We start from the raw sequence: 55844 nt of genomic DNA, 5'->3' as shown, positions 1-55844 counted from the left end.
ATTTTGGTGACTGAGCTGGCGGAACGCCATGACATCACGTTCTTAAGCGGCAGTCGTCTGGTGACCTGGTTCAGCCTGATTCTTTATAAGCTTTAGGAGGTAAATCCGGTCTACCTCTTTTTTAAACTGCATATAGTGAAGGTAAGAACGGCAGAGGTCCGGAACCTGTGGGTGATATATGGGACTGAAGGAACAGATGTCGGATGCCTTGCAGCTGCCAAAGGATCTGACTCTCGGGGCAGTGATTACGACGATTACCGGAAAGCATGAGGCTTATGTGGAGAACTACATGAGCCTCATTGAGTATACGGAAACCCTGATCCGGATTCAGGCCAGGACCTGTAAGCTGGAAATCCATGGCGCACAGCTGGAAATCGCCTATTACACCAATGATGAAATGAAGATTACCGGTCTGATTGAGGAGGTAAAATATTGTTGATTTCCTTCTTCCGATATCTGAAGGGCTATGTACGGATCCGGCTTTCCGGCTATTCCCCGGAACGTTTCCTGAATCTGTGCAAAGCCCGCCACATCATTATCTGGGATCTGGAGAGCTGTGAAACGTCCTATGAAATGAATCTGAGTATCCGGGACTTCCGGAAGCTTCGACCTCTGTGCAGGAAGGCACGGGCCCGTGTTCTGATTACGGAACGGCACGGCCTTCCTTTTTTTCTGTACCGCCATCGGGATCGAAAGATGTTTCCCGTGGGAATTTTACTCTGCGTTCTTTTTTTGTATACCATGTCCCTTTTTATCTGGAACATCCATATCGAGGGAAATCAGGCCGAAAGTACTGATGTAATTCTGGACTATCTGGCTTCGGAGCAGATCCTCCACGGCATGCCGAAATCCCATGCGGACTGCAAGGAGATCCAGTCCATGCTCCGGATCCATTTTCCGGATATTACCTGGGTTTCTGCAGAAATCCGCGGCACCAGACTGTTGATCCGGATCCGGGAAAACCGGGATGTGGAGGCCGCGAAACCAGAAAAAACGGAAGATACACCCCGGGATCTGGTGGCTTCCCGGCCGGGTATCATCACCAGCGTGCTGGTCCGAAAGGGAGTGGCCCAGGTAAAGCCGGGCGACTCAGTGGATACCGGAACTCTCCTGGTCAGCGGAGCCGTGGAGATCCGGAATGACAGCGGGGAAGTGACCGATATCCGGTATACTCGGGCGGACGCGGACGTCTGGGCCCGGACCGAGTATGTCTATCAGGACAGTTTCCCACTGTCCCATGAGGAGAAGCATTTTACCGGAGTCTGCCGCTACGGTCTGTCCATCCAGCTTGGAAATAAACGGTTTTCCCGGGAGCCAAAGGCTCCCGGGCCGGATTTTACCCGTCTGGAGACAGAATACCAGCTGCGGATCACCGAGAACTTTTATCTACCCCTGTCTCTCCGTAAAATCCGTCTGGAGGCCTATGAACTTTACACGGATCACTACTGTCCCTCCCAGGCCCGGACCCTGGCCCAGGCCAATCTTAATGAATTTTTAGGAAATTTGATACAAAAAGGGGTTCAAATTGTAGAAAATGATGTTACAATAGATATCGGCAGGAATTCGTGCGCCTCTTCAGGAACCATCGTGGTTCTGGAGAAACTGGGAATTCCCAAAAACCTGACAGAAGGAGCAACCATACTTGAGTAATATTGTAGAAAAGATTCTGGATGTCCCCGCCGAACATGAGAGCAATGTGTTCGGCCAGTTTGACAGCCACATCAAGAAAATAGAACAGACCCTGAAGGTCTCCGTGGTGGCGCGGGATGGGGAAGTAAAGATCCTGGGCCCCGCAGAGTACACCAGACAGGCCGCCCGTGTCTTTGAACAGCTTCTGGAGCTGTCCAGACGGGGCAATGTAATCCAGGAGCAGAATGTGGACTATGCCCTGGCTCTCTCCATGGAGGGACAGGAGCAGGCCGTGGTGGAGATTGACAAGGAACTCATCTGCCGCACCATCAACGGCACTCCCATCAAACCCAAGACCCTTGGGCAGAAAAAATATGTGGATCTCATCCGCAATAACATGATCGTCTTCGGCACCGGTCCCGCAGGAACCGGAAAGACCTATCTGGCCATGGCTATGGCTATCACTGCATTTAAGAATAACGAGGTCAGCCGGATTATCCTGACCCGTCCGGCTATCGAAGCCGGAGAGAAGCTGGGCTTTCTGCCCGGAGACCTCCAGAGTAAGGTGGATCCCTACCTGCGTCCCCTTTACGACGCTCTCTATCAGATCATGGGGACTGAAAGCTTTCTGAAAAATATGGAAAAAGGACTCATTGAGGTGGCCCCGCTGGCCTACATGCGCGGCCGTACCCTGGACAACGCCTATATCATCCTGGACGAGGCTCAGAATACCACGCCGGCCCAGATGAAAATGTTCCTGACCCGTATCGGCTTCGGATCCAAGGTCATCGTCACCGGCGATGCCAGCCAGAAGGATCTGCCTTCCGGCACCCGTTCAGGCCTGGAGGTGGCTCTGCGGGTTCTGTCCAGGGTGGAAGATATCGGTTTCTGCGAGCTTACCAGCAAAGACGTGGTGCGTCATCCACTGGTGCAGAAGATCGTACAGGCTTATGAGAATTATGAAAAGGCACAGGAGAGAAGAAGCGCCAGAAAGGACAGTCATGACAATCAACATCGAAGATGAAAGCACAACGCCCCTTCCGGATGTAGATACAGAGGGGATCGCGAACAAGGTCATTGAGGCGGCCATGGATTATGAAAGCTGCCCCTACGAAGCAGAGGTGAACCTGCTTCTCACCGACAATGCGGGCATCCACGAGATCAACCGGAACCACCGGGGGATCGATCGTCCCACGGATGTCCTTTCCTTTCCCATGCTGGAGTATGAGCGTCCCGCGGATTTCTCTCCCATGGAGGAGGACGCCGTAGACTGCTTCAATCCGGAGACGGGGGAGCTGCTGCTGGGCGATATCATCATTTCCACAGACAAAGTCATCGAACAGGCAGAGAAGTACGGCCACAGCCGGGAACGGGAGTACGCGTTCCTCATCGCCCACAGTATGCTGCATCTGTTCGGCTATGACCATGAAGTGCCCCAGGAGGCGGCCGTCATGGAGCAGAAACAGGCAGCGATTCTGGAAAGCCTGAACATTTTACGATAGGGGAGGACCTTCCGAATGAAAAAGAACCTTAAGATAACGGGACTGCTCTGCGCCCTGCTCTGCAGCTGCGTTTTGGCTGGCTGCGGCAATAAAGAAGCGGAAACCGAAGCAAACAACGGCTTTAATACCGAAGCCGAAGTGCTGGCGAACACGGCCGCGCCTGAGGAAACCCCGGAAGAGACGTCGGAAGAGGAGACCGCTCCGGCTGAGCGCCAGGTGGTAGATGGAAAGATCCGCAGCTATTTTACAGGCGAATGGATCGACGAGACCCTGGGAAAGCAGCGGCCCCTGGCCATCATGCTGAATAATACCTCCGCAGCTCTTCCCATGTCTGGCGTTTCAAATGCCTCTGTCATCTATGAGTGCCCTGTGGAGGGACGTATCACCCGCTGGATGGGTGTTTTTGAGGACTGGGAGAATCTGGAACGCATCGGCTCTGTGCGGAGCTGCCGTCTCTATTATCTGCACCTGTCCCAGGAGTTTGATCCCATCTACGCCCATTTCGGACAGGCCCAGTATGCCCTTGAAGCTCTGAACAGCGGCAAATACGACGTTCTCTCCGGCGGCACCAAGGGCATCCAACACCCGGCCACGGCCATGTATGACCGCATCAGTCGTCCCGGAAAAGCTACGGAACATACTCTTTATGCTTTCCCCAAGGGAATCAAAAAGGATATCGAGAAAAAGGGCTATGATATGACCATGCCCGAGGATTATCCCGGAAAATTCAAGTTTGCGGATACCGGTGAGATTGCCGAATACGAGGGCTATCCGGATGCTACTGTTTTAAAGCCCGGCGGAGACGGCGGTAAAAACGGCTTCGGCGGCGTCAGGGCTACTTTCAAATATAACGCCTCCGACCGGAAGTACTACCGCTGGACCTATGGCAACCCTCACACGGACGAGCTAAACGGTAAGCAGGTGGCAGTCACCAATGTGATTTTCCAGTACTGCGACGGCAATGTACTGGACGCCAAGGATTATCTCCATTTCGCCACCCAGTCCAACGGCAATGAGTGCAAGATCTTCACCAATGGTAAGGAGATCGACGGTTACTGGAAAAATCCGGGCGAACTGGGTACGCCGGCCCGTTATTACGATGAGAACGATCAGGAGATTACCCTGAATAACGGAACCACCTTTATCTGCATCATCTGGAACGACTATAAAGACGATGTGGTAATCGAGTAAGGACAGGAACGACATGGGAAATAAAAAAAGTTCAAAATCCAACTATATCATGCAGGGCGGTATCCTGGCCGCGGCCTCCATTATCAGCCGTATCATCGGCCTTCTGTACCGTCTGCCTGTCACCAATATTATCACAGACCACGGAAATGATTACTATTCCGCGGCCTACGAGATCTACAATGTAGTCCTTTTAATTTCCTCCTACAGTCTCCCTCTGGCCGTATCCAAGGTGGTATCGGCCCGGGTAGCTCTTGGAGAACACCGGAATGCCTGGCGGGCCTTCAAGGGAGCCCTTTACATGTCCCTGATCGTGGGTGCAGCCGGTTCGGCCCTGACCTTTTTCGGCGCCGGCTTTTTCACCGGAACTCTTTTGAATACACCGGAAAGCGAGCTTTGTCTGAAGGTACTGGCTCTGGCTGTCTTTGTCATGGCCGTTATGGGTGTTCTCCGGGGCTATTTCCAGGGCATGGGAACCATGATGCCCACTGCCATTTCCCAGATCATCGAACAGATGGTCAATGCGGTGGTCAGTATCGCGGCGGCCAGTTATCTCTATTCCTACGGAGCCAGGCTTGACGCAGCGGCGGGCGTCACCAACGGAAAGAGCGGCGCCATCTATGGAGCGGCAGGCAGCACACTGGGCACCAGCCTGGGCGCGGCAGCGGGACTCCTGTTCCTGATTCTCGTTATGCTCATGTACAACCGGATACTTCAGAAGAATATCCGGCGGGATCGAATCAGCCAGCGGGAGAGCTACTGCAGTATTCTCCGGGTTCTGGTTCTGACCATCGTTCCGGTTATCTTAAGTACCGCCGTCTATAACATCAGCGGTATCATCGATCAGGGCGTTTTCAAGTACCTGATGCTGGATCTGCAGAAGGCGGAGAAGAGTACTGTGGAAATTTACTGGGGCATCTATGTGGGCAAATATAAGCTGCTCACCAATGTACCTATCGCGGTGGCTTCGGCCCTGTCCGCCTCTACGATTCCGGCCCTGACCCGGGCCCGGATTTCGGGGGAGTGGGATGAGATGCGTCGAAAGACTGATGGAGCCATCCGCATGGTCATGCTCATCTGTATCCCCAGCGCCTTCGGCCTGACCGCTCTGGGCGAGCCCATCCTGGATCTGTTATCCTGGAACAGCAATTCCATCGCGCCGAAGCTTTTCCTCATGGGTTCCGCTTCCGTGATCTTCTACGGGCTGTCCACACTGACCAACGGCATCCTTCAAGGTATCGATCGCATGCGGATTCCCGTAAGGAACGCCGTTATTGCCCTTGTGACCCATCTGGCGCTTCTGATTGTGCTGGTACAGTTCTGCCACCTTCATATCTACGGCGTGGTGCTTTCCTATATGTTCTTCGCGGTTCTCATGTGTATCCTGAACGGAATCGCCATCCGGAAGCATCTGGACTACCATCAGGAAATAATCCGTACCTTTCTGATTCCCGGCGTATCTTCCCTGATCATGGCTCTGGCTGTATGGCTTCTGTACAGTCCGCTCCACAAGGTTCTGGGCGTCCGGATCTCCACGGTCATCTGTCTGGTTCTGGCTGTGCTGATTTATGGCTTCTTCATCCTGCTCCTTCACGGGATCACGGAAGAGGAGCTTCGGGCCTTCCCCAAGGGACGCGCTCTGGTACGCATTTTAAAGAAGATTCGTCTTTTATAAAGATAAAGCCTTTCTTTTTTGGACATACTGTTCAGAAAGGAGGGCTTTTTATGACAAAAAAACTACTGGCCGGCTGTTTCGCCGTATGCTTCTTTTCTGCTCTGGCCTGGTATTCGGGAAGTCTCTACAGCGGAAAAGCACTGCGGGAGGAAAATGCGCGCCTTCTGGAGCAGCTCCAGAGCCTGAATCATTTTACCGAGAAAGAGGAGGCGCCCCTCCCGGAAAAGCAGACAGCCTCCACTTCTTCAAAGGATACGGACACCGATACCACCGGAACTTCCGAAGAAAACCTCTTTCTTCTCCGGGAAGAGAACGGCAAAATTGTCGTCTATCGGGGCGATTCCGGGCTCCTTTATGAGCAGACGGACATCTCCCCGGACGGGCTGCCCCCGGAGCTTCAGCAGGAAATCCGTTCCGGAAAGACCCTTGCGGGAGAGGAAGAGCTTTATGATTTTCTGGAGAATTACACCAGTTAAACTTGCTATTCTTGTGAGAATAGTGTAAAGTTAGAAATGATACCTTTTCATCAGAATGACAGAAGAGAAAAGACAGAAAGAAGAAATCTGAGGATAAAAAATCATGAGAGAGCACTATAGAGAAGAGATAAAAGATAAAAAGCGAATCGTCGTGAAAGTGGGAACCTCCTCCCTGATCCACCCGGAGACGGGCGGTCTCGACCTCATCAAAGTGGAGCGTCTGGTTCGGGAGCTTTCCGATCTGCACAATCAGGGGCGCGACGTGATTCTGGTGACCTCCGGAGCCATCGGTGTGGGGCGCAAGGCCGCTGGGCTTAAGGAAAAGCCCGACCGGGTATCCTTAAAGCAGGCCTGCGCGGCCATCGGCCAGGCCCGGCTTATGATGATCTACCAGAAGTTTTTCGCGGAATACAACCAGGTGGCGGCCCAAATTCTCATGACCCGAAATACCATGCTGAATCAGAAGAACCGCCGTCACGCCCAGGACACCTTTGAGGAGCTTCTGGAGTTGGGTGCCATCCCCGTAGTCAATGCCAACGACAGTATCTCCACCTTTGAGATTCTCCACGGCGACAATGATACCCTGTCCGCCATTGTGGCCTCCCTGGTGGAGGCGGATCTTCTGATCCTGCTTTCTGACATCGACGGCCTTTATACGGACAATCCGAGTCTGAATCCGGAGGCGGAGTTTATTCCCTATGTGAAGGAGCTGGATGGGAACCTGAAAAGCATGGGAAAGGACGCGGTCAGCGGTCTGGGCACCGGCGGCATGACTACCAAACTCATCGCTGCGGAGCTTGCCACCTCCGTGGGGGCTGATATGCTCATCGCCAACGGAGCGGATATGTCGGTACTTCACCGGATCATGGACGGCCAGCCCTACGGCACCTTTTTTCAGGCGAATAAAGACGAACAGTTTGATTTAAAAACATTTCTGGAGGCGCATTTTTCATGAAAAAATCAGGCATGATTTTGGAAGGCGGAGGCACAAGAGGCGTTTTTACAGCCGGCGTACTGGATTATTTTATGGAACAGGGCATGTATCTTCCCTACGTCATCGGTGTTTCGGCGGGGGCCTGCAATGCAGTAAACTATGTCTCCCGGCAGCCGGGGCGGATGAAGACCTGCACCATCGACTTTCTGGAGGCCGGAAGCTACGTGGGGATGAAGTCTCTGATCAAAACCCACAGTCTTTTTAATATGGATTTGATTTTTGATCTGTTTCCCAATAAAATCATTCCCTTTGACTATGATACCTATTTTTCTTCGGATATGACCTGTATTCTGACCGCCACCAACTGTCTCACGGGAAAGGCGGAGTATTTAAACGAGACCTCCGACCGTCAGCGGCTCATGGCCATCTGCCGTGCTTCCTCCAGCCTTCCGGTGGTGTCACCGGTGGTGGATGTGGACGGCGTTCCTATGGTAGACGGCGGCGTAGCTGATTCCGTCCCCATCCGGAAGGCCCTGCACGACGGAGTGAAAAAGCCGGTCATCATTCTGACGAGACAGGAAGGATACCGGAAGGCTCCCGCAAAGAAGACCCTGAAGATGGCACAGATCATGTATCAGAAGTACCCGAATCTGATTCACGCCATCAAGTACCGGGCTTATTATTATAACCGCACCATGGAACTCATCGAGGATCTGGAAAGCCGGGGACACGTCTTCGTCATCCGTCCCCAGGTTCCGGTGGTGAAAAATACGGAAAATCATGTGGACGTACTCACGCGTTTTTATGAGCACGGCTATGAATACGCAAAGGACATCTTTGAGAAAACCGCGGATTTTGCAGGGTGGGAAGGACCTGATCCCAGGTGAAACCGCTGTACATAAGGAGGAACAACTACACATGGACGCAGATAAGATTGCGCGTATCAATGAGCTCTACCGCCGTTCCAAGGCGGAGGGCCTGACAGAAGAAGAAAAAAAGGAGCAGAAGCTTCTGAGACTGGAATATATTGAAGCCGTCCGGATGAATCTCCGTGGTCAGCTGAACCACATTGATATTCAGGAACAGGACGGAAGTATCGTGAATCTGGGTGAAAAGTATGATGCAGACAGAAAAGGTAACTGAAAAAAAAGCGCTCCGCAAGGAGATCAAGGCGCTCCGCGCCGCTCACACCGATGAAGAGATTCATCAGATGAGCCTGGCTCTGCGGGATCTGGTACTGACCCTGCCGGAGTATCAGAAGGCAGATGTGATTTACGCTTACGTGGACTGCAAGCATGAGGTAGAGACCTCGGATATTATCCGGGCTGCCTGGGCCGACGGCAAGCGTGTGGCTGTCCCAAAAGTGTTGGGACAGGACATGAAGTTTTTCTATATCACCTCCCTGGAAACGGATCTGGAGGAGGGCTATTTCGGTATCCGGGAGCCCTACGAGATACACCCCGCCGACGATAAGGCGGACGAGAGCCATGCCCTGATGCTGATGCCCGGCGTGGCCTTTGACGAGGAACGGCATCGGATCGGTTATGGCGGCGGCTTTTACGACCGTTTTCTGGAAGCACATCCGGCCCTTCCCCACATTGCTCTGGCCTTTGAGTTCCAGGTGAAGGAGTCCGTGCCTTTCGAGTCCTTCGATATCTGCCCGGAAAAGATCGTTACCGAAAAGCGGATCATCGGAGATACTGTGGCAGCCTCCCTGGAGGCTATCGGGCAAAAGGCAAAGGAAGCGGAGCCGGCGCTCCGGGTTCTGGACCGGGAAAAGAAGGATCTGGTACTGCTTCACGCTGCAGCCCGGCTCATTGACGAGACGGAGCATATCCTGGATGCCAATGCGCTTGATATGGACGCAGGCCTGGCAAAGGGCATGAAGACCGGTCTTCTGGATCGCCTTCAGCTGAGCCGGGAGCGTATCGCTGCCATGGCGGAGGGACTTCGTCAAATCGCAGCCCTGCCTGACCCCATCGGGGAAGTGATGGAAGAGTGGACCCCGGAAAATGGCCTCCATATCCGCCGGGTACGGGTGCCCTTAGGCGTCATCGGCATCATCTACGAGGCACGACCCAATGTGACTGCCGACGCCTTCGGTCTCTGTTTCAAGACCGGAAACCCTGTGGTACTCCGGGGCGGAAGCGATGCCATCCATTCTAATCAGGCCATCGTGGAAGTCCTTCAGAGAGCCCTGGAGGACTGTGGCTGTCCGGCTTCTGCCATTCAGCTTCTTTCCGATACCAGCCGTGAGACAGCTTCTGCCTTTATGAAGCTGAACCGTTACATAGATGTGCTGATTCCCCGGGGAAGCGCGGGGCTCATCGCTACCGTGGTGAACAATAGCACCATTCCGGTCATCGAGACCGGCTCCGGAAACTGTCATATCTATGTGGACGACGCTGCGGATCTTTCCATGGCGGCAGATATTATATACAATGCCAAGACCCAGCGTATCGGCGTTTGCAATGCCTGTGAATCCCTGGTGGTACACCGCAGCGTCAGCCAGGAGTTTCTCCCCATGCTGGCCAAAAAGCTGGCTCCAAAGGATGTGGAACTCCGGGGCGACGAGGCCGCTTCCTCCTGCATTCCCATGAAGGCGGCCACGGAGGCGGACTGGGGAACGGAATACCTGGACTACATTCTGTCCGTGAAAACCGTGGACTCCATCGAAGAAGCCATTGCCCATATTAACCGCTACAATACCGGCCATTCCGAGGCCATTATCACAGAGAATCCGGCCCATGCGGAGCAGTTTCTCCGAGAAATTGATGCCGCGGCCGTCTATGTGAACGCCTCTACCCGGTTTACGGACGGCTTTGAGTTCGGCTTCGGCGCGGAGATCGGCATCAGCACCCAGAAGCTGCATGCCAGAGGTCCCATGGGACTTATCGCCCTGACCTCCTATAAATACGAAATCACCGGAAACGGTCAGGTAAGGGGGTAACGCCATGAGAGTCATCGCAGGAACGGCCAGAAGCATGCCGCTCAAATGCATCGAAGGGCTGGATACCCGGCCCACCACCGACCGGATCAAGGAAACCCTGTTTAATATGCTGCAGCCGGAGATTCCGGGCTGCCGGTTTCTGGATCTCTTCGGAGGAAGCGGCGCCATCGGCATCGAAGCCTTAAGCCGCGGTGCGGACTTTGCCGCCTTCGCGGAGAACAACCGAAAGGCCTGCCAGTGCATCGAAGAGAACCTGGCCTTCACCCGGTTTCAGGATCGGGCCCGGGTATTTTTCATGGACGCCCTGGGCGCTCTCCGGGTGCTGGAGGGAGAAGAACCCTTTGATCTGATTTTTCTGGATCCACCCTACGGCAAGGGGCTTGAACGGGAGATTCTGGAATATCTTCGCAGCTCATCCCTTCTCACAGAGGAGGGTACGGTGATTCTGGAAGCCGCCCTTTCCGAGGATACAGACTGGATCCAGGATCTGGGATATACCATCCGCAAAGTTAAAAAATACAAAACAAATAAACATCTCTTTATAGAGCTGTAAGAGGGAGACAGATGATTAGAGCAATATACGCAGGAAGTTTTGACCCGGTAACCAAGGGCCATCTGGACGTGATCGTCCGGTCCTCAAGAATCGTGGACGAGCTGGTAGTGGGCGTCCTGAATAACCGGGCCAAATCTCCGTTGTTTTCTGTGGAAGAACGTGTTAAGATGTTAGAAGAAGTGACAAAGGAATATCCCAATATCAAGATTCGTTCCTTTACAGGACTTCTGGTGGATTTCGCAAAGGAGTGTGAAGCCCATATTATCGTCCGGGGCCTGCGTGCCATCACGGATTTCGACTATGAGCTTCAGATGGCACAGACCAACCGGATTATGAGTCCGGATCTGGATACGCTGTTTCTGACCACCAGTCTGGAGTACGCTTACCTTAGCTCCACGACCGTCAAAGAAGTGGCCGCTTTCGGCGGTGACATTTCCGCCTTTGTTCCGCCTTACGTGGAAGAGAAGATCCGAAGCAGGATGCACGAGCTTTATGAATTATAAAAAAGACCGGCAGCTCCGGTCCATGATGAGAGGAGAATGGATATGAGCAGCAAGATCGAACAGATCATCGAGGAGATAGAGGAGTATATTGACGGCTGCAAGCCTCAGACCCTGTCAAAGACAAATATTATCGTCAATAAAGAAGAGATCGAAGAGCTTCTGCGGGAGCTTCGCATGAAGACCCCCGAGGAGATTAAACGTTATCAGAAGGTTCTGGCAAACCGGGACGCCATTCTGGCAGACGCCCAGGCAAAGGCAGATGCCATCATCAAGGAGGCCAATATACATACGACCGAATTGATCAACGAGCACGAAATCATGCAGCAGGCCTATGTGCAGGCAAATGAGATCATGGCAGCCGCTGAGGCAGAGGCCCAGAAGCGTCTGGACGCCGCCACCATGGAGGCCAATGAATACCGGATGCAGGCCATGCGTTACACCGACGATATGCTGGGAAATCTCCAGAACCTGATCCGTCAGACCATGGAGAATCATGCGGCCCGCTACGAGTCCATGATGAATTCTCTGAACAATTTCAGCGAGATTCTCGCCAACAATCGGGCGGAGTTGGCTCCGGCCATGTCCGATACGGCTGTTCAGAATCCCGAAGAGGCGGAATAAAGACAAAGCAGGCCGCACAGCAAAAAGACTATCAGGGAAGTACCTGCCTTTGCTTTCAGGTAAGCTCCTGTGGACAGACCGCTTCCCTGAATCATGCTTTCCGTCTGCGCCGTACCGGAGAGACCTCCAAAAGCTGCAAAGGCCATGGCCAGGCTCCAGGCAGTATTCCCGGATAGTCCCGGACAGACGGCAGTATCCGCGATTCCGTTGGTGATTTCCAGAAGCCCTGTTCCGATACAGGTAAGAACCGGACTGGGAAGCGGAAGCTCCTTCAGGAGCTGCGCCAGCATGGAAAAGAGGATGACATAGCCACCCAGCTTCAGGATACTTTCCAGGCCGTCCATGATACAGGCATCTACGATTTTAAAGCTGATTTGAGATCCGGATGTCTTTTTTTCTGCGGACAGGATGGGAAACATCCTTCCCTTTCGCACGATCATTCCATAGAGCAGGGGAACGCCGTAGATCAGCCCCAGGGACAAAGGAACCAGCTTCGGCAGTTTCAGGCAGTCGGTGAGGCAGTAGCCGGTCAGAAAAGCCGGACTGGCGTTGTTACAGAAAGAAAGCAGATACTGTCCCTCCTCCCGGGAGATTTTCCGGTTCCGCACCAGATCGCCCGCCGTCCTGGCCCCCACCGGATAGCCGCAGAGGAAGCCCGCCACCAGACAGAAACAGCCTTCCGGGGAACAGCCGAAGCACCGGCGCAGCACCGGATAAATCAGCCGGGTCAGGGAAGCCGTTCCGTCCAGGGCCGTCAGGAGCCCAGACAGGATAAAGAAGGGCAGAAGAACCGGCAGCAGAGAGCGGAACCACAGCAGAATACCGGCTGCCGCCGCCCCGGAGGCCTGCCCCGGTCTGCATAGAAGATAAAGAAACAAAACAGCTGTCAGAAATAAATAAACATATTTTTTCTTCATAAACTACTGTATGAATACAAGGAGGACTATTATGCGCGTATTAGAAGGATTAAAACCGGAAAAAGTATTTGAGTATTTTGAGGCTCTGACCCGGATTCCCCGGGGATCCGGCAATGAGGCCGGAGCTGCCCGTTACTGTATGGACTTTGCCAGAGAACGGGGACTGGCCGTTTCCTGCGATGAATCCAACAATGTGGTCATTGTAAAGGAAGCTTCCAAAGGCTATGAGGACGCTCCCACTGTCATTCTCCAGGGTCATCTGGACATGGTATGTGAGAAGGAAGCCGACTGTACCATCGACTTCCAGAAGGATCCCCTGGAGCTTGCAGTAGACGGCGATTTCGTTTATGCAAAGGGTACGACCCTGGGCGGAGACGACGGCATCGCCGTGGCCATCGCTCTGGCTGTCCTGGATGACGACAGCCTCGCTCACCCCCGTCTGGAGTGCCTCTTTACCACAGGAGAGGAAGTGGGACTTTTAGGAGCCAAGGATCTGGATACCTCCCATCTAAAGGGCCGGAAGCTCATCAACATTGACTCCGAGGAGGAGGGCATCTTTACTGTCAGCTGCGCGGGAGGCATGGATAGTATTCTTCATATCCCGGCTGAATACCAGGATACGAAAGGCATCCGCTACACCGTCACCGTAGACGGCCTGCTGGGCGGACATTCCGGCGCTGAGATTCACAAAGAACATGGAAATTCCAACATTCTCATGGGCCGTGCCCTCTGTGCCCTGGATGACGTGGTGAACTTCCGCATCGCAGCCCTGGAGGGCGGCTTGATGGATAATGCCATTCCCAGAAGCACCAAAGCCGTGCTTTACGTGCCGGAAGAGGAGACTTCCCGTCTGGAAGAAGCGCTGCAGCAGCTGAACAACACCTATAAAGAGGAGTATGCTTCCAGCGATGCCGGAGTCACCGTCAGCTTTGTGAACGAGGGAGGGCAGAGCGGAAAGGCTCTGACCCCCAAGAGCGCAGCCATCCTCATGTATGTACTCCACATGGTTCCCAATGGCGTCATCCGCAACAGCATGGACATCCCCGGACTGGTACAGACATCCCTGAATCTGGGTATTCTGCGCCTGGAGGAGACTGAGGCAAAGGCTATCTTCAGCGTGCGAAGCTCCGTGGAATCCGAAAAGCTGGAGCTCGGAAACCGTCTCCGCCACTGCATTGAATTCGTGGGCGGAACCTACGAAGAGAAGGGCAATTACCCGGGCTGGGAGTACCGTCATGAGTCCGAGCTTCGGGATACCATGGTATCCGTATACCAGAATCTCTACGGTCAGGAACCGAAGGTTCTGGCCATCCACGCAGGTCTGGAATGCGGCCTCTTCAGCGGCAAAATGGAGGGCCTGGACTGCGTATCCATTGGACCGAACCTGTACGACATTCATACGCCCAAGGAGCGTTTAAGCATTTCCTCCACGGAACGAATCTATCATTTTGTTGTTGAAGTTCTGAAAGCTCTGAAATAAGCATATACTATAATGTTAGTATGATTTCAGAACGGAGCTATCTATGCGTCAACTGCGGCCAGTCCTTTTGACGGAAGCGTCCTGCTGCCTGCTGGTACTCTGCCTGTGCCTCCTTCTCTCCTGGGAAACTGCCTGGATCCGGGCACATATTCCGGAAATGAAAGACGACAGTCAGGCGGAAGTCCTGATGCGGGAATTCGCTGAACAGTATGAGAACATCTGGAAGGATCTGAAATACTTTCCGATTCCTGAGGATAAAGCAGAAAAAGAGACAGCGGTCTCCTATGAGAACAGCTGGATGTTTGAGCGGACCTACGGAGGCAGCTACGGACATGAGGGAACGGATCTCATGCCGCCTGAGAACCGGAGCGATTATTATCCGGTGGTGAGCGTAAGCGACGGAACCGTCGAAAAGATCGGCTGGCTGGAGAAAGGCGGTTGGCGTATCGGCGTCCGCTCCCTCCATGACGTATATTTTTACTATGCCCATCTTTCCTCCTATGCGGAGGAATTTCAGCCCGGTGATCCGGTGAAGGCCGGACAGCTGCTGGGGTATATGGGCGATACCGGATATGGAACCCGGGAGGGCACCAGCGGACAGTTTCCGGTTCATCTGCACTTCGGTATCTATGTGCGGACCGGAGAACTCCCGGATCTGGCGGTGAATCCTTACTGGTTTCTGAAATATCTGGAGCACACGAAGCTCCCTTATGGAAGAGAATAAAGGAGAGGTTTTATGGAGATACAACTGTGGCGGGAGATCCTGAATCCCTATGAACTGGCCGTCAAGGAAGTGATGACCAAGTTTAACCACCTGATTAAGGAGCATCGGGACCGGGGACTTTATTCCCCCATCGAACAGGTGGAGGGCCGGGTCAAGAGCATATCCAGTATCCTGGACAAATGCCAGAAGAAAAAGATCGATCTGGAAGATATCGAGGATAAGATTTCCGATCTGGCCGGTATCCGCATCATCTGTCAGTTTGTGGAGGATATCGATAAGGTGGTGGAGATTATCCGCGCCCGAAAGGACATGGAAATCAAACAGGAGCGGGATTACATACGGGAAATGAAAAGCAGCGGCTACCGCAGCTATCATATGATTATTTACTATACGGTAGACACCCTGGACGGCCCAAAGAAGCTGCAGATGGAAGTGCAGATCCGGACTATGGCCATGAATTTCTGGGCCACGGTGGAGCATTCTCTCCAGTATAAGTACAAACGGGAGATTCCGGATCACATCAAGGAAAGGCTTCTGAACGCTGCGGACGCCATCATCGTTCTGGACAACGAGATGTCCACCGTCCGCAGCGAGATCATGGATGCCCAGATTTCCTTCCGGATCCAGGCCAATATCGTAGCGGATATTCTGAACAATATTCAGAACCTGTACAAGGTGGCCAATAAGCGGGAGATCCTGAAGATTCAGGATGAATTTTACCGGATTTATGCCATGAACGACATCGACCAGCTGGAGCGTTTCGACCGGCAGCTGGATCTGATAGCAGAGGGATACCGGGCGCAGGCCCTGATTCTGGAGGACGAATGAGATTAGCATGAGATTACCGGAGATATTTTTACGGGAAATGAAAGAACTACTGGGCGAAGAGTATGATGCCTGGCTGAATACTTATGACGCCCCGGGCTATCGCGGCCTGCGGGTCAATACGACGAAAATCAGTCCGAAAGCTTTTCGGGAGCTTTCGGCTTTTTCCATGGAACCGGTTCCCTGGACCGGAAACGGTTTTTATCTGGAAGGTGAGGAGCGGGCCTCCCGCCATCCCTACTACGCAGCCGGACTTTACTATCTGCAGGAGCCCAGCGCCATGACTCCGGCAGCCTGTCTGCCCATCGAAGAGGGCGACCGGGTACTGGATCTCTGTGCCGCTCCCGGCGGCAAAGCTACGGAGCTGGCTGCCAGACTTCATGGAACAGGCGTTCTGGTAGCCAACGATATCAGCAATTCCAGAGCCAAGGCTCTGTTAAAGAACCTGGAGCTCTTCGGCGCCGGAAATATTCTGGTAACCAGCGAGACGCCCGAACGGCTCTGCCGGTATTTTGAGGGCTGGTTCGACAAGATTCTCATCGACGCCCCCTGCTCCGGCGAGGGTATGTTCCGAAAAGAGCCTGTCATGGTAAAAGACTGGGAGGAGCATGGCCCTTCCTATTACGCGACTATCCAGAAAGAGATTGTCACCTGGGCGGCAAAGCTTCTGAAGCCCGGCGGGCTTCTGGTTTATTCCACCTGTACCTTTTCCCCTCAGGAAAATGAGGAGACTCTGAACTATCTGAAGGGACTGGAGGGCGGCTTCCGGCTTCTTCCTCTTCCTTTGCCTGTTCCCGCAGCGAAGCTTGGCTTCCAACCCGGAAAGCAGGGCTGCGCCGAGGCGGGACGGCTCTATCCCCATCACATTCACGGAGAAGGTCATTTCGTTGCGCTTCTTCAGAAAGGAAGTGCTGAAAACCGGGGAACTGGAGACGGAAAAACTTCCGTCTCCGGAACCAGAGCTTCCAAAGCTTTGAAGCTTCCCGAGGAATGGCTTGCCTTCGCAAAGGATCTGAAGCTTTCCTGGGATCCGGCCCGGTTCCGCCTCTACGACGGACGGCTGTACCTGCTGCCGGATCCCCTGCTGAATCAGAATATCCGGGGGCTTCGCTTTTTAAGAACCGGGCTTTATCTGGGCGAGGTGAAGCAGAAACGCTTTGAGCCCAGCCAGGCTCTGGCCATGTTTCTCCGCCGGGAGGACTTTACCCGCACAGTGGATCTGACCGTTTCCGATGAACGGGTACTCCGCTATCTGAAAGGCGAGACCCTGGACGTGGAAGACCGGATTTCCGCCAAGGAAAAGGGCTGGTGCCTGGTCTGCCTGGACGGCTTCCCCTTAGGCTGGGGAAAGCTTGCGGGCGGAACCCTGAAGAACAAATATTATCCCGGCTGGAGGTGGTAGCGTGCGTCTGGATAAATACCTGTGCGAAGCCGGATACGGCACCCGCACCGAAGTAAAAAAAATCATAAAAGCCGGACTTGTAACCCACAATGGCACCAAGGCTCTCCGACCGGAGCAAAAAGTAATGGAGACCGACCAGGTCGCTGTGAACGGACAGAAGCTTTCCCTGTGCACTGTGGAGTACTGGATGCTTCACAAACCTGCGGGATGCGTCTCCGCCACAGAGGATCGGGCACTTCCTACGGTGATAGACTATCTGCCGGAGGAGGCAAGAAAGGATCTGTTTCCCGTTGGACGCCTGGATCGGGATACGGAAGGCTTGTTGCTTTTGACTAACGACGGAAAGCTGGCTCATTACCTGCTTTCCCCCAGGCGCCATGTGGACAAGGTCTATTATGCCCGCATCCTCGGTAAGGTCACCGAAGCCCATGTGGAGCAGTTCGCCCGGGGACTGGACATCGGCGATGAAAAAGAGACCCTTCCGGCGGCTCTTCACATTTTAAGCTCCGGCCCGGAGTCTGAGATACAGGTCACCATCCGGGAGGGCCGCTATCATCAGGTAAAACGGATGTTTGAGGCCATCGACTGCCAGGTGGTCTATCTGAAACGGCTTTCCATGGGAAGTTTAATTCTGGACGAGGCTCTGACCCCGGGAGACTGCCGGAAACTGACTGAAGAGGAGCTTCAGAAACTAAAGGAGGATACGGGATGCTGAAAGGAATAGACGCGGTCCTTTTTGATCTGGACGGAACCCTGGTGGATTCCATGTGGATGTGGGGGGCCATTGACCGGGAATATCTGGGACGGCACGGCCTTTTAGTTCCGGTCGGACTCCAGCAGGAGATCGAGGGCATGAGTTTCTCGGAGACAGCCGTCTACTTTAAAGAGAGGTTCTCTCTGCCGGATAGCCTGGATGTCATAAAGGCTGAATGGATCGCCATGTCAAAGGAAAAGTACGCCCATGAGGTTCCCTTAAAGCCGGGAGCCTTGGAATTTCTGCAATATCTGAAGGAACATGGCATTCGCTCCGGCATCGCCACCAGCAACGGCCGGGAGCTTTTAAACGCCGTCATCGCGGGACTTCGGATAGATCCTTATTTCCAGTGCCTCATGACCTCCTGCGAGGCAGGCGCCGGAAAGCCTGCGCCGGATATTTATCTGAAGGTGGCAGAAACCCTCGGCGTAAAGCCGGAACGCTGTCTGGTGTTCGAGGATACGCCCGCCGGCATCCGGGCCGGAAAAAGCGCAGGCATGAGGGTCTGCGCCATTTACGATGCCTACGCGAAAGAGCGACAGGAAGAGAATCGGCGCATGGCCGATTATTATATACAGGATTTTTACCAGGTATTGAACGGAATGTATGAGAGCCTGGTACAGGAATAGGAGTACCTTTATGAAGCAGCAGGGATTTTTGCCCGCAACCAAAGAAGAATTAATCGAACGGGGAATCGAACAGCCGGACTTTGTCTATGTCATCGGAGACGCCTATGTGGATCACCCTTCCTTCGGCCCGGCCATCATCAGCCGCGTTCTGGAAAGCCATGGCTACAGCGTGGCCATTCTGTCTCAGCCGGACTGGAAGAATCCGGACAGCATCCGGGTGTACGGCGAACCCAGACTGGCCTTTCTGGTATCTTCGGGAAATATGGACTCCATGGTAAACCATTACTCCGTATCCAGAAAGCGCAGAAGGACCGACGCCTTTACCCCGGGCGGAGTCATGGGACGGCGGCCCGATCGGGCGGATATGGTCTACAGCAATCTGATCCGTCACGCCTATAAGCATGTACCCATTATTCTGGGTGGCATCGAGGCCAGTCTGCGCCGGATGGCCCACTATGACTACTGGGCGGACGGCTTTAAGCGGAGCCTTCTTCTGGACAGCGGCGCGGATCTCATTTCATACGGAATGGGGGAGCGGTCCATCGTGGAAATCGCTGACGCCCTGGCCTCCGGTATCTCCATCCATGATCTGACCTTCATCAACGGAACTGTCTTCCGGACTTCCCGGAAAGAGGATATCTACGACGCCATCTTCCTTCCGGATTATGAGAGCATGAAAGCCGATAAGACTCTCTATGCCAAGAGCTTTGGCATCCAGCACAAGAATACGGACCCCATCCGCGGAAAACGTCTGGCCGAGCAGTATTCCGAACATCTGTACGTAGTTCAGAATCCTCCGGCCCGGCCTCTGACCCGGGAGGAAATGGACGAGATCTACGACCTGCCTTATCAGCGGGCCGTTCACCCCAGCTGTCTGACCCGGGGAGAGGTTCCTGCTTTTTCGGAAATCAAGTTCAGCCTGGCCAGCTGCCGTGGCTGTTTCGGCGCCTGCTCTTTCTGCGCCCTGACCTTCCACCAGGGGCGGATCATTCAGTCCCGCAGCCATGAATCCCTGCTCCGGGAAGCTCATCTCATGACAGAAGATCCGGATTTCAAAGGCTATATCCACGATGTGGGAGGCCCCACTGCGGACTTCCGGCGTCCCGCCTGCGATAAGCAACTGAAGGCTGGTGCCTGCCCGGAGCGGCAGTGCCTGTTCCCGAAGCCCTGTCCGAATCTGAAAGCGGATCATAGCGACTATATTTCCCTGCTCCGGAAACTCCGGTCGGTTCCCGGCGTCAAGAAGGTATTCATCCGTTCCGGTATCCGCTTCGATTACGTGCTGGCGGATCCGAATCAGACCTTTTTGAAAGAGCTCTGTGAATACCATGTGAGCGGTCAGCTTAAAGTGGCCCCTGAACATGTATCGGACGCGGTACTCTCCCGGATGGGAAAGCCAAACCGCGGTGTCTATGAAGAGTTCTGCCGCCGCTATAAAAAAATGAATGAAACCCTGCAGAAAAAGCAGTATCTGGTACCGTATCTCATGTCCTCCCATCCGGGTTCCACTCTGAAAGAAGCCATCGAGCTGGCAGAATACTGCAGGGATCTGGGATATATGCCCGAACAGGTCCAGGACTTTTATCCCACTCCTTCCACCATTTCCACCTGCATGTACTATACCGGGCTGGATCCCCGGACCATGGAGCCGGTCTACGTGCCGAAGAATCCCCATGAAAAGGCCATGCAGCGGGCCCTGATCCAGTACCGGGATCCCAAAAACGAAGCCCTGGTGCGGGAAGCCCTGGAAAAGGCCGGGCGAAGAGATCTCATCGGCTATGGCCCCAAATGTCTGCTGCGTCCCAAGGGCAGCAGACCTGCGGAAGAACGCCCTGACGCCACGCGGATCAGAAAGCCCACCGGAAAACGGAAATCGGATCCCTTTGTTTTGCAAAAACCGCAGGCTCAGCGTCCCAAAAAGAAAACCATACGAAATGTACACAAGAAGAAATAGGAGAACATCACAGCTATGAATCAGTATCAGTTAATCGCCCTGGATATGGACGGTACTCTGTTAAACAGCAAAAAACAGCTTTCCGAGGGAAACCGGGCCGCTCTGGAGCGGGCCGCTGCTGCCGGAAAGCAGATCGCCCTGTCCACCGGACGCTGCCGTCCGGAACTGGCCGACTACCTTGCACAGATTCCCGGCATCCGTTATCTGGACTGTTCCAGCGGCGCCCTGGTTTATGATTTGAAAGAGCAGAAGGAGATCTGCGCCCGCCGGATTCAGCCGGAGCTCATCGAAGCCTTTATTCGTTATGCTCTGGAGAATGACCTGATGGTGCATCTGCTGGATCAGAAGTCCTATGTATGGAGCAGACAGCTTCATCAGATGGAATACTACGGCATGGGCGTCTATCAGTCTCTCTTTGCGCGGATCTGTACTCCGTTGGATCAGATTCTGGAAGATTATCTGGCCTATCCCTTCCCGGTGGAAAAGTTCAACTTCTATCATCCGAGCCTGGAGGCCAGGGAGCTTACCCGGAAATGGATAGAACAGCAGCAGTTCCCGGTAACCATGGCTTACTCGGAGATCTCCTCCCTGGAGCTGACTGCAGCAGGCGTAGACAAGGGCAGCGGACTCGCAAAGCTTTGCGAGCATCTGGGGCTTTCTACCGAACAGAGTATCGCCGTGGGCGACGCTGACAACGATCTCCCGGTTCTTCGCGCCGCCGGCCTTTCCATCGCCATGGGCAATGCGGCGGAGCATGTGCGAAAAAGTGCCGATGTCTGTGTCAGCGACTGCGACCATGACGGCTGTGCAGAGGCCATTGACCGGTATCTGTTGGCCTGAATTTCTCAGTCGGAATCTCTTAACCAGCTTTTCTTAGCCGAAAGGAAGGATACTTATGGAAAGTGCAGCAAAGAAAAGGACCTCCATCGCCATCGTAACCGGAGCCTCCTCCGGCATGGGCCGGGAGTTTGTCAGGCAGATAGCCGGCGGATACCGATCCATTTCCCAGATCTGGGTCATCGCCCGGCGGGAACAGGTTCTGCTGGAGTTAAAGGATGAACTCCTGAAGTCCGGCATTACAGATACCCAGATCCGCACTCTGCCCCTGGATCTGGGCGAAGAAACAGCCTTTCAGGAGCTGGAGCTTCTTCTAAAAAACGAAAAGCCCCTTATCCGTATTCTGGTGAACTCCGCAGGTCTGGGGCACTCCGGCCGCCTGGAGAACCAGTCGGTGGAAGAAGCCCTTTCCATGCTCGATATCAACTGCAGAGCCCTGACCGCCATTACCATGGTATGTCTGCCTTATTTCCGGAAGGGAAGCCGTATCATCCAGATGGATTCGGGCTCCGCCTTTCTTCCCCAGCCCGGCTTTGCTGTCTATGCAGCCAGTAAGTCCTATGTGTTATCCCTGTCCCGGGCCCTGAGGGAGGAGCTTCGCGCGCGCGGCATCTCGGTTACTGCCGTCTGCCCGGGTCCCGTGGACACCCCTTTCTTCGAGACAGGAGGCATTACCCTGAATTCCGTAAAAAAACTCTTTCTGGAGAAGCCGGAAAAGGTAGTCCGGAAAGCCCTCTTTGACGCGGAAAAAGGAAAGGCGGTATCCGTCTGCGGCTGCAGCATGAAACTGGTACACGCCGCATCCGGCATTTTGCCCCAGGGCCTTATGACCAGTCTCAGTTCCCTGCTGTTCTCCCTTTGATTTCTTCCGGACATCTCCATTATGTCCATTGCAAGTGTTAAAAAAGCGTAAAAAGCTGCAAATTTTGAAGCAAAATGGTGGATTCCTGAAATTTACTGTGCTATAATTATGAAACAAATTTTTGCACAGGGAGTTTTTTATGGATCAATTAGTCGGAACTTTAACTACACTTTGTTATCTGGAACAGGACAACTGTCTTCTGATGATGCACCGCGTCAAAAAGAAGCACGATGTCAACCAGGATAAATGGATCGGGGTGGGCGGACACGCCCTTCCCTATGAAAGCCCGGAGGACTGTCTGCTCCGCGAGGTACGGGAGGAGACTGCGCTTACCCTCACGGATTACCGTTTCCGGGGCCTGGTGACCTTTGCCCTGAAGGGTGTAGAGACCCAGTATATGTGCCTTTACACCGCCACCGGCTGGGAGGGCGAGTTGGACTACAACTGCCCGGAGGGCGTACTGGAATGGGTGCCCATGGACAAAATCGACGATCTGGAGCTCTGGATCGGGGATAAGGTCTTTTTCCGGCTTCTGAAAGAGAACCAGCCTTTCTTTTCTCTGAAGCTGGGCTATGACGGCGACACGCTGGAAGAGTGCGTGCTGGATGGAAAACCACTGGATTGGAGGAAATATCTGGAATGCAGATAGCTGTTTGCGACGATCAGGAAGAGATTCTGAAACAATTGAAGAAAATGCTGTCCCGGTTTACCCTTGTCCGAACCGTGTACTGTTATTCCGACCCGGAAATCTTTCTCCATACTCTGCAGGATCAAACCTACGACGCAGTTCTCATGGACATCGACTGGAACCGGAAGGAAAACGGACTGGACTATGCGGCCAGACTTTACGAGGCCAGCCCTTACACCAAGGTCATTTATATGACCGCCTATGGCATGAACTATATGGAAGATATCTTCCTGAACCGGACCAACCTCAGCGGATTCCTGAAGAAGCCCATCGTGCCTGAGCAACTGGAAAAGAACCTACAGAAGATCTGGGATGAGCGCAAGGACAGCGGCCGTCTTCTGATTCACCGGCAGGGCAGTACCCTGGCCGTTCCCTTCCGGGATATCTGGTATCTGGAGAGCAGCCTGCACAAGACCCGCGTGGTACTGAAGTCCCGGGAGTATTTCTGCAACGAACGCCTGACTTCCATGATGGAACAGCTGGACGACCGCTTTGTGAACTGTCATAAGAGCTATATCGTAAATATGGAATACATCTCTGAACTGCAGGGAAAAGAGATTCTGCTTTCGGATCCCATGGAACGCTCCGGGTCTTCCGAATCGGATGTTCGCAGAATCCCCATCAGCCGGGCAAGAAATGAAGAGACCCGGAAACGTTATTTCGCGTACGCGGCGGAAAGGATCTGACGACCATGTCCAATTTGATTCTGAGTACTTCCGCATACCTTTATGATTTCATTCTTCTCATGTTGTATTTCTCCGGCTGTCTGGGACGGCGGTTTTCCAGGAAGGTAACCTTTCTGGGAACCATCGCCTGCTGGGTGGCATTCTGCTGCTTTAAACTTCTGCCCGTATATCAGGCCGATTATAATCCCACCCTTCCGGCACTTTTTCAGCTTCTTGTCCTCGGCTTTTATCTCTGTTTCTTTTTCGGCTCTTCTCTACCGAAAAAGCTTCTGGCAGCATTGCTTCAGCTGGCTACCTTAAGTCTTTTGGAGTTTTTCACCATGCGGCTTCTTTATACCGTGATTCAGCCCGGGGAACCTGTGCCGATAGATTCTCCCATCATTGCTCTGGGAACTCTGATTATGATTCCGCTGGCTCTGTTGGTCTGCGTTTTCAATTATGACCTGTGGAAGCTCTTTGAAAGCCGTCAGTGGAAATGGACCCATTCTAGACTGCAATGGATCTGTCTGCTCCTTCCTCTGGGCCAGGGCCTGCTGCTCACCGACTATATCCGGATTTACCTAAATGCCATAGAACAGATCCGGGTTTCCGTACTTCTTGGCATTCTCCTCAGCATGCTGGCAGACGCCGGAATGTTCTTTCTGTTGGAAGAAGCGGCGGAACAGAGTCGCCTGGAGGAAGCCTTACGTCTGCAGAAACGTCTTTACCAGAGAGAAAAGTATCACTATGAGGAACTGATGCAGACCCAGCAGGAGACCGCCAAGCTCCGTCACGATTACCAGAACTATCTGTTGATGCTTCAGGAGCTGAAAAAGGAGGATACTCCATGACAAAGAAAACTTACGCTCTGCTGGCCCTCCTGCCCATCAGTCAGATGCTGCTGTTGTCTGCTTACCAGAATCATCGGCTTTCTGCCCTGACCACTCTGGCAATACTTTTAAATCTGCTGGCAGACCTGGTCCTGATTTATCTTTTTTTCTGGGGCTTTCAAAAGAAACGGCAGGAGCGGAAGCTGGCAGAACTTCAGTATCTCCAGGAAGCAGAGCGCCGACAGAATGAAGCCCTGGAGCAGAAACATGCCGAGCTTCTGTCCATGCGCGCGGATCTGAACCAACAGCTTTCACGGATTCGCCTGCTCCTGGAAAAAGGAGACACTGACGCGGCCGAAGCGGATATCGCTTCCGTCCAGCAAACCCTCGATCACACCCGCATCCGGGAATATTGCCAGCACCAGGTGGTCAATGCCATTCTGACAGAAAAAGATCGGCAGTGCCAGGCCCTTGGCATCCGGACCGACTATCAGCTTCTGATTCCCCGGAAGCTTCCGATCGATCCCCTGCATCTTTGCAGTATCTTTTCCAACCTCATGGATAATGCCATCGAGGCTCTCCGGGAGCTTCCGGAAGAGCAGCGTTCCCTCACCCTTCACGGTGCCCTCCGGGGCAGCTACCTTCTGGTCCGCCTGGAGAATCCTGCTTCCCGGAAGCACGCGGAACGTCCCATCCGCACCGGTCACGGCTACGGCAGCCAGATCCTTCAGGACATCGCCGACACCTACGACGGCTATTTCCAGTGTGATTTTGACAACGGCGTGTTCCGGGCTATTATGGCGGTGAAGGTGGATCGGATTGGAGGGAAAAATTAATCAAAGGAGGTTTCCCATGTACAGCACCGCATTCTGCAAAGTCTACAACCAGTTTGGCTGGAATTATTTTCCCGAGGCCTTCGGGGAACAACTTCTGACCTGGCTGCGCCAAAATCAGGTGACCGTCCGCAAAAGCCTGGACCTGGCCTGCGGCACGGGCGTGCTCTGTGAGCTTCTGGCCGGAGAGGGCATCGAGGCCAGCGGCATGGATTTTTCCGAAGGGATGATTCAGATCGCGATGGAGCGGAACCCAAAGCTCCATTACGAAGTGGCAGATATGATCACCTACCGTCCAAAAGAGCAGTTTGATCTGGTGACCTGCACCGGAGACGCGCTGAATCATATCATGCGCCTGGAAGATATCGACCGGATCTTTGCAAACGTATACGCCTATCTGGCTGAGGGCGGTTACTTTATTTTCGATATTCTGAATGAAAAAGAGGTTCCCATGGCGGAGCCCATCGACCTGGACTTCAGCGAGACGGTCAAGGCCCAGTTCATGGTGACCCACGATGCCGACGGCCGGATCAATCTGCAAACCACCGTCTATGAGAACGGAGAGAAGCAGTTCGAGGAGAATATCAAAGAAATCGTTCATGATGAAAAGGCCGTCTGTGAGCTGCTCCAAAAGAACGGTTTCCGGGTGGAAAAATGCGCCAATCATTTTCTGGAAAACGAAGGAAATTACAGCAAAACCTGGTACATCATCGCCCGAAAGTAAGAAATCGAAAAATTATAAGAAAGCTTGAAGTGTATGGGGGATTTGCGTATAATGAAACTCAGGCGGATCGGTCTCTGACTCAGCGGGCCATCCGTCCGCGACAGAATGTTCTGACAGAAAAAGGAGAGATCATCATGAAAAAATACTGGCTGGCCGCATTGCTGGGCACCATGGTGCTGGCGGCAGGCTGTAAAGGCAATTCAGATACCGAAGAAGTAACTCCCGCAACCTCCGAGACAGAGGCCTCAAAGGAGGATATCGCCGCAGGCGCAAGCACCCTTTCTGAGGCCGGAAAGAGCGCTTACCGCTCGGTGCTGGAGGATATCTATTATAATCAGCAGTTTCCCAACAGCCTGGAGCTGGATTACGACGGCTCTGATCTGTCCCGGAACCGCTTTGCCGTGCTGGATGTGGATGGAGACGGCCGCAGTGAGCTGCTGATTTCTTATATCACCGCTTCCACAGACGGCCAGGCCTTTCTGGTCTATGATTTTGTGGAAGCACTGGACGCGGTGCATGAGGAATTCATGGGCTTTCCGACGGTTACCTTTTACGACAACGGCGTAGCCCGCGCAAACTGGTCCGATCATCCCGGCACGCTGGAAAGCAGCGATTTCCAGCCCTTTACCCTGTACCTCTATAATAAAGATGAAAACGTCTACGGACTTCTTGGAACCGCTTTTCAGAAGGATGATCCGGACGTCTATTATCAGAACCTGGTGGGCGACGAGGATGAAACCGAGATCGACGAAACGGTCCTGAAGGACTGGCTGGATACGACCATCGGCGACGCGGCCGTCGTGGACGTTCCTATGATGAAACTGACACCGGAAAATATCCGGGCATTGAAATAAAACATAAAACTGCCCTGTGAAATACAAGACAAAATACAAGGAGAACCTCTCATGGGAAATACCATCCCCAAGGGCGAATATGGCTATACCGACGCCCACAAACGAAGCCAGCTTATCAAAACACTGATCCTGTTCCTGCTGCCGGCGGCCATCTTCACCATCGGATACTGTACCTCCCACACTCGGATGAATCTGTTCACCGTAGTGGCTGTGGTGGGCTGCCTGCCTGCCTGCAAGGAAACGGTCAATCTGATCATGTTCTGGAACCGCCATTCCCTGTCCCGGGATCTGCATGAACAGATCGCCCTACACGTTCAGGAACTTACCCACGCCTGGGAGCTGGTTCTGACCACCTACGATAAGAATTATCCCCTTTCCAGCCTGGTTATCCGGGGCAATGAGGTCGCCGGATACACTCCGTCCAAAGAGCTGGATCTGCGGGCTCTGGAATCCCATATCATAAAAGTTTTGAAGGAAAACGGCCTGTCCGGCGTTCATGTCCATATATTCACGGACCTGAAAACCTATCTGGAGCGGACTGACGTCTTAGGCAGACGGGAGCCGGAAGCCATCCCCTTTACTCCGGACGACCGCTATCCCTCCCTGAACCGGGAGCAACTGATCCGGGAACTGATTTTGGCCCTGTCTCTGTAACCGGCCGGAACAAATCTTTGAAATCCGGAAAGGAAGAAATTCATGCGTCTTCTGACAGTAGGAGAAAATGAAGCCGGACAGCGTCTGGACAAGCTGCTTGCCAAATATATGGACCAGGCTCCTGCCAGCTTCTTTTATAAAATGCTTCGAAAAAAGAATATCACCCTGAACGGGAAAAAGGCCGATGGAAAGGAACGGCTGGCAGTGGGAGACGAGATTCGTCTTTTTCTGGCTGACAAAACCATCGACGGCTTCTCCAGCCCCAAAACTGCCGGAGCGAAAAATACGGCAGCAAGGAAGAAGCTCCCCGAAAAGCTCCGGCCGGACATTCTCTACGAGGATTCCCATGTGCTCCTGTTCAATAAGCCCGCCGGACTTTTGTCCCAGAAAGCAAAGCCCTCTGATATTTCCCTGGTGGAATACCTGACGGAACATCTGCTTCAGACGGGAGAGGCCACGGAAGTGTCTCTGCGCAGCTTCCGGCCCGGTATCTGTAACCGGCTGGACCGCAATACCAGCGGCCTGGTGGCAGCAGGCAAGAGCCTTCGGGGACTCCAGGAGCTGAATGAGCTGTTCCGGGTGCGAAGCCTGCACAAGTTTTACCGCACGGTGGCCCTGGGAACCATCACGGGAAAACAGCGCATAGAAGGCTGGCTTCTGAAAAACGAAAAGACCAACCAGGTACAGATTTTTTCCGAACAGAGGAGGGACGCCCTTCCCATCTGCACGGAATATGTACCCCTAAAGCAGCTGACCATCCAGGGAAAGCCCTATACTTACCTGGAGATCAATCTGATCACCGGCCGTTCCCATCAGATACGGGCCCACCTGGCCAGCATCGGCCATCCGCTGGTGGGCGACCCCAAATACGGCAATCCAAAAGTAAATCAGGAATTCAAAAGGAAGTTCGGTCTGGAATATCAGCTGCTTCATGCCTATCGTCTGGAGCTTCCCCGGATAGAGGGCGTACTTGCCCCCCTTTCTGAGAAAAACTTTATCGCGCCGCTTCCCGACTCTTTCCAGCGAATCCTGAAATCCCATACCAAATAAAGAGGAACTTATGGCAACCTGGAATTCCAGAGGTCTCCGGGGCTCTACCCTGGAGGACCTCATCAACCGTACAAATGAAAAATACAGGGAGCAGGGGCTGGCGCTGATTCAGAAAGTGCCAACCCCTATTACACCCATCAGGATCGACAAGGAGCACCGGCACATTACTCTGGCCTATTTTGACCAGAAGAGTACTGTGGATTACATCGGAGCCGTTCAGGGGATCCCTGTGTGCTTTGACGCTAAGGAGTGCGATACCGACACCTTTCCCCTCCAGAACATTCACGCACATCAGGTGGAATTCATGGGGGACTTTGAGCGTCAGGAAGGCGTGTCCTTTCTGATTATCCTGTTTTCCCAAAGAAATGAACTTTATTTTCTGCCATATAGAAGGATGAAGGAATTCTGGGAGCGGGCGCAGGATGGCGGCCGGAAAAGCTTCCGCCACGATGAACTGGATCTCTCTTACGTGCTCACACCCCATGGAGGCTATCTGGTTCCCTATCTGGACGGAATACAGAAAGTGATTGACGAATCAGAATAAACACTTTATAATGGTAAATCAGTAAAGTGTACAGGAGGAAGCCTAGGATGAAAAATCAAAATCCGCTTTTACATACCCCGGAAGGCGTCCGGGACATTTACGGCAATGAGTTCGTACAGAAGTTTGAATTGCAGCAGCTCTTATACCGGGTGCTGGCAGGCCGTGGCTATCAGGGCATCGAGACGCCCACCTTCGAGTTTTTCGACGTATTTTCCCGCGAGGTCGGTACCGTTCCCTCCCGGGAGCTCTATAAATTTTTCGACAAAGAGGGCAACACCCTGGTACTTCGGCCGGATATGACCCCGTCCATTGCCCGGGCCGTATCCAAGTATTTCCATGACGAGACGCCCATCCGGCTCTGCTATATGGGTAATACTTTTATCAACTACGACAAATATCAGGGCCGCTTAAAAGAGACCACCCAGATGGGCGCGGAGCTTATGGGTGACGGAAGCGTGGAGTCCGATGTGGAGCTGCTTTCCGTGCTCATCGAGGCCCTGCAGGAGGCAGGCCTTCGGGAATTTCAGGTGAGCGTGGGACAGGTGGAATTCTTTAAAGCCCTGCTTCGGGAGGCAGGTATTGGAAACGCGGCGGAAGAAAGCCTTAGAAGACTCATTTCCGATAAGAACCGCTTCGGCGCGGAGGAGCTCCTGTCCGGTTACGAAATCTCCGAGAAGCTTCGCAACACCTTCCTGGAAATGGCGACGCTGACCGGCGGCGAGGAAGCGCTGCAGAAGGCAAAAAGCCTCACGGATAACAGCGAAGCCCTGGAAGCCCTGGAACGGCTCCGGGAGATTTATAAGGGGCTGAAGGAAAAGGGCTACGAAAAGTATGTTACCTTTGACCTGAGTATGCTAAGTAAGTATAATTACTATACGGGTATCATTTTCCATGCGTATTCTTATGGCTACGGTGAGCCCCTTGCCAAGGGCGGACGCTATGACAATCTGCTGTCCCACTTCGGGCGGGAGCTGCCTGCGGTCGGTTTCGCTATCGTGGTGGATCAGCTACAACGGGCTCTTCGAAATGACGCGGAGAAGAAGGTGAACGCCACTGGAGAAAGCAAGCGTTATCTGACCTTTGCGCTGACCAAGGGCCGTCTGGCAAAAAAAACTCTGGAGCTTCTGGAAAAGGTGGGGATCACCTGCGAAGAGATGAAGGATCCGGACAGCCGGAAGCTGATCTTCGTCAATGAGGAGCTGGGGCTGAAATTCTTCCTGGCAAAGGGACCGGACGTACCTACTTATGTGGAGTACGGTGCGGCAGACATCGGCGTGGTCGGCAAGGACACACTGGTGGAAGAGGGCCGGAAAATGTACGAGGTGCTGGATCTGGGCTTCGGAAAATGCCGCATGTGCGTCTGCGGACCGGAATCCGTCAGAGAAAAGCTGACCCATCAGGAGCAGATCCGCGTAGCCACCAAGTACCCGGATATCGCAAAGGACTATTTTTATAATCAGAAGCATCAGACCGTGGAGATCATCAAGCTGAACGGCTCCATCGAGCTGGCTCCCATCGTGGGCCTGTCTGATGTGATCGTGGATATCGTGGAGACCGGCTCCACACTCCGCGAAAATGGCCTCAGCGTGCTGGAAGAGGTAATGCCTCTGTCTGCCCGCATGGTGGTTAATCAGGTGAGCATGAAGATGGAATCAGAACGGATAACAAAGCTGATTCAAGATCTGAGGGCTGCACTTTAAATCGGAGGAAGCATGCAGCAAAAGCGTTTGGACTATCTGGATATGGCGAAGGGCATCGGAATCTTTCTGGTGATTCTGGGCCATATCGAATATATACAGGAGGACACTCTGAAGTGGATTTCTTCCTTTCATATGCCGCTGTTTTTCGTGGTGGGCGGAATCCTAGCATATCTGAAGCGGGATACTGGCCGGTCGGCCTTTGAGACCATCGGCAGCCGGATTCAGGGCGTCCTGACGCCTTATCTGTCCTTTTCCCTGATGCTGCTGGCTATGAATACGATCACCAGTATCCGAAATCCGGAGACCCTTTCCGGGACGGTCCTCGCAAAACAGTATATAGATACTTTTACCGGTTATGGCGTGCATATCCTGTGGTTTTTACCGGCCTATTTTATTGCGGGAGCTGTGTTTGCGCTGGTTCAGGGTATGCGGGAATGGCAGAGAAATCTGATGATTCTATTGCTGGCCCTTGGCGCTTACGTCCTTTCCGCCGGGCTTGGGCTTGATCAGTATGTGACCTGGGAGTGCAGTCCCATCAGGTATCTCGGTTATGATCTGCTTATCACGGTGCTCAGAGGGCTTCTGGCCCTGCCATTTCTGCTGATGGGCTGGTATCTGGCTAAGATTCCGAAAGGCTGGCTGACGTTTTTACTGCTTCCCGGAAGTCTGCTGGCGCTCCGGTCGCCCGTGTTTGATTTACATTATCTTTATCTGCATCCGGTGCATTATCTGAACGCATTTTTATGCTGCGCCGGTATCGTCAGCCTGGTAAAAGCCCTTCCGGTAAGCCGCGTGCTTTGCTGGCTTGGTCGGAATTCCCTGGTGATTATGTGTACACACGCCACCTTTCTGGTGGTATACTATGTTTCGTTAGGCATGTTTTTTCTCAAAAAATGGATACCAATGTCCCAGCCTGTGTTCAATCTGGGCGTTGCAATATTGGTCTGTGCCGCGGAGGTTCCCATTGTCTGGATTTTTAACCGCCGGTTCGGACATCTCATTGGGAGGTCATCGAAATGAAAGTCGTTACATTGGATGAAAACAGCAAACAGAATCTCTTGGATGAGCTGTTGAAGCGAAGCCCCAACCATTACGGGGAATTTACCGAACGGGTCAACGCCATCATCGAAGATGTAAAAAAGAATAAAGACGCGGCCCTGTTTTCCTATACGGAGCGGTTCGACGGGGCGAAGCTTGACTCTTCCTCCATCCGCGTCAACAAAGAGGAAATCGAAGAGGCTTACCGGGAGGTGGATCCGAAGCTTCTGGAGGTCATCAGGAAGGCTCTGGTAAATATCCGCAGCTACCATGAAAAGCAGCGCCGCTACAGCTGGTTTGACAGTAAGCCGGACGGCACCCTGCTGGGTCAGAAAATCGGACCTATTGCCTCCTGCGGTGTCTATGTGCCCGGCGGCAAGGCGGTCTATCCGTCCTCCGTTCTGATGAATGTGGCGCCGGCCAAAGTGGCAGGCGTGGAGCGCATCGTCATGACCACGCCGCCCGGAAAGGACGGCAAGGTGTCACCGAATACCCTGGTGGCAGCCTGCGAGGCTGGCGTAGACGAGATCTACAAGGCAGGCGGAGCCCAGGCTATCGCGGCTCTGGCTTTCGGTACTGAAAGCGTGCCGAAAGTAGACAAGATTGTAGGACCCGGCAATATCTATGTGGCCCTGGCGAAAAAGGCTGTCTATGGCTATGTAAGCATTGATTCCATCGCAGGCCCCAGCGAGATTCTGGTGTTGGCCGACGAGACAGCGAATCCCCGCTATGTGGCAGCTGATCTGCTTTCCCAGGCGGAGCACGATGAGATGGCTTCCGCGATTCTGGTAACCACCAGCAAGGAGCTGGCAGATCAGGTACAGGTGGAGATCGAGGGTTTTGTGCAGAAGCTGTCCAGAAAAGCGATTCTGGAGAAATCTCTGGAAAATTATGGATATATCCTGATCGCGGAGAATCTGGACGAGGCCATTGCGGCGGCCAACGAGATCGCCAGCGAGCATCTGGAAATCGTTACAAAGGATCCATTCCAGGTAATGACCAAGATCAAAAACGCGGGCGCGATTTTCATCGGCGAAAATTCCAGCGAACCGTTGGGCGATTATTTTGCGGGACCGAACCACATCCTGCCGACCAATGGTACGGCGAAGTTCTTCTCTCCGCTGAGTGTGGACGATTTTATTAAGAAATCCAGTATTGTCTATTATTCCAGAGAAGCTTTGGAAGCCGTGCATGAGGATATCGAGACCTTTGCGAAAGCAGAGCAGCTGACCGCCCATGCCAACTCCATTGCCGTACGGTTTGAGAAGAAGGAGGACTAATCTATGGAACGAATTGCAAGTTTTTCCAGAATCACGAAAGAAACAGATATCGCCATCACCCTGAATCTGGACGGCAGCGGAAAAGGGGATATCTCCACAGGCATCAGTTTTTTCGACCATATGCTGAACGGTTTTTCCAGACACGGACTCTTTGATCTGACCTGTCAGGTGAAGGGCGATCTGGAGGTGGACTGTCATCATACCATCGAGGATACGGGCATCGTGCTGGGACAGGTGATCCGGGAAGCAGTGGGAGACAAGAAGGGCATCGCACGCTACGGGACCTGCATTCTTCCCATGGACGAAGCCCTGGTGCTGTGCTCCCTGGATTTGTCCGGAAGACCCTATTATGTGTCTGATGTGGAATTTCCTACTGAAAAAGTAGGAAAAATGGATACCCAGATGGTGAAGGAGTTCTTCTACGCCATTTCCTATAGCGCCGGTATGAACCTGCATTTCAAAATGCTGTCCGGCAACAACAGCCACCATATGATCGAGGGCATGTTCAAGGCCTTTGCCAAGGCTCTCGACATGGCGACCACACAGGATCCGAGAATTACAGACGTATTATCTACGAAAGGAAGTCTTTGATATGAGTGAAAAGAATATGGCAGTCATCCGGCTTCTGGCCGGAAAGGTGCAGGGAGAGCAGGCGAACAGGGATGCGGCTGTTCTGGCACGCTATTACAGCGATAATGGAGCGGATGAGATTCTGGTCTTTGATCTGTCCGACGGAGACGTGGATCATGATCTGTCCATCGGCGCTTTAAAAGAAATCTGCCGCGCCGTGGAGATACCGGTGAAGGCCGGAGGCAGAATCAGGCGTCTGGAGGATGTGAAGAAGATTCTCTATGCAGGCTGTAAGAAGGCCATTTTAAATTATGGACGGCAGGAAAATATCGATCTGACCGAGGAGGCATCCAAGCGCTTCGGCAAAGAGAAGATCGCAGCCTGCGTGGACAGCTCCGACGTGGTCAGCGCTCCGGCAGCTCTGATTGAGGAGTATGTAAGCGAGCTGATTTATCTGAATGAGATCCTTCCCTTCGTGGAAAAGGTCCGCCCCTTAAGCTGCAATATGGAATGGTCCGAGTTCAAGCTGGGACCGGACGGCCTGGTTCCGGTGGTGGTACAGGACTACCGCACGGACGAAGTGCTGATGGTGGCTTATATGAACGAGGAGGCCTTTAACAAGACCACCCAGACCGGTAAAATGACCTACTGGAGCAGAAGCCGTCAGGAGCTCTGGGTCAAGGGAATGACCAGCGGCCACTTCCAGTATGTGAAGGAACTGGTGGTAGACTGCGACTGCGACACGATTCTGGCAAAGGTATCCCAGACCGGAGCAGCCTGTCATACGGGCAATAAATCCTGCTTCTTCCACGAGATCGCCAAGACGGACTACAAGAATACGAATCCCTTGAAGGTATTCGAGGATGTATACAAAGTCATTGCGGACCGGAAGGTACATCCGAAGGAAGGCTCCTACACCAATTACCTTTTCGACAAGGGTATCGACAAAATCCTGAAGAAGGTGGGAGAGGAAGCCACCGAGCTGGTTATCGCCGCTAAGAATCCGGATCCGGAGGAAATCAAGTATGAGATGTCGGATCTTCTGTATCACGCCATGGTTCTGATGGTAGAGCGGGGCGTGACCTGGGAGGATATTACCGCAGAGCTTGCCAACCGGTAGGCAAAAGCAGTTCTGATTCCAGAACGGATTTCATACTGTTTAGTAATTTCCATAAAATAAAAGGCGGTAATCAAATATGAAAAAATCAGAAAGACAGGGTGGACAGTACCGGCAGCTTCTTCTGGCGCAGCGGGGGCAGGCCCCGGCGTCGGAGGAACCGTCCGGACGAATCTGGCTGCGGATTCGCTTTTATGTCTGTCTCTGTCTTTTTGCGGCGTACGTGCTGCTGGATTACAGCCGGGCAAATGTGGCTTCCTGGGACAGTGAACGTATCTGCCAGGAGGTGGAACGGGATTACTCCAGACAGCTGGACCTGGATCTGGAACAGGTTCTGAGCCGGGCAGTCTCTGTGATCCGGATTTCCGGTTCCTGAGATAAAAATCTGAAATAATACAGGATTTTGACCAATGAAAAAGACCTTTCAATTTGCATTTTTGAAAACCCTCCCGGTCATGCTGGGATATCTATTTCTGGGGCTGGCTTTCGGCCTGCTCCTTCAGGAAGTCGGTTACAGCTTCTGGTGGGCGCTTCTGATCAGCACCATCGTTTACGCCGGTTCCATCCAGTTCGTGCTGGTAAGCTTTCTGACCGCCGGGACAAGTCTTCCGGTGGTGGCCGTGATGACCTTACTTATCAACAGCCGCCACGCTTTTTACGGCCTGACCTTCATCGAAAAATTCAAGGCCATGAAAGCCAGGCCTTATATGATTTTCTCCCTGACGGATGAGACCTATTCCCTTTTGTGTTCTTTAAAAGTTCCGGAAGGAATCGATGAAAAGAAAGTCATGTTCCTGATTTCCCTGCTGGATCAGGTTTACTGGATCAGCGGTTCTGTGATGGGCGCGGCTCTGGGACAGGTTCTGCCCTTCGATATGACCGGCATTGATTTCGCCATGACGGCTCTCTTTGTAACCATCTTTGTAGATCAATGGAGAGAAGCGAAGAGCCATCTGCCCGCAGTCATCGGTCTTATCAGCTCGGTAATCTGTCTTCAGATCTTCGGCGGCAACAATTTTATCCTGCCTTCCCTGATTATCACCGTAACAATTCTCATGGCATTGCAAAAAAGACTGGAAGGAAAGGTGGAAAATACATGACAGCGACGCAAGCATTTGTTATAATTCTGGTGACGGCTGTCTGCACACTGATCACCCGGCTCGTTCCTTTTGTGCTTTTCGGAGGGAAAAAGGAGATGCCGAAAGCGGTCAACTACCTGGGCACGATTCTGCCCCCGGCGATTATGGCGACCCTGGTGGTCTATTGCCTGAAGGGCGCAGATCTCTTTTCCGCCACCCACGGTATCCCTGAGTTTGCGGCCACGCTTCTGACGGCGCTTTTACATTTCTGGAAGCGGAACGTGCTTTTAAGCATTGCGGCAGGAACCTTCTGCTACATGTTCTTAGTTCAGATGGTGTAACTGTTCAGTTCCTTCACAGTTACACTGCAAAATCCATTTAAAATCGGCTTCGCCGATGGGATTTTGCACTCCTGAATCACTTTCTTATGCCTTCAGCAGCGAGTGCTTCAGGCTGTAGTGAACTTTTTCAAATAACGAATTTAAATAACAGATTTAAAGTAGGAAAAACATGAATTTTAATCGTTTAAAACAGAACAAAAAGAAACTCTTTGTGGCAGCGGCAATTGTGTGGCTGCTGGTTTGTATGCTGATCACTCCGGTTTTTACCACCGTAACCCTGACCTTTGCTGAGGATCCCGCCGGGGAAGTGATTACCACGGTCTATGCGGGCCCCCGGAACAACATTTCTCCCTCGGACGCCAGAAGCCGGGTGGTGAACAGCGGCGTGGCCCGGATCTCCTGGCTGGACTTCCAGTACGGCAGCCATTGTTCCCTGAAGCGGATTGACCCGGTACAGCAGGCATACGACGGAGCACTCACCATCGAGAAGCTGACCGTCCGTAAAAACGGTTTGCCGGTCATTTCCATCTCCGGTGGGGAACTGAAAAACTATTTTACGGGCAATGAGCAGACTGCCTTTACAGACGGTGCAGACTTTGCCTTCACTGTGACGGGAGAGGATCCCCAGCTGCTTCCGCTGGATTCCTTCCGAAGCCTGTACGCCCATACATCCCTGGCTGTGCGGCTTCTGGGCTTCCTGTTCTCCGGCGCGCTGATCCTGCTGCTTTGTTTCCTGATTCAAAAGGTTCTGGGCTATGCGAAGGGTGGAACGCCGTTCCAGAAAGCCAGCTGCCTGATTTTTCTGCTGGCGGTGCTTGGAGCGGTGTGGATGTGCGTCTATACGGGGCTCCGAAGTCCTTTCTGGCTGAACCCGGACGAATATGATGTGAAAGCGGCGGTGCTGTATTATTTCCACCATTTCATGCCGCCGGATATCCGCAGCGATATCATCAACGACAGTTATCCCGTCTACGGTACTTCGCGTCATTTTGAGTTCAATCTCTTTTACTTTTACGCCGGAAAGATCGGACAGTTTTTTGCGGATCCCACCGTGCAGATCCGTCTTTTCAGCCTGATTCTGTTCTGCATTATGGCCGGACTGGTGATCCGGAACATGAAACGTAATTATGCGCTGCTTTTTGTTCTGTTGCTGACGCCCCAGGTCTGGTACATCTTCAGCTACTCCACCTCGGACGCCCTGGACTTCTTCATGGGTTTTCTGTGTCTCTATGAGCTGATAGAAGAGAATAGCATGCTGAACCGGCTGCTGCGGGAGCCCTTCCGGAAAAAACATCTGCTGTATTACGGCGTGCTGTCTGTACTGTTTTTGCATATCTTCTGGGCGAAGATGACCTTCTATACGGTACTGATGTTCCTGTTTCTGATTCTCCTGATCCGTCTTTTCTATCAGGAAAAGAAAAACCGGGGACCCTTATTGAAAAAGTATCTGATTCTGGTGGGACTCACCCTGGGACTGTTCGCCATCCGTTATCTGATTACGGACTTCCCCTACTATGGTCTCAACAAGATGCAGGTCATCATTGACGTGACGAACCAGAAAGCGGATTACGCCTATAAGTATTCCACCCCTGCGGCGGATGCGGCTTATTCCATGCGGTTCTATGAAAAGGGCATTTCTCTGTGGGATCTGCTGACCAAGTTTGACTTCCATAAGAACCTGTTCCGCACTTTCGCGGGCTTCTTTGGAAGCTACGCCTTCGGCGAGGCTGACTGGTACTATATTGTCATGGGCGTGCTCTATATCCTGCTGCTTTTACGCGTCCTGCAACGGCTTTGGAAGCAGAAAAAGCCCATTTACCGGTGGGAGACCCTGGCTGTGAGCGGCACCTGCCTCATGCAGTATGTGATGATTGTGGCTAACTCCTGGCTGGTGGACTTTCAGCCCCAGGGGCGGTATCTGCTGCCGATCCTTTTATTTATCTCCTATCTGATTTCCCGGATCGACCACGTCTGGGAGGATCGGGTACTGCGGTCGATTCTCGTCTGCACCAGCCTCTTATCCCTGTATGCCTTCTGGCATGTGGGCATTCCGAATCTGGTGCCGGATCGGGTGATTCTTCCTTAATATCAAAATGACTTATGCGGCGACTGCATATCCTATGGAAAATGAAAACCGGATCATAAAAAAGAGATATTTGATCCGGTAAGAAATAAAACAATTAACAGATTTATAAAAAATAAAAAAATAGGTATTTCATGAAACGTAATAAAATAAAAAAAATTCAGTATATCATATGTTGTGTTCTATTAATATGGGGTGCAATTGATAGTTTAATTCAATTTGTAAGGCTGGTTACCAACCCGGGATGGAGTGCTCCTTATAGTGCGCCATTGCTGTGGTTTCTGATTATTTATTTTGTACCAGTGTGTATTATATTTTTTATATTTGAAATAATCAAACGATTTATTAAATAAATTAGGGGGAATCACATAATAGCGGAACAGGTTACCACTCCGATATCATTACCGGAAAAAAATCCAATATTACTATTGGAGGTTTATCAGGCATTGCACCAAACAAGAGTGTAACTGTGGGAACATGGGGAAATATGTGCATATAGCACAAAGAAAAGCGAGGTATTTATGAAAAGGTTAGCTCTATCAGATGAAATTTTATTAAAAATAGATAAACCGGCCCGGTATCTTGGAAACGAGATCAACGCGGTAATGAAAGACCGGAACGCAGTGGACGTCCGTTTTGCCATGTGTTTCCCGGACGTCTACGAGATCGGCATGTCCCACTTAGGCATCCAGATCCTGTACGATATGTTCAATCAGCGGGAGGACGTCTGGTGTGAACGTGTCTATTCCCCCTGGACCGATCTGGATAAAATCATGCGGGAGCAGAACATTCCCCTGTTTGCTCTGGAATCCCAGGATCCTATCCGGGAAATGGATTTTCTCGGAATGACTCTCCAGTACGAAATGGCATACACGAATGTCCTGCAGATTCTGGATCTGAGTCAGATCCCCCTTTACGCAAAGGACCGTACCTTGGACGACCCCATTGTCATCGGAGGCGGCCCCTGTGCCACAAACCCGGAGCCCCTGGCGGACTTCTTCGACCTGTTTTATATCGGAGAGGGCGAGACATCCTATTTTGCGCTGCTCGATGCCTACAAGGCTTCCCGGGCAGCAGGAGAGAGCCGTGTACAGTTCCTGGAGCGTGCGGCGGAGATTCCGGGGATCTATGTGCCCGCGTTCTATGATGTGACGTATAACGAGGACGGAACCCTTGCGTCCATGGAGCCCAACAATCCCCATGCGCCTGCAAAGGTTCAAAAGCAGGTGGTTACGGATCTGACCCATACCTTTTATCCGAAGAAGCCGCTGGTTCCATTTATTAAGGTCACCCAGGATCGTGTAGTGCTGGAAATCCAGCGTGGCTGCATCCGTGGCTGCCGCTTCTGTCAGGCCGGTATGCTGTACCGTCCTATCCGGGAGCGCTCTCTGGAGATGCTTACAGAGGCTGCAACCGAAATGCTCCGAAATACCGGACACGAGGAGATCTCCTTAAGCTCCTTAAGTTCCAGTGATTACAGTCATTTACCGGAGCTGGTAAATTTCCTCATCGATACCTTTGGAAATAAAGGCGTCAACATTTCCCTGCCGTCCCTTCGCATTGACGCCTTTTCCCTGGACGTCATGAGCAAGGTACAGGATATCCGAAAGAGCAGCCTGACTTTTGCGCCGGAGGCCGGTTCCCAGCGTCTCCGGGACGTGATCAACAAGGGACTGACCGAGGAAATCATTCTGGAAGGAGCCGGACAGGCCTTCGAGGGCGGCTGGCAGAAGGTGAAGCTTTACTTTATGCTGGGACAGCCCACGGAGACGGTAGAAGATGAGAAGGCTATCGCATGGCTGGCTGAAAAGATTGCAAAACGGTACTACGAAATTCCCAAGGATAAGCGGAATGGCAAATGTCAGATTACAGTCAGCACCTCCTTCTTTGTACCGAAGCCCTTTACGCCCTTCCAGTGGGCGCGTATGTGTACCAAGGAGGAATTTCTGGATAAGGCATATATCGTCAACAGCGAAATCAAGGCCCAGCTCAATAAAAAGAGTATCAAATATAACTGGCATGAGGCGGACGTAACAGTGCTGGAGGGAATCCTGGCCCGGGGCGACCGGCGGGTGGGAGCTTCCCTGCTTGCGGCCTACCGTAAGGGCTGTCTCTTCGATTCCTGGAGCGAATGCTTCGACAACGACAAGTGGCTTCAGGCCTTTGAAGAGACCGGTCTGGATATTCCGTTCTACACGACACGTCATCGCGATGAAAACGAACTGTTCCCCTGGGACTTTATCGACATCGGCGTTACCAAAAAATTCCTGCTGCGGGAGTGGAAGCGCGCTCACGAAGAGACCGTGACGCCCAACTGCCGTCAGCAGTGCCAGGGCTGCGGCGCAGGCAGCTATCACGCAGGCTGCTGTCCCACAGCGGCGATGGTTACAGGAGGTGAAAACGCATGAAAATCCGCATTAAATTCCGTAAATACGGTATCATGAAATTTATCGGCCATCTGGATATCATGCGCTATTTCCAGAAGGCCATGCGCCGGGCAGATATCGATATCTGTTATTCCGCAGGCTTCAGCCCCCATATGATCATGTCCTTCGCCTCTCCCTTAGGCGTAGGCCTCACCAGCGACGGCGAGTACCTGGACATTGAGATTGGAAATGAGCTGTCCTCCGAATCGGCAGTAAAGCGTCTGAACGGAGTTATGGCCGAGGGCGTGGAGGTTCTTTCCTTCCGGAAGATCCCTGAGGAAAAATCCGCCAACGCCATGTCCCTGGTGGCGGCTGCCGATTACGAGGTCCGTTTCCGGGAAAACAGCCTGCCTGCGGACTGCGTCTTTGGAAATGGCCTGGAGGAAAAATGGGCGGCGTTCTGCGCACAGGAACAGATTCTGGTCACCAAAAAGACGAAAAAGGGAGAGCGGGAGCTGGATTTGAAGCCCCTGATTTATGAGTCTCGTTGTCAGGAGGACTCTGTTTTTCTGCAGCTTTCTGCCGGCAGCGCGGAGAATGTAAAACCGGAGCTGGTATTGGAGGCTTTTGCGGCTTATGCCGGCTTTACCCTTCCGGAATTTGCCCTTCAGCTTCACCGGAAGGAGCTGTACGCGAATCTGGCGGCTGAGGGAGAACCCCGGAAGCTGATAAGTCTCGAAGATCTGGGAGAAGAATTCTGATGGAGCCGACGGAAATCATTGCAAATCACATTGCATCACAGGCTGGGCAGCAGGGGGACGGTGTCTTTCTGGTATCCCGCCTGGATTTCAGGGGACAGAAGCGTGCCGTCTACGCTTTCTATGAAAACGGACATGCCGCCGAGTTGTCCTGTCTGCCCGCGGGAGGCGCTTCCATTCTTGGAAATATCTATGTGGGCAAGGTGAAAAATATCGCTGCCAATATCAATGCGGCCTTTATTGAAATCGCGGACGGGCAGCTCTGCTATTATGCCTTAAATGACAATGAGACACCCATTTTCACTGTGCCGAAGAAAAAGAAGGCTCTGGTGGCCGGGGATGAGCTTCTGGTTCAGGTGAGCCGGGAAGCGGTCAAGACCAAAGCCCCCACAGTCAGCGCCAATCTGAATTTTGCAGGGAAATATCTGGTCCTTACCAGCGGGAAACGCCATCTGGGACTGTCTTCCAAGCTTTCATTGGAAGAAAAAGAACGGCTGCGTGCCATTACGGAGCCCTTTCTCGGTGAAGATTTCGGTCTCATCGTCCGCACCAACGCGGCAGGCGTGTCAGAAGAGGAGCTTAAGGAGGAACTGACACAGCTTACCGGAAACTACCGCCGCACCCTAGACACCGGCCGGAACCAGACCTGTTTTTCCCTTGTATACAGGGAACCATCCGCCTATACTACCAGACTGCGGGGACTTCGCGCCGACAGTTTCGAAAAGATAGTGACTGACTGCGCGGATATCCACAGGGAACTGAACGTTTATCTGACCGCCCATCAGCCGGAAGACTTACCAAAGCTTTCCTTTTATGAGAAGGCTGCTCCCTCCCTGGACAGCGTCTATGGGCTGTCCAAAGCCTTTGATGAGGCTTTAAAGGAGCGCGTATGGCTGAAATCCGGCGGATATCTGATCATTCAGCCCACGGAGGCCCTGACCGTCGTGGATGTGAATACAGGCAAATACACGGGCAAACAGAAAAGAAGCGACACCTTCCTGAAAATCAACCTGGAAGCTGCCAGAGAACTGGCGAGACAGCTGCGGCTCCGAAATCTGTCCGGTATCATTGTGGCGGATTTCATTGATATGGAACGGGAAGAGGATAAACGGGCACTGATGGCCGTGCTTGCCTCTGAATTAAAACAGGATCCGATTAAGACTACGCTGGTGGATATGACGCCTCTTGGCCTGGTGGAAATCACACGAAAAAAGGTGCAGAAAACGCTGGCAGAGCAGGTGAACGGATGACGAACGGATGATAAAAAAGCACTTGACAACATGGAAATGTCCTGCTATTATATAAAAGATGCCGCACAACGAGGTATAAGTATGTGCATTTTCAGCTTTGCTGAAAGGCATGTCACCGAAATTGGCGAGTAATTATATTAGGAGGTGCCACAGGATGTACGCAATTATTGCAACAGGTGGTAAACAGTACAAAGTATCTGAAGGCGACGTGATCAAGGTTGAGAAGCTTGGCGTTGCAGCTGGTGAGAAGTATAAGTTCGATCAGGTTCTCGCAGTTGGCGGAGATTCTCTGACCGTAGGTACACCGACTGTAGCAGGAGCTACTGTAACTGCATCTGTAATCGGTGATGGTAAGGGTAAGAAAGTCATCGTTTACAAGTACAAGAGAAAATCTGGATATCACAAGAAGAATGGTCACAGACAGCAGTACACGGAAGTGAAGATCGAGAAGATCTCCGTAAGAAAGCCGCGTGCAAAGAAGGCTGACGCTGAGGCTGCAGCAGACGCTGAGTAATTGTCATGATAACCGTTACCATATATAAGAAATCCGAACAGTATCTGGGGTTCGATATCAATGGACATGCCGGATACGCGGAAGAGGGTTCCGATATTATCTGCGCGGCAGTCAGTGTTCTTTCACTGAATACGCTGAATTCTATCGAGGCCTTTACCGAGGATGAGTTTTCCGGCGAACAGGAGGATGGGGCTCTGACCTGCACCTTCCCGGAGCCTTTATCCGAGAAAGCCGCATTGTTGATGGATTCCATGGTACTTGGACTGACAGACATTCAAAAAAGTTATGGGAAACCATATATCAGGATTGTATTCAAGGAGGTGTAATACCATGTTACAGATGAACCTTCAGTTATTCGCTCATAAAAAGGGAGTAGGTTCTACAAAGAACGGCAGAGATTCCGAGTCCAAGAGACTGGGAGCTAAGAGAGCCGACGGACAGTTCGTAAAGGCCGGAAACATTCTTTACAGACAGCGCGGAACCAAGATTCACCCGGGTGTGAACGTAGGACGCGGTGGCGATGATACACTGTTTGCTCTGACCGACGGAATCGTAAGATTCGAGAGAAAGGGAAGAGATAAGAAGCAGGTTTCTATCGTTCCGGTAGCAGCAGAATAAGTTGGTTGTAAAAGGCTTCAAGTCGGAAAGATTTGAAGCCTTTTTTACCATTTTAATTTTCGGAGAATTTTTATATGTTTGCAGACAGAGCAAAGATTTTAATCCGCTCCGGTAAGGGCGGAGACGGACATGTCAGCTTCCGGCGGGAGCTGTATGTACCCAATGGCGGCCCGGACGGCGGAGACGGCGGACGGGGCGGAGACGTGATTTTTGAAGTGGATGAGGGACTGAATACCCTCTACGAGTACCGTCACAAAAGAAAGTTTAAGGCACAGGACGGCGAAGAAGGCGGAAAACGACGCTGCCACGGAAAAGACGGCAGCGATATTATATTAAAGGTTCCGGAAGGAACGATTATCAGAGAAGCGGAAAGTGGAAAGGTCATCGCGGATATGTCTGGTGAGAACCGCAGACAGGTGATCCTTCAGGGCGGCCGGGGCGGCGCAGGCAATATGCATTTTGCCACCTCCACCATGCAGGTTCCCAAGTATGCCCAGCCGGGCGTCCCGGCTCAGGAACTGGAAGTTCTTTTGGAGCTGAAGGTTATCGCGGACGTGGGACTGGTCGGCTTCCCGAATGTGGGAAAATCCACGTTCTTATCCCGTGTGACCAATGCGCAGCCGAAGATCGCCAACTACCATTTCACCACACTGAACCCCAATTTGGGCGTAGTGGACCTGAATGGCGCTCCCGGTTTCGTCATCGCGGATATTCCGGGACTGATTGAGGGCGCTTCCGAGGGCGTGGGACTGGGACATGAGTTCCTGCGCCATATCGAACGTACCCGCGTGCTGATTCATATCGTGGACGCAGCTTCCACGGAAGGGCGTGATCCGGTAGCGGATATCTATGCCATCAATAAGGAGCTGGAGGCTTACAATGAAGAAATTGCGGCTCGTCCGCAGGTCATTGCCGCCAATAAAATCGACGCCCTGGGCGATAATGAGGAACCCATTCAGCGTCTGAAGGATGAGTTTGAGCCCAAGGGTATCAAAGTATTCCCCATTTCTGCTGTGGCAGGAAAGGGTCTGAAGGAGCTTCTCTATTATGTGCGGGAGCTGCTTGACCAGGCGCCCCAGGAGGCCATCGTCTTTGAGCAGGAGTACTTCCCGGGCGAAGAGCTGGTATACGAGAACCTGCCCTACACCGTCACCAAATCCGAAGAGGAAGAGGGTGTCTTCATCGTGGAAGGACCGCGTATCGAGAAAATGCTTGGTTACACCAATCTGGATTCCGAGAAGGGCTTCGCTTTCTTCCAGAACTTCCTGAAAAATACGGGTATCTTAAAAGAGCTTGAGGAAGCCGGTATTCAGGAGGGAGATACCGTTCGAATGTACGGTTTAGCGTTTGACTACTTCCATTAGACAATGAGCAGTGCGTGGACGAAAGTCAGCCGGCTGACGTTGTGCTTGCACATAAGGCAGACGGTTGACTTTTGGACACATAGGGCGAAGCCCGCCGAGCTACACTGCGAACTAAATATATAACAAAAGGAGAAACCATGACAAGTAAACAGCGTGCTTATTTAAAAAGCCTCGCCATGACCATGGACCCGATTTTCCAGGTGGGCAAATCTTCTGTCACACCGGAATTCACCAAGGCTGTGGACGAAGCGCTGACTGCCAGAGAGCTGATTAAACTCAGCGTTCTGCAGAACTGCGCGGACGATCCCCGTGAGATCGCAGAGGTCATCGCCGACCGTACCCGTTCCCAGGTGGTACAGGTCATCGGTAAGAAGATCGTACTGTATCGTGAGAATACAGATGAAAAGTACAAGAAAAAGAAGATTGTACTTCCGTTATAAATCATTTTTCGTGTCCGATTCAAGGAAGGGATTCAGGGAAAGGCAGGTAGTTTCATGGAACATAGTCGAAAAAAGGTCGGCATTTTAGGCGGAACCTTCGATCCGATTCATACCGGACATCTGATTCTGGCCGAAGCGGCCTACGAGTCCTTTTCCCTGGACTATGTATTGATTATGCCCAATGGCAACCCGCCCCACAAGGCGGGCCAGGTTAATGTCAGCATGGCCATGAGGACCCGTATGGCCGAACTGGCCGTATCTGACAACCCCCATCTGTGTGTATCTGACTTTGAAAAGACACCCCAGGATTATCACTATACCTATGAGACACTGGAGTACCTGAACCGGGAGCATCCGGATACGGATTACTATTTTATCCTGGGCGCCGACTCTCTGATTCACTTCGATACCTGGAAAGAGCCCCAGAGAATTTGCGACGCATGCCGGATTCTGGCAGCCACACGGGATCACATGGAGACAGAGCAGCTCCGGCAGCGAATTCAGGAGCTGTCTCGGCGCTATCAGGCACAGATTTATCCCTTGGAGACACCGAATATTGACATTTCCTCCAATATGATCCGGGAACGGGTACAGAACGGAAAGTCCATCCGCTACTATGTACCGGATTCCGTAGAAACCTACATCCATGAAAATGGATTATACCGTCTCACTGAGGAGTAATACCCTATGAAGACCTATGATATGAAAGCATTCCAGAAAAAACTAAAACGGGAGATGGACGAAGGACGCTATCAGCATACTCTGGGCGTCATGTATACTGCTGCGGCCCTGGCCATGCGCTATGAATATGATATCCAGAAAGCTCAGATCGCCGGTCTGCTTCATGACTGCGCCAAATGCATTCCCAATGGGAAAAAGCTGAAGCTCTGCGAGAAATATCAGATTCCGGTTACGGAAGTGGAAAATCGGAACCCCTTTCTTCTCCATGCTAAGCTGGGGTCTTTTCTGGCTTCCCACGAATACGACGTTCAGGACGAAGAAATCTTAAGCGCCATTTTGTATCACACCACCGGAAAACCGGACATGTCGCTGCTGGACAAGATCGTATACATCGCCGATTATATCGAACCCCGCAGGAATAAGGCGCCGAACCTTACAGAAGTCCGTAAACTGGCCTTTCTGGATCTGGATGCAGCCCTTTATAAAATCCTTTCCGACACCCTTTCCTATCTGGATGAGGGGACCGGCGAGGTAGATGAAATGACCATAAAAGCCTATGAATATTATAAGGCACATCAGAATCAGGCAGACATTCTGCCGGAATAGGAGACTGACTTTATGACACAGACACCTTCCAAGGAAATGGCACGGCTGGCTTTTCAGGCCATGGAAGAAAAGAAAGCCCACGATATCCGTATCATAGATATTTCGAAAATCTCAGTTCTGGCTGATTATTTTCTCATCGCCAGCGGCTCCAATAAAAATCAGGTGCAGGCCATGGTAGACAATGTCCAGGAAGAGCTACACAAGGCAGGCTATACCCCGAAACAGATCGAGGGCTACAATACCGCCAACTGGATTCTGCTGGACTATGGCGATATCATCATCCATGTATTTGATGAAGAAAACCGCCTGTTCTACGATCTGGAGCGTATCTGGAGGGACGGCTCCGTCATCTCCGCGGAGGATCTGGAGGCTTAAGCAAATGAGCAAAGTGGAAAAGGTAATAAAAACCACTCAGAATCATTATCTGAATATGTATGATCTGGAAACTCTGAATAAAAACGGCCATCAGGGTCTGTACCATGTGGCCTCCCGGGCCAGGGACGTAGCAGAGCTGAAGCTGAATACCCACGTCAATAAGCCCGATGGCGTTATCATTTACGCCCTATACGGTGAGAAGCGGGACCGTGTGGTTCTGATCCGTCAGTATCGTTTCAGTATCGGAGACTATATCTACGAGTTTCCCGCCGGACTGGTGGACGAAGGTGAAGACTATCATCAGGCAGGCATCCGGGAGTTGAAAGAGGAGACCGGCCTTGCTTTCCATCCACTGGAGGTGGACGAGATGTACAGTCGTCCCTTCTTTACCACCATCGGCATGACCGACGAGTCCTGCGCAGCTGTGTACGGAACCGCGAACGGAAAACTTTCCAAGGACGGCCTGGAGGACGGAGAAGAAATCGAAGTCGTTCTGGCCGATCGGACGGAGATCCGACGTATCTTAAAAGAAGAGAATGTATCTCTGGTATGTGCCTATATGATGATGCACTTTCTTCATGAGGATCCGGCAGAGCCTTTCGGATTTCTGAATCTCAAAGAGCGGTAAAACTGCCGTACAGTTACAAACGAGATAAAATACGCTTCGCGAATTTTGCTCGCGTAAATAAAGAACCCCTGTAGGACATCCCTTAATCGACCTGTCCCACAGGGGTTCTCATTTGTAGTGTCTAGCGGAAGAACCGGAATACTCCGAATACCCGGCCCAGAATCTGGCAGTCCGGTACGATAATCGGATCCATGGTATCATTCTCCGGCTGAAGACGGATATGATCTGCCTCCCGATAGAAGGTCTTCACCGTGGCAGAATCCTCCACCAGAGCCACCACCATATCGCCGTTGCAGGCGGTCTGACACTGTTCCACGATGATGGTATCTCCATCGAAGATACCGGCATTGATCATAGACTCCCCCTGTACCTTCAGCATGAAGCACTGTTCATTGGGCATAAACTCCGTGGGAACCGGGAAATAGGACTCCACATTCTCCACAGCCAGGATCGGCTCTCCGGCAGCCACCTTTCCTACAATGGGCACATTCACCATTTCCCGGCGAACCAGGTTAAAGTTATCATCGATGATCTCGATGGCGCGGGGCTTGGTGGGGTCTCTACGGATATAACCGTTCTTCTCCAGGGTTTCCAGATGAGAATGGACAGAAGAGGTGGACTTCAGATTCACCGCTTCGCAGATATCCCGGACTGAAGGTGGATATCCCTTGTTAATGATCTGTGATTTAATATATTCAAGAATTTCTGACTGCTTTTTTGAAATCTTTCCGTAAGCCATAAGCTCATTCCTCCCGATATATAGTAGTCTCATATTTGTATTCAGTATAACACAGGATGTTTTATGATGCAAACAAATGTTTAGAAAATTTGTTCTGATTTTTTCAGTTTCTATTTGAGAATTATTTCAAATTGTTATGTAAATTTTAAGATCCTTTTTCATTTTTACTGGTAACCTGTTACAGAACATGATATAATATGTAACGGATTATTAAATTCTACACAGGAAGGAAACTATGCAGATGAAAAAACGTTTTGGCTTGATTCTGCTGACCTTATCTCTTGTAGGTCTTTTGGGCGTCACCGGCTGTGGCAAGGGCGACGAAGAGGCTGCATCAGATAACGCTTTTTCCACAGAGGAAGAAGTGGTAGCAGATGACACAGAAAACACGGAAGACACCGAAGAAGAGGCCGAAGAGGAAGAAGTAGCACCCGAAGGTATGTATCACAGCGAACTGACTAATGAGTGGATCAGCGAAGATCTGAAGGATCAGCGTCCCATCGCTGTCATGGTTGACAATGAAAAGACGGCCCTTCCCCATTACGGTCTGACCCAGGCTGATATCATCTATGAGATGATGAACAGTACCCTGAATGATCATATTACCCGCTTCATGGTTCTGGTAAAGGATTATGACAGTATCAAACAGCTGGGAAGCGTTCGAAGCGTACGTCCTACCAACCTGATGATTGCGCCGGAGTGGAATGCCATCGTATGTCATGACGGAGGCCCCTTCTATATCAATACATTCCTGAATAATCCCTATGTGGATCATTTCAGCGGAACCTTTTCCCGTGTAAAAAATGGAAAGCCCCGTGAGTTCACCGAGTATATCCTGACCGGCGATATGGCAAAGAATTTCAAGAACAATTCCAAGATCGACCGCAATTACAACGAATATGCTCCCACAGAGGCTCATTTCCAGTTTGCGTCCGAGAGCAAGCCGGTAGAGCTGACCGACGGCACCGACTGTACGCTGGTTGACCTGCCCTTCAAGCACAATGGTTCCCAGCTGGATTATGACGCTGAGAGCGGCACTTATCTGTACTCCGAGTATGGCTCCAAGCATCTGGATCCGGGCAATAACAACAAGCAGCTGGCATTTAAGAATGTCATCCTGCAGAAGATGTCCTACAGCCAGCTGGATGAGCATGGTTACATGGTATGGAACTGTCTGGCAAGCGGCCAGGAAGGCTACTATATTACCAATGGCAAGGCTGTCGCCATCAGCTGGACCAAAACATCCGACACCAACCGCACCATCTACTATGATGAGAATGGCGACGAGATTACTATCAATACCGGAAAGACTTACATCGGCTTCGTGGCAGACGATGTATGGGATGAACTGGTGCTCCAGTAAAGAACTTCAAATAATAGAACCCGCAGTTTTCAGTTTGATTGAGAACTGCGGGTTCTTTGTTGTCTTTCACAAATTCTAACGGTATTTTTTATTCTTTCCGAAGCTTTACCACATTAGCCGCGCTGCGCCGTCTGGCCTCATCCTGGGCTGCGTAATGCTTCCTTGTGGTATTGACATCCTTATGCCCCAACACGTCCGCCACCAGATAAATATCGCCGGTTTCCTGATACAGTGTTGTACCGTAGGTACTCCGAAGCTTGTGGGGGGTGATTTTCTTCAATGGCGTCACCTGTCTGGAATACTTTTTTACCAGATTTTCCACTGCGCCCACACCGATACGACGGCGTTGGGTAGAATAGAAGAGAGCGTTTTCATGACCTTCCTGGGGATTTATCAGCTTCCGGCTTCCATTGATATAATTTTTCAGGGCCTGTTCCACTTCGTCTCCAAAATAAACAATCATTTCTGAACCACCTTTTCGAATAACCCGTATCCCATTGCTGTTGAAATCAATATCTGTGATATCCAGTCCTACACATTCCGATACACGGATTCCCGTTCCCAAAAGGAGCGTGACAATGGCAAGATCCCGTTCTTTGGTTTTTTCATAATAGATCTTTTTCTGTCCGGTCAGATCGTCCCCGCCATGCTCTATAAAATCCAGAAGCCGGGCCGTCTCGTCCGGTTCCAGGCGGATGATAGCTTTGTCGTGGAGCTTGGGCATGTCTACCAGAACGACGGGATTGTTCTTGATCAGTTCATAGCGGTACAGATAGGTGAAAAGACTGCGAAGCGCCGACATTTTTCGTTTCATGCCGCGTTCCCCGTTGGTAATATCCACTTCGCCATAATGTTCTTCTTTTTGATAGAGTTTCAGATATTCCTTGTATTCCTCGATATCTACCGCCTGAAGCTTTTCCAGATCCTCATAAGTAAAATCCGAGGTTTTATAATTCTGATATAAAGGATTCCGTTCCACCAGAAATCGGAAAAATATGCGGATATCGTAGGCATAAGAAATACGGGTCGTAGTCGATGTACTCATTTCTGTCGCCCGAAAATAATCACTGACAAAAGAGGGCAGGGTAGTAAGCACCTCCCGCAGCCGCTGAATATTCTCCGCATCCTTCTGTTCGTGATAGTTTTTATATTTCATTGTGCATGCCCGTCCTTTCTGTGGTTCTATTTTATCATTTTTTATGTAAAACTTCCAGAAAAGAATTGACTTTTCTGTACATACTGCTATAATAAGGAATGTACAATTCCATATAGGGTATTAAGTGCTCAGATGGCCCCTCAGCCAGATGAGAAAAGGGAATCAGGTGTGAATCCTGAGCGATCCGGTCACTGTATTCAGGGAGTATCCTCTTAATGAATCCATTGTACGTTACCGTATGAGAAGGAAAGAGGCATATATTGATCTGTAAGTCAGGAAACCTGCTTAATACTTGAGGAGAGACTTCCGATGAAAGTTCAGTTCCTATCAAAAAAGTATTTGCGTTAGACTTTTTTGGAGTGTCTGCTTTTGGAAGCAGGCATTTTTTGTTTATGGAATGCGCTCGATGTGGAACCGTACAGGCAGCCGGGAGGATAGAAATCTTGAACATGCATTTTTTCTCTGGTCTGACAGGTCGTGACGGCATTCGGCCTGTTACATCAGACAACACAAATGCTTACTCACCAAATCCCTCGAAAGCGAGCATACTGTTACCCAACAATTCGCTTACATTATAAACCAACCCAAACAATCTATCCGGCAGCTTCGACATCTGCATCAGTGTTGTTCTGAAATTTCAATTTTGCTTTATCCGGGTTCACCTGCAGCTTCCCGGAGGAGTGAATGAGAGAGGTTGGGACACATACTGATAGCAGATGTTTTTATTTGCGTGTATTTATAAGATACTATAGAAAACGTTCGGATACCCGTTCTGTTCCCTTTTTTGCATAGATCTATGTGAAAAACAAGGATTTGTCGCATAGATCTTTCTCCATACACCTATTATCAAAACAAAACCTGATATCCGACAGTTTACTCTCTGCCAGATATCAGGTTCTCTTTTGTACTCTAATTCTTTTTTTCTGTTCCCGTTTCTTAAGGCATTCCTCAGATGCATCTTCATCAGATAAGCTTTTGTAGCTTCCGGACTTTCTTCCTTCGTCTATCTATGTAAAACTCAGTGAGAGTATCACTGATCTGCTTTACTTGTATTCTGTGGAGTAATACGGAAGTATCAGGTATTCTCCGGAAACGATGGTGTCTCCCTTGCTCAGATGATTCACCTGTTTTACTTCCCGGATATACTCGTCTCGGGAGGCATAATTCTCGTCCATATAAACCTCTGCCAGGCTCCATAGCGTGTCGCCGGACTGTACCTCCACGTTCGTATAATACTTGTAATAAGTGACTTCCGAAGCCTTTGTCTCTGCCTTTGACAAAAAACTTCCGAACAGAATCGCTAATGTAATGGCGATACAAAGGCTGGAAATCAAAACGACCATATTTTTTCTTCTGTATACTGCTCTCCTGCTATAACTGCTTTTTCTTCCGTGCATAAGGTGTGCCCTCCCTCTACCTTTCCCACATGCTCTCCAGACATGCAAGCAAACGGTGAAAACAATGATAAAGCGAACATCTTTTCCGAACAATCGTTCTTTATGTTTGTATTATAATATCAGAACGCCTGTTTGTCAATACATATGTTCGGAAAATTTGTTCGTTTTTAGGATTGGTAAAACCAATTTACAGAATAAAAATAGAATCCTGCAACGCAGGATTCTCCGCCTGCGGCGGGTCGCATTAGCGACATGATTCCATTCCGTCGCAGTGCGATCCCCCGGAGGGGCTTTTTGCTCTATAGAAATCATAGCTTTCGAACTTTAATGCGACACAGTATTTCCTATAGAGCAAAAAAAAGAAAGCCACCCTTATGGATGACTTTCTCTGTCAAATGTCTTATGAGAATCAGAATCAGATATAATACATATCTTCACTCTGAGTCGCCCGTTCCTGATAGCTTCGCTGCAAATCAGCCAGGGTAAGCTTTCCCAGAATCGTTTCCATGGCCTGATTCACCGGGCCAATCAACATATCCTGTATGGTCTCTGAGACAGCGTAACATCGACTCTCCGGAGACACATCTTCGTCCGCTATCCGATAAGAGCCCTCCAGAATCTCCAGCACCTCTGCTGCTGTGATGTATTTGGGATTCCGGGCAAGCTGATAGCCTCCCTGAGGGCCTTTTAAGGCCTTCACAAGCCCTGCGCGGCGGAATGAAGCAAACACCTGCTCCAGAAACTGCGCCGGGATTTCTCCGCGTTCTGCAATGTTACTCAGGGAAACATACTGATTCTCCGGAGCTGAAGCCAGATCAATCAATGCCCGCAGTCCGTAGCGGCTCTTTTTCGAAAGCTGCATAAGTAAGTCCTCCTCACAAAAATAATAAGGGGCAGATTCATGATCCGCCCCTGTACTCAGTCTTTTACTGTACTGCCTTGAATGCCTCGTCCAGGTCCTGAATAATATCGTCGATGTTTTCAGTTCCGATGGAAAGACGGATGGTGTTCGGCTTAATACCCTGATCCAGAAGCTCTTCCTCTGTGCACTGGCTGTGTGTAGTGGTTGCCGGATGAATAACCAGAGACTTCACGTCAGCTACATTTGCAAGCAGGGAGAACAGCTCCAGATTGTCGATGAAGTCCTTTGCCTTCTGAGCGTCGCCTTTGATTTCGAAGGTGAAGATAGAGCCGCCGCCGTTGGGGAAGTACTTTGCGTACAGTGCTTTCTGCTCTGGATCATCGGATACAGACGGATGATGAACCTTCTCTACCTGTGGATGATTGTTCAGATACTCCACTACCTTCAGGGCATTCTCTACATGGCGCTCTACACGAAGAGACAGTGTCTCCAGTCCCTGCAGGAAGAAGAATGCATGGAACGGGGAAATGGTTGCTCCGGTGTCACGCAGAAGGATGGCACGAATTTTAGTTACGAATGCTGCTGCGCCGACTGCCTTGGTGAAGCTAATACCATGGTAGCTGGGGTTCGGCTCAGTAAGTGACGGAAACTTTCCGGATGCCTCCCAGTCGAACTTACCGCTGTCTACGATAACGCCGCCGATGGTGGTTCCATGTCCGCCGATGAACTTGGTAGCGGAATGTACTACAATATCTGCGCCATACTCAATGGGGCGAACCAGATACGGGGTCGCAAAGGTATTATCTACAACCAGCGGGATTTTATGCGCATGGGCAATCTGTGCCAGTCTCTCAATATCTACCACGTCAGAGTTCGGATTTCCCAGAGTCTCAATATAAAGTGCCTTGGTGTTGTCCTGGATAGCTGCCTCTACCTCATCATAGTTGAAAATGTCAACGAATGTTGTGTTTACGCCATACTGGGGAAGTGTATGCTCCAGAAGATTGAAGCTTCCGCCGTAAATATTCTTTGCGGATACGATATGGTCTCCGCTCTGTGCCAGGTTCTCAATGGTGTAGGTGATAGCTGCTGCGCCGGATGCTACAGCCAGAGCTGCCACACCGCCTTCCAGAGCTGCGATTCTCTTCTCGAACACGTCCTCAGTGGGGTTGGTCAGACGTCCATAGATATTGCCTGCGTCTGCCAGGCCGAAACGTGCAGCCGCGTGGTCGCAGTTACGGAATACATAGGACGATGTCTGATAAATCGGAACGGCTCTCGCATCTGTTACCGGATCCGGCTGCTCCTGACCTACGTGAAGCTGAAGTGTTTCAAATTTAAATTTTCTCTGATCTCTTGTAATTTTACTCATTGGTTTTGCCCTCTCTTTATAGATTTATTTTGTTCATGCTGCAGAATAACATTTTTTATTCTGTGAAAAGCGGTGTGGAGTAATATCTGTCTCCGGTATCCGGAAGCAGTGCCACGATGGTTTTGCCCTTGTTTTCCGGGCGCTTTGCAAGCTGAATAGCTGCGTACAGAGCCGCGCCGGAGGAGATTCCTACCAGAACGCCTTCCTTTTTTGCCAGAAGCTTTGCAGTAGCAAAGGCATCATCATTTTCAATGGGAAGGATTTCATCGTAAATCTTGGTATTCAGTACATCCGGTACAAAACCTGCGCCGATTCCCTGAATCTTATGGGGACCGCTCTTGCCTTCGGAAAGAACCGGGCTGCCTGCGGGCTCTACGGCTACAACCTTTACATCCGGCTTCTGGGACTTCAGGTACTCTCCTGTTCCGGTCAGAGTTCCGCCGGTGCCGACGCCTGCCACGAAGATGTCGACTGCTCCGTCTGTATCCTTCCAAATCTCCGGGCCTGTAGTTGCTTTATGTGCTGCCGGGTTTGCCGGATTTACGAACTGTCCCGGGATAAAGCTGTTCGGGATTTCCTTTGCCAGCTCTTCCGCCTTGGCGATGGCTCCCTTCATACCCTTGGCGCCCTCGGTCAGAACCAGCTCTGCGCCATATGCTTTCAGGATATTTCTACGTTCTACACTCATGGTCTCCGGCATGGTCAGGATGATGCGGTATCCTTTGGCCGCTGCGATGGCTGCCAGGCCGATGCCTGTATTTCCGGAGGTCGGCTCAATGATTACGGAGCCCTCTTTCAGTGCTCCCTTTGCCTCTGCGTCCTCAATCATTGCTTTTGCGATACGGTCTTTTACGCTTCCGGCCGGATTGAAGTACTCAAGCTTTACCAGT

Annotated in this window: 62 protein-coding genes, 2 pseudogenes and 1 riboswitch (2 of these 65 cut by a window edge); of the genes and pseudogenes, 57 read left to right on the top strand and 7 right to left on the bottom strand. The window is 51.7% G+C overall.

Annotated features, from left to right (window positions below; all coding sequences use genetic code 11):
- The 16 genes and pseudogenes from H8S44_RS08775 to H8S44_RS08705 form a co-directional block, all read left to right on the top strand.
- A protein-coding gene (locus H8S44_RS08775; protein ID WP_243167531.1) for a DUF2284 domain-containing protein crosses the window boundary here: on the top strand, window positions 1-96 show its end. It extends 426 nt beyond the left edge of the window; 96 of the gene's 522 nt are visible here — the last part of the coding sequence; the start codon falls outside the window, past its left edge; its stop codon occupies window positions 94-96.
- An 82-nt stretch (window positions 97-178) separates the two neighbouring features.
- Window positions 179-439 carry a YabP/YqfC family sporulation protein gene (locus H8S44_RS08770; RefSeq protein ID WP_243167528.1) on the top strand — a complete coding sequence of 87 codons (261 nt, stop codon included), beginning with the start codon at window positions 179-181 and terminating at the stop codon, window positions 437-439.
- Window positions 433-1650 carry a sporulation protein YqfD gene (locus H8S44_RS08765; RefSeq protein WP_186872159.1) on the top strand — a complete coding sequence of 406 codons (1218 nt, stop codon included), beginning with the start codon at window positions 433-435 and terminating at the stop codon, window positions 1648-1650. Before H8S44_RS08770 ends, H8S44_RS08765 begins: the two co-directional genes overlap by 7 nt.
- Window positions 1643-2653: a PhoH family protein gene (locus H8S44_RS08760; RefSeq protein ID WP_186872158.1), complete on the top strand. Its 1011-nt coding sequence runs from the start codon at window positions 1643-1645 to the stop codon at window positions 2651-2653. Before H8S44_RS08765 ends, H8S44_RS08760 begins: the two co-directional genes overlap by 8 nt.
- Entirely contained in the window at window positions 2631-3131 is a 501-nt protein-coding gene (ybeY, locus tag H8S44_RS08755) for an rRNA maturation RNase YbeY (RefSeq protein WP_186872157.1), read from the top strand. Before H8S44_RS08760 ends, ybeY begins: the two co-directional genes overlap by 23 nt.
- Before the next feature lie 15 nt (window positions 3132-3146).
- Window positions 3147-4322, top strand: a complete 1176-nt coding sequence (locus H8S44_RS08750; protein WP_186872156.1) for a DUF3048 domain-containing protein — start codon at window positions 3147-3149, stop codon at window positions 4320-4322.
- A gap of 13 nt (window positions 4323-4335) precedes the next feature.
- A complete protein-coding gene (locus tag H8S44_RS08745) occupies window positions 4336-5994 on the top strand; it encodes a putative polysaccharide biosynthesis protein (protein ID WP_186872155.1) in 1659 nt (552 codons plus the stop codon).
- A gap of 50 nt (window positions 5995-6044) precedes the next feature.
- Entirely contained in the window at window positions 6045-6470 is a 426-nt protein-coding gene (locus H8S44_RS08740) for a hypothetical protein (RefSeq protein ID WP_186872154.1), read from the top strand.
- A 103-nt stretch (window positions 6471-6573) separates the two neighbouring features.
- Window positions 6574-7425: a glutamate 5-kinase gene (proB, locus tag H8S44_RS08735; RefSeq protein ID WP_186872153.1), complete on the top strand. Its 852-nt coding sequence runs from the start codon at window positions 6574-6576 to the stop codon at window positions 7423-7425.
- On the top strand, window positions 7422-8291 hold the full coding sequence (locus H8S44_RS08730; RefSeq protein ID WP_186872152.1) for a patatin-like phospholipase family protein: 870 nt from the start codon (window positions 7422-7424) through the stop codon (window positions 8289-8291). The genes proB and H8S44_RS08730 overlap by 4 nt, the downstream gene beginning before the upstream one ends.
- Window positions 8292-8322: 31 nt before the next feature.
- Window positions 8323-8547 carry a DUF896 domain-containing protein gene (locus H8S44_RS08725; protein ID WP_186872151.1) on the top strand — a complete coding sequence of 75 codons (225 nt, stop codon included), beginning with the start codon at window positions 8323-8325 and terminating at the stop codon, window positions 8545-8547.
- Window positions 8522-9073 (top strand): annotated as a pseudogene (locus tag H8S44_RS16870) (5-formyltetrahydrofolate cyclo-ligase); the annotation flags it as partial. The gene H8S44_RS08725 and the pseudogene H8S44_RS16870, both read left to right, overlap by 26 nt.
- 33 nt (window positions 9074-9106) lie before the next feature.
- Window positions 9107-10354, top strand: a complete 1248-nt coding sequence (locus H8S44_RS08720) for a glutamate-5-semialdehyde dehydrogenase (protein WP_334297568.1) — start codon at window positions 9107-9109, stop codon at window positions 10352-10354.
- 4 nt (window positions 10355-10358) lie between these two features.
- Entirely contained in the window at window positions 10359-10907 is a 549-nt protein-coding gene (gene rsmD / locus H8S44_RS08715) for a 16S rRNA (guanine(966)-N(2))-methyltransferase RsmD (protein ID WP_186872150.1), read from the top strand.
- 11 nt (window positions 10908-10918) lie between these two features.
- The gene (gene coaD, locus H8S44_RS08710; protein WP_186872149.1) at window positions 10919-11410 is read left to right on the top strand and encodes a pantetheine-phosphate adenylyltransferase; all 492 of its coding nucleotides are present in this window, start codon (window positions 10919-10921) and stop codon (window positions 11408-11410) included.
- A gap of 42 nt (window positions 11411-11452) precedes the next feature.
- Window positions 11453-12031 carry an ATPase gene (locus tag H8S44_RS08705; RefSeq protein WP_186872148.1) on the top strand — a complete coding sequence of 193 codons (579 nt, stop codon included), beginning with the start codon at window positions 11453-11455 and terminating at the stop codon, window positions 12029-12031.
- Here H8S44_RS08705 and H8S44_RS08700 read toward each other — a convergent pair.
- Window positions 12007-12948 (bottom strand): nucleoside recognition domain-containing protein, encoded by a 942-nt coding sequence (locus H8S44_RS08700; protein WP_186872147.1) that lies wholly within the window; start codon window positions 12946-12948, stop codon window positions 12007-12009. The two genes, H8S44_RS08705 and H8S44_RS08700, sit on opposite strands and share 25 nt — an antisense overlap.
- A 31-nt stretch (window positions 12949-12979) precedes the next feature.
- Here H8S44_RS08700 and H8S44_RS08695 point away from each other — a divergent pair, with 31 nt between their 5' ends.
- The 40 genes and pseudogenes from H8S44_RS08695 to H8S44_RS08505 all read left to right on the top strand — a co-directional run bounded on the left by H8S44_RS08695 (window position 12980) and on the right by H8S44_RS08505 (window position 48065).
- On the top strand, window positions 12980-14428 hold the full coding sequence (locus tag H8S44_RS08695; RefSeq protein ID WP_186872146.1) for an aminoacyl-histidine dipeptidase: 1449 nt from the start codon (window positions 12980-12982) through the stop codon (window positions 14426-14428).
- A 43-nt stretch (window positions 14429-14471) separates the two neighbouring features.
- On the top strand, window positions 14472-15152 hold the full coding sequence (locus H8S44_RS08690; RefSeq protein WP_186872145.1) for a M23 family metallopeptidase: 681 nt from the start codon (window positions 14472-14474) through the stop codon (window positions 15150-15152).
- A gap of 12 nt (window positions 15153-15164) precedes the next feature.
- Window positions 15165-15980 (top strand): GTP pyrophosphokinase, encoded by an 816-nt coding sequence (locus H8S44_RS08685; protein ID WP_186872144.1) that lies wholly within the window; start codon window positions 15165-15167, stop codon window positions 15978-15980.
- Window positions 15981-15987: 7 nt separating this feature from the next.
- Complete coding sequence (locus tag H8S44_RS08680; protein ID WP_186872143.1) at window positions 15988-17379, top strand: RsmF rRNA methyltransferase first C-terminal domain-containing protein; 1392 nt, start codon at window positions 15988-15990, stop codon at window positions 17377-17379.
- A gap of 1 nt (window position 17380) precedes the next feature.
- Window positions 17381-18094, top strand: a complete 714-nt coding sequence (locus H8S44_RS08675; protein ID WP_186872142.1) for a pseudouridine synthase — start codon at window positions 17381-17383, stop codon at window positions 18092-18094.
- Window positions 18088-18762: an HAD family hydrolase gene (locus tag H8S44_RS08670; protein WP_186872141.1), complete on the top strand. Its 675-nt coding sequence runs from the start codon at window positions 18088-18090 to the stop codon at window positions 18760-18762. The genes H8S44_RS08675 and H8S44_RS08670 overlap by 7 nt, the downstream gene beginning before the upstream one ends.
- 10 nt (window positions 18763-18772) lie before the next feature.
- The gene (locus H8S44_RS08665; RefSeq protein WP_186872140.1) at window positions 18773-20716 is read left to right on the top strand and encodes a YgiQ family radical SAM protein; all 1944 of its coding nucleotides are present in this window, start codon (window positions 18773-18775) and stop codon (window positions 20714-20716) included.
- Between the two features lie 15 nt (window positions 20717-20731).
- Entirely contained in the window at window positions 20732-21556 is an 825-nt protein-coding gene (locus tag H8S44_RS08660; RefSeq protein ID WP_186872139.1) for a Cof-type HAD-IIB family hydrolase, read from the top strand.
- A gap of 55 nt (window positions 21557-21611) precedes the next feature.
- Entirely contained in the window at window positions 21612-22415 is an 804-nt protein-coding gene (locus H8S44_RS08655; RefSeq protein WP_186872138.1) for an SDR family NAD(P)-dependent oxidoreductase, read from the top strand.
- 139 nt (window positions 22416-22554) lie between these two features.
- Window positions 22555-23064, top strand: coding sequence for an NUDIX hydrolase (locus H8S44_RS08650; protein WP_186872137.1), 510 nt, complete (start codon window positions 22555-22557; stop codon window positions 23062-23064).
- Window positions 23055-23789 (top strand): LytR/AlgR family response regulator transcription factor, encoded by a 735-nt coding sequence (locus tag H8S44_RS08645; protein ID WP_186872136.1) that lies wholly within the window; start codon window positions 23055-23057, stop codon window positions 23787-23789. Before H8S44_RS08650 ends, H8S44_RS08645 begins: the two co-directional genes overlap by 10 nt.
- 5 nt (window positions 23790-23794) lie before the next feature.
- On the top strand, window positions 23795-24619 hold the full coding sequence (locus tag H8S44_RS08640; protein ID WP_186872135.1) for a hypothetical protein: 825 nt from the start codon (window positions 23795-23797) through the stop codon (window positions 24617-24619).
- On the top strand, window positions 24616-25434 hold the full coding sequence (locus H8S44_RS08635; RefSeq protein WP_186872134.1) for an ATP-binding protein: 819 nt from the start codon (window positions 24616-24618) through the stop codon (window positions 25432-25434). Before H8S44_RS08640 ends, H8S44_RS08635 begins: the two co-directional genes overlap by 4 nt.
- A gap of 16 nt (window positions 25435-25450) precedes the next feature.
- Window positions 25451-26155, top strand: a complete 705-nt coding sequence (locus tag H8S44_RS08630) for a class I SAM-dependent DNA methyltransferase (protein WP_186872133.1) — start codon at window positions 25451-25453, stop codon at window positions 26153-26155.
- 134 nt (window positions 26156-26289) lie between these two features.
- Complete coding sequence (locus tag H8S44_RS08625; protein ID WP_186872132.1) at window positions 26290-27009, top strand: hypothetical protein; 720 nt, start codon at window positions 26290-26292, stop codon at window positions 27007-27009.
- 51 nt (window positions 27010-27060) lie between these two features.
- A complete protein-coding gene (locus tag H8S44_RS08620) occupies window positions 27061-27663 on the top strand; it encodes a hypothetical protein (protein ID WP_186872131.1) in 603 nt (200 codons plus the stop codon).
- Window positions 27664-27705: 42 nt separating this feature from the next.
- On the top strand, window positions 27706-28713 hold the full coding sequence (locus H8S44_RS08615; protein WP_186872130.1) for an RluA family pseudouridine synthase: 1008 nt from the start codon (window positions 27706-27708) through the stop codon (window positions 28711-28713).
- A 10-nt stretch (window positions 28714-28723) separates the two neighbouring features.
- Window positions 28724-29257: a Holliday junction resolvase RecU gene (locus H8S44_RS08610; protein WP_186872129.1), complete on the top strand. Its 534-nt coding sequence runs from the start codon at window positions 28724-28726 to the stop codon at window positions 29255-29257.
- Window positions 29258-29304: 47 nt separating this feature from the next.
- Window positions 29305-30270: pseudogene (gene hisZ / locus H8S44_RS16865) on the top strand (ATP phosphoribosyltransferase regulatory subunit); the annotation flags it as partial.
- Window positions 30271-30300: 30 nt separating this feature from the next.
- A complete protein-coding gene (gene hisG / locus H8S44_RS16860; RefSeq protein ID WP_334297567.1) occupies window positions 30301-30957 on the top strand; it encodes an ATP phosphoribosyltransferase in 657 nt (218 codons plus the stop codon).
- Between the two features lie 12 nt (window positions 30958-30969).
- Window positions 30970-31977 (top strand): acyltransferase family protein, encoded by a 1008-nt coding sequence (locus tag H8S44_RS08600; protein ID WP_186872127.1) that lies wholly within the window; start codon window positions 30970-30972, stop codon window positions 31975-31977.
- Window positions 31974-33275, top strand: coding sequence for a histidinol dehydrogenase (gene hisD, locus H8S44_RS08595; RefSeq protein WP_186872126.1), 1302 nt, complete (start codon window positions 31974-31976; stop codon window positions 33273-33275). The genes H8S44_RS08600 and hisD overlap by 4 nt, the downstream gene beginning before the upstream one ends.
- A gap of 3 nt (window positions 33276-33278) precedes the next feature.
- Window positions 33279-33866, top strand: coding sequence for an imidazoleglycerol-phosphate dehydratase HisB (gene hisB / locus H8S44_RS08590; protein WP_186872125.1), 588 nt, complete (start codon window positions 33279-33281; stop codon window positions 33864-33866).
- Window positions 33867-33882: 16 nt separating this feature from the next.
- The gene (hisIE, locus tag H8S44_RS08585) at window positions 33883-34965 is read left to right on the top strand and encodes a bifunctional phosphoribosyl-AMP cyclohydrolase/phosphoribosyl-ATP diphosphatase HisIE (RefSeq protein WP_408609380.1); all 1083 of its coding nucleotides are present in this window, start codon (window positions 33883-33885) and stop codon (window positions 34963-34965) included.
- A 76-nt stretch (window positions 34966-35041) separates the two neighbouring features.
- A complete protein-coding gene (locus tag H8S44_RS08580) occupies window positions 35042-35338 on the top strand; it encodes a hypothetical protein (protein ID WP_186872123.1) in 297 nt (98 codons plus the stop codon).
- A gap of 34 nt (window positions 35339-35372) precedes the next feature.
- A complete protein-coding gene (locus H8S44_RS08575; protein ID WP_186872122.1) occupies window positions 35373-36062 on the top strand; it encodes an AzlC family ABC transporter permease in 690 nt (229 codons plus the stop codon).
- Window positions 36059-36382, top strand: coding sequence for a branched-chain amino acid transporter permease (locus H8S44_RS08570; RefSeq protein ID WP_186872121.1), 324 nt, complete (start codon window positions 36059-36061; stop codon window positions 36380-36382). Before H8S44_RS08575 ends, H8S44_RS08570 begins: the two co-directional genes overlap by 4 nt.
- Before the next feature lie 169 nt (window positions 36383-36551).
- Window positions 36552-38468, top strand: coding sequence for a DUF2142 domain-containing protein (locus H8S44_RS08565; protein WP_186872120.1), 1917 nt, complete (start codon window positions 36552-36554; stop codon window positions 38466-38468).
- 518 nt (window positions 38469-38986) lie between these two features.
- Complete coding sequence (locus H8S44_RS08560; protein ID WP_186872119.1) at window positions 38987-40873, top strand: TIGR03960 family B12-binding radical SAM protein; 1887 nt, start codon at window positions 38987-38989, stop codon at window positions 40871-40873.
- Window positions 40870-41592, top strand: coding sequence for a TIGR03936 family radical SAM-associated protein (locus H8S44_RS08555; RefSeq protein ID WP_186872118.1), 723 nt, complete (start codon window positions 40870-40872; stop codon window positions 41590-41592). Before H8S44_RS08560 ends, H8S44_RS08555 begins: the two co-directional genes overlap by 4 nt.
- On the top strand, window positions 41592-42839 hold the full coding sequence (locus tag H8S44_RS08550; RefSeq protein WP_186872117.1) for a ribonuclease E/G: 1248 nt from the start codon (window positions 41592-41594) through the stop codon (window positions 42837-42839). The genes H8S44_RS08555 and H8S44_RS08550 overlap by 1 nt, the downstream gene beginning before the upstream one ends.
- Window positions 42840-42993: 154 nt before the next feature.
- Window positions 42994-43353, top strand: a complete 360-nt coding sequence (gene rplU, locus H8S44_RS08545; RefSeq protein ID WP_186872116.1) for a 50S ribosomal protein L21 — start codon at window positions 42994-42996, stop codon at window positions 43351-43353.
- 5 nt (window positions 43354-43358) lie between these two features.
- Window positions 43359-43679, top strand: a complete 321-nt coding sequence (locus H8S44_RS08540; protein ID WP_186872115.1) for a ribosomal-processing cysteine protease Prp — start codon at window positions 43359-43361, stop codon at window positions 43677-43679.
- Window positions 43680-43683: 4 nt separating this feature from the next.
- Window positions 43684-43971, top strand: a complete 288-nt coding sequence (gene rpmA, locus H8S44_RS08535) for a 50S ribosomal protein L27 (protein WP_087306297.1) — start codon at window positions 43684-43686, stop codon at window positions 43969-43971.
- Between the two features lie 74 nt (window positions 43972-44045).
- Window positions 44046-45335, top strand: coding sequence for a GTPase ObgE (gene obgE / locus H8S44_RS08530; RefSeq protein WP_186872114.1), 1290 nt, complete (start codon window positions 44046-44048; stop codon window positions 45333-45335).
- Between the two features lie 137 nt (window positions 45336-45472).
- Window positions 45473-45775, top strand: coding sequence for a ribosome assembly RNA-binding protein YhbY (yhbY, locus tag H8S44_RS08525; RefSeq protein WP_186872113.1), 303 nt, complete (start codon window positions 45473-45475; stop codon window positions 45773-45775).
- A 54-nt stretch (window positions 45776-45829) separates the two neighbouring features.
- Window positions 45830-46456, top strand: coding sequence for a nicotinate-nucleotide adenylyltransferase (gene nadD / locus H8S44_RS08520; protein ID WP_186872112.1), 627 nt, complete (start codon window positions 45830-45832; stop codon window positions 46454-46456).
- 6 nt (window positions 46457-46462) lie between these two features.
- Window positions 46463-47062 (top strand): bis(5'-nucleosyl)-tetraphosphatase (symmetrical) YqeK, encoded by a 600-nt coding sequence (yqeK, locus tag H8S44_RS08515; protein ID WP_186872111.1) that lies wholly within the window; start codon window positions 46463-46465, stop codon window positions 47060-47062.
- Between the two features lie 12 nt (window positions 47063-47074).
- Window positions 47075-47437 carry a ribosome silencing factor gene (gene rsfS, locus H8S44_RS08510; protein WP_186872110.1) on the top strand — a complete coding sequence of 121 codons (363 nt, stop codon included), beginning with the start codon at window positions 47075-47077 and terminating at the stop codon, window positions 47435-47437.
- Between the two features lie 4 nt (window positions 47438-47441).
- Window positions 47442-48065 (top strand): NUDIX hydrolase, encoded by a 624-nt coding sequence (locus H8S44_RS08505; RefSeq protein ID WP_186872109.1) that lies wholly within the window; start codon window positions 47442-47444, stop codon window positions 48063-48065.
- A gap of 121 nt (window positions 48066-48186) precedes the next feature.
- Here the strand turns inward: H8S44_RS08505 and lexA are convergent, their stop codons facing one another.
- A complete protein-coding gene (gene lexA / locus H8S44_RS08500; protein WP_186872108.1) occupies window positions 48187-48804 on the bottom strand; it encodes a transcriptional repressor LexA in 618 nt (205 codons plus the stop codon).
- 241 nt (window positions 48805-49045) lie between these two features.
- On the opposite strand from lexA, the gene H8S44_RS08495 reads away from it, so the two are divergent.
- Window positions 49046-50167 (top strand): DUF3048 domain-containing protein, encoded by a 1122-nt coding sequence (locus tag H8S44_RS08495; protein ID WP_186872107.1) that lies wholly within the window; start codon window positions 49046-49048, stop codon window positions 50165-50167.
- Window positions 50168-50255: 88 nt separating this feature from the next.
- Here H8S44_RS08495 and H8S44_RS08490 read toward each other — a convergent pair whose 3' ends face one another.
- The 5 genes from H8S44_RS08490 to cysK form a co-directional block, all read right to left on the bottom strand.
- Window positions 50256-51323, bottom strand: a complete 1068-nt coding sequence (locus H8S44_RS08490) for a tyrosine-type recombinase/integrase (RefSeq protein ID WP_186872106.1) — start codon at window positions 51321-51323, stop codon at window positions 50256-50258.
- A gap of 105 nt (window positions 51324-51428) precedes the next feature.
- Window positions 51429-51626: riboswitch (cobalamin riboswitch) on the top strand.
- 740 nt (window positions 51627-52366) lie between these two features.
- Entirely contained in the window at window positions 52367-52720 is a 354-nt protein-coding gene (gene yneA / locus H8S44_RS08485) for a cell division suppressor protein YneA (protein ID WP_243167527.1), read from the bottom strand.
- Between the two features lie 415 nt (window positions 52721-53135).
- Complete coding sequence (locus H8S44_RS08480) at window positions 53136-53582, bottom strand: RrF2 family transcriptional regulator (protein WP_186872105.1); 447 nt, start codon at window positions 53580-53582, stop codon at window positions 53136-53138.
- 64 nt (window positions 53583-53646) lie between these two features.
- Entirely contained in the window at window positions 53647-54954 is a 1308-nt protein-coding gene (locus tag H8S44_RS08475; RefSeq protein WP_186872104.1) for an O-acetylhomoserine aminocarboxypropyltransferase/cysteine synthase family protein, read from the bottom strand.
- 55 nt (window positions 54955-55009) lie between these two features.
- Window positions 55010-55844 carry the 3' portion of a cysteine synthase A gene (gene cysK / locus H8S44_RS08470; protein ID WP_158365124.1) on the bottom strand. Its footprint extends 98 nt past the window's final position, so only the last 835 of its 933 coding nucleotides appear in the window; its start codon lies off the right edge, out of view; it ends in the stop codon at window positions 55010-55012.

Source organism: Anaerosacchariphilus hominis (assembly GCF_014290175.1).
Taxonomy (GTDB): Bacteria; Bacillota; Clostridia; order Lachnospirales; family Lachnospiraceae; genus Laedolimicola; species Laedolimicola hominis.
This window is presented reverse-complemented; position numbering and strand designations above follow the sequence as displayed.

Excerpts from the sequence above, each read along its gene's own strand:
- H8S44_RS08770 (WP_243167528.1), top strand. The coding sequence starts at position 179 with ATGGGACTGAAGGAACAGATGTCGGATGCCTTGCAGCTGCCAAAGGAT.
- ybeY (WP_186872157.1), top strand. The coding sequence starts at position 2,631 with ATGACAATCAACATCGAAGATGAAAGCACAACGCCCCTTCCGGATGTA.
- H8S44_RS08750 (WP_186872156.1), top strand. The coding sequence starts at position 3,147 with ATGAAAAAGAACCTTAAGATAACGGGACTGCTCTGCGCCCTGCTCTGC.
- H8S44_RS08745 (WP_186872155.1), top strand. The coding sequence starts at position 4,336 with ATGGGAAATAAAAAAAGTTCAAAATCCAACTATATCATGCAGGGCGGT.
- H8S44_RS08740 (WP_186872154.1), top strand. The coding sequence starts at position 6,045 with ATGACAAAAAAACTACTGGCCGGCTGTTTCGCCGTATGCTTCTTTTCT.
- proB (WP_186872153.1), top strand. The coding sequence starts at position 6,574 with ATGAGAGAGCACTATAGAGAAGAGATAAAAGATAAAAAGCGAATCGTC.
- H8S44_RS08730 (WP_186872152.1), top strand. The coding sequence starts at position 7,422 with ATGAAAAAATCAGGCATGATTTTGGAAGGCGGAGGCACAAGAGGCGTT.
- H8S44_RS08725 (WP_186872151.1), top strand. The coding sequence starts at position 8,323 with ATGGACGCAGATAAGATTGCGCGTATCAATGAGCTCTACCGCCGTTCC.
- rsmD (WP_186872150.1), top strand. The coding sequence starts at position 10,359 with ATGAGAGTCATCGCAGGAACGGCCAGAAGCATGCCGCTCAAATGCATC.
- coaD (WP_186872149.1), top strand. The coding sequence starts at position 10,919 with ATGATTAGAGCAATATACGCAGGAAGTTTTGACCCGGTAACCAAGGGC.
- H8S44_RS08705 (WP_186872148.1), top strand. The coding sequence starts at position 11,453 with ATGAGCAGCAAGATCGAACAGATCATCGAGGAGATAGAGGAGTATATT.
- H8S44_RS08700 (WP_186872147.1), bottom strand. The coding sequence starts at position 12,948 with ATGAAGAAAAAATATGTTTATTTATTTCTGACAGCTGTTTTGTTTCTT.
- H8S44_RS08695 (WP_186872146.1), top strand. The coding sequence starts at position 12,980 with ATGCGCGTATTAGAAGGATTAAAACCGGAAAAAGTATTTGAGTATTTT.
- H8S44_RS08690 (WP_186872145.1), top strand. The coding sequence starts at position 14,472 with ATGCGTCAACTGCGGCCAGTCCTTTTGACGGAAGCGTCCTGCTGCCTG.
- H8S44_RS08685 (WP_186872144.1), top strand. The coding sequence starts at position 15,165 with ATGGAGATACAACTGTGGCGGGAGATCCTGAATCCCTATGAACTGGCC.
- H8S44_RS08680 (WP_186872143.1), top strand. The coding sequence starts at position 15,988 with ATGAGATTACCGGAGATATTTTTACGGGAAATGAAAGAACTACTGGGC.
- H8S44_RS08670 (WP_186872141.1), top strand. The coding sequence starts at position 18,088 with ATGCTGAAAGGAATAGACGCGGTCCTTTTTGATCTGGACGGAACCCTG.
- H8S44_RS08665 (WP_186872140.1), top strand. The coding sequence starts at position 18,773 with ATGAAGCAGCAGGGATTTTTGCCCGCAACCAAAGAAGAATTAATCGAA.
- H8S44_RS08660 (WP_186872139.1), top strand. The coding sequence starts at position 20,732 with ATGAATCAGTATCAGTTAATCGCCCTGGATATGGACGGTACTCTGTTA.
- H8S44_RS08655 (WP_186872138.1), top strand. The coding sequence starts at position 21,612 with ATGGAAAGTGCAGCAAAGAAAAGGACCTCCATCGCCATCGTAACCGGA.
- H8S44_RS08650 (WP_186872137.1), top strand. The coding sequence starts at position 22,555 with ATGGATCAATTAGTCGGAACTTTAACTACACTTTGTTATCTGGAACAG.
- H8S44_RS08645 (WP_186872136.1), top strand. The coding sequence starts at position 23,055 with ATGCAGATAGCTGTTTGCGACGATCAGGAAGAGATTCTGAAACAATTG.
- H8S44_RS08640 (WP_186872135.1), top strand. The coding sequence starts at position 23,795 with ATGTCCAATTTGATTCTGAGTACTTCCGCATACCTTTATGATTTCATT.
- H8S44_RS08635 (WP_186872134.1), top strand. The coding sequence starts at position 24,616 with ATGACAAAGAAAACTTACGCTCTGCTGGCCCTCCTGCCCATCAGTCAG.
- H8S44_RS08630 (WP_186872133.1), top strand. The coding sequence starts at position 25,451 with ATGTACAGCACCGCATTCTGCAAAGTCTACAACCAGTTTGGCTGGAAT.
- H8S44_RS08625 (WP_186872132.1), top strand. The coding sequence starts at position 26,290 with ATGAAAAAATACTGGCTGGCCGCATTGCTGGGCACCATGGTGCTGGCG.
- H8S44_RS08620 (WP_186872131.1), top strand. The coding sequence starts at position 27,061 with ATGGGAAATACCATCCCCAAGGGCGAATATGGCTATACCGACGCCCAC.
- H8S44_RS08615 (WP_186872130.1), top strand. The coding sequence starts at position 27,706 with ATGCGTCTTCTGACAGTAGGAGAAAATGAAGCCGGACAGCGTCTGGAC.
- H8S44_RS08610 (WP_186872129.1), top strand. The coding sequence starts at position 28,724 with ATGGCAACCTGGAATTCCAGAGGTCTCCGGGGCTCTACCCTGGAGGAC.
- H8S44_RS08600 (WP_186872127.1), top strand. The coding sequence starts at position 30,970 with ATGCAGCAAAAGCGTTTGGACTATCTGGATATGGCGAAGGGCATCGGA.
- hisD (WP_186872126.1), top strand. The coding sequence starts at position 31,974 with ATGAAAGTCGTTACATTGGATGAAAACAGCAAACAGAATCTCTTGGAT.
- hisB (WP_186872125.1), top strand. The coding sequence starts at position 33,279 with ATGGAACGAATTGCAAGTTTTTCCAGAATCACGAAAGAAACAGATATC.
- hisIE (WP_408609380.1), top strand. The coding sequence starts at position 33,883 with ATGGCAGTCATCCGGCTTCTGGCCGGAAAGGTGCAGGGAGAGCAGGCG.
- H8S44_RS08580 (WP_186872123.1), top strand. The coding sequence starts at position 35,042 with ATGAAAAAATCAGAAAGACAGGGTGGACAGTACCGGCAGCTTCTTCTG.
- H8S44_RS08575 (WP_186872122.1), top strand. The coding sequence starts at position 35,373 with ATGAAAAAGACCTTTCAATTTGCATTTTTGAAAACCCTCCCGGTCATG.
- H8S44_RS08570 (WP_186872121.1), top strand. The coding sequence starts at position 36,059 with ATGACAGCGACGCAAGCATTTGTTATAATTCTGGTGACGGCTGTCTGC.
- H8S44_RS08565 (WP_186872120.1), top strand. The coding sequence starts at position 36,552 with ATGAATTTTAATCGTTTAAAACAGAACAAAAAGAAACTCTTTGTGGCA.
- H8S44_RS08560 (WP_186872119.1), top strand. The coding sequence starts at position 38,987 with ATGAAAAGGTTAGCTCTATCAGATGAAATTTTATTAAAAATAGATAAA.
- H8S44_RS08555 (WP_186872118.1), top strand. The coding sequence starts at position 40,870 with ATGAAAATCCGCATTAAATTCCGTAAATACGGTATCATGAAATTTATC.
- H8S44_RS08550 (WP_186872117.1), top strand. The coding sequence starts at position 41,592 with ATGGAGCCGACGGAAATCATTGCAAATCACATTGCATCACAGGCTGGG.
- rplU (WP_186872116.1), top strand. The coding sequence starts at position 42,994 with ATGTACGCAATTATTGCAACAGGTGGTAAACAGTACAAAGTATCTGAA.
- H8S44_RS08540 (WP_186872115.1), top strand. The coding sequence starts at position 43,359 with ATGATAACCGTTACCATATATAAGAAATCCGAACAGTATCTGGGGTTC.
- rpmA (WP_087306297.1), top strand. The coding sequence starts at position 43,684 with ATGTTACAGATGAACCTTCAGTTATTCGCTCATAAAAAGGGAGTAGGT.
- obgE (WP_186872114.1), top strand. The coding sequence starts at position 44,046 with ATGTTTGCAGACAGAGCAAAGATTTTAATCCGCTCCGGTAAGGGCGGA.
- yhbY (WP_186872113.1), top strand. The coding sequence starts at position 45,473 with ATGACAAGTAAACAGCGTGCTTATTTAAAAAGCCTCGCCATGACCATG.
- nadD (WP_186872112.1), top strand. The coding sequence starts at position 45,830 with ATGGAACATAGTCGAAAAAAGGTCGGCATTTTAGGCGGAACCTTCGAT.
- yqeK (WP_186872111.1), top strand. The coding sequence starts at position 46,463 with ATGAAGACCTATGATATGAAAGCATTCCAGAAAAAACTAAAACGGGAG.
- rsfS (WP_186872110.1), top strand. The coding sequence starts at position 47,075 with ATGACACAGACACCTTCCAAGGAAATGGCACGGCTGGCTTTTCAGGCC.
- H8S44_RS08505 (WP_186872109.1), top strand. The coding sequence starts at position 47,442 with ATGAGCAAAGTGGAAAAGGTAATAAAAACCACTCAGAATCATTATCTG.
- lexA (WP_186872108.1), bottom strand. The coding sequence starts at position 48,804 with ATGGCTTACGGAAAGATTTCAAAAAAGCAGTCAGAAATTCTTGAATAT.
- H8S44_RS08495 (WP_186872107.1), top strand. The coding sequence starts at position 49,046 with ATGAAAAAACGTTTTGGCTTGATTCTGCTGACCTTATCTCTTGTAGGT.
- H8S44_RS08490 (WP_186872106.1), bottom strand. The coding sequence starts at position 51,323 with ATGAAATATAAAAACTATCACGAACAGAAGGATGCGGAGAATATTCAG.
- yneA (WP_243167527.1), bottom strand. The coding sequence starts at position 52,720 with ATGCACGGAAGAAAAAGCAGTTATAGCAGGAGAGCAGTATACAGAAGA.
- H8S44_RS08480 (WP_186872105.1), bottom strand. The coding sequence starts at position 53,582 with ATGCAGCTTTCGAAAAAGAGCCGCTACGGACTGCGGGCATTGATTGAT.
- H8S44_RS08475 (WP_186872104.1), bottom strand. The coding sequence starts at position 54,954 with ATGAGTAAAATTACAAGAGATCAGAGAAAATTTAAATTTGAAACACTT.